Raw genomic sequence first — 56,109 nt, 5'->3', positions numbered from 1 at the left:
GGTTCCCTGCTTGAGGGCTGACTTCGCGGCGGGCGTGGCGGGTTTTTCCGGTGGCATTCATTCAGAGGGCGGAACGGCCCACGGGAACGTAAAATCGTCCATTACGTCACCTTTAGCGGGGAGAACCTCCATGCCAGGCGCGATATACGCCGAGGGCCTGGTCAAGACCTTCGGCGACGTCACGGCTCTGGACGGCGTTGATCTCGACGTCCCGGAAGGAACCGTTCTGGGCCTTCTCGGCCCCAACGGCGCGGGCAAGACCACCGCCGTGCGCGTGCTCACCACCCTCATCAAGCCCGACCGCGGCAAGGCCGTGGTCGCCGGTATCGACGTACTGAAGAAACCCAACGAGGTCCGCCACTCCATCGGCCTGTCCGGACAATTCGCCGCGGTCGACGAATATCTGACGGGCCGTGAGAATCTGCGGATGGTCGGCCAGCTCTACCAGATGAGCGCGCGCGACGCCAAGGCCCGGGCGGGGGAGCTGCTGGAGCGCTTCAACCTCGCCGACGCCGCCGACCGGCCGGCGAAGACGTACTCCGGCGGCATGCGCCGCCGCCTCGACCTCGCCGCCGCCCTGGTCGTCAGCCCGCCCGTGATGTTCATGGACGAGCCCACCACGGGCCTCGACCCGCGCAACCGGCAGCAGCTGTGGGAGGTCATCCAGGAACTCGTCGCCGGCGGCACGACGCTGCTGCTCACCACCCAGTACCTGGAGGAGGCCGACCACCTCGCGCACGACATCTGCGTGATCGACCACGGCAGGGTCATCGCCCGCGGCACCTCCGACCAGCTCAAGGCGCGCACGGGCGGCGAGCGCGTCGAGCTCGTCGTGCACGAGCGCGAGCACATCGCCCCCGCGCTCGACGTCATGCGCGCCTTCGGCAAGGGCGAGGCCACCGTCGAACAGCACACCCGCAAGGTCATCGTCCCGGTCTCCGGCGGCGCCAAGCTGCTCGCCGAGGTCATCCGGGAACTCGACACGCGCGGCATCGAGATCGACGACATCGGGCTGCGCCGCCCGACCCTCGACGACGTCTTCATCTCGCTCACCGGACACGTCGCCGAGGCCGCCGAGGGCAACGGCGAACAGGAAGGGGTCACGTCATGAGCGCGGCAGCCGACACCCTCTCCCGGCGGCCGGTCCCCGTGGCGCGCGGCGGAGCCGTACAGTCCGTCCGCGACTCCCTGGTCGTCGCCCGGCGCAACCTGATCCGCATGGCCCGCATACCCGAAGTCGTGATCTTCGGGCTGGTGCAGCCGATCATGTTCGTGGTGCTGTTCAGCTATGTCTTCGGCGGCTCGATCGCCGTCGGCGGCAGCACGGACCCGGACACCTACCGGCAGTTCCTGATGGCCGGCATCTTCGCCCAGACCGTCACCTTCGCCACCGCCGGCGCCGGCGCGGGCATCGCCGACGACATGCACAAGGGCCTCATCGACCGCTTCCGCTCCCTGCCCATGGCGCGCGGGGCCGTGCTCACGGGCCGCACGCTCGCGGACCTCGTGCAGACCGCGCTCACGCTCGTCGTGCTCGCGATCGTCGCGGTGATCGTCGGCTGGCGCATCCACAACAGCGTCGCCGAGGCCCTGGCGGGCTTCGCCCTGCTGCTCCTGCTCGGCTACGCCTTCTCCTGGATCGGCGCACTGATCGGCCTGACCGTGCGCACCCCGGAGGCGGCGACGTCGGGCGGGCTGATCTGGCTCTTCCCGCTCACCTTCATCTCCAACGCCTTCGTGCCCGCGGACAACATGCCCACGGTGCTGCGCACGATCGCGGAGTGGAACCCCTTCAGCGCAACGGTGCAGGCGGCGCGCGAGCTGTTCGGCAACCTGCCGCCCGGCTATCCGGTGCCGTCGGCCTGGCCGATGCAGCACCCGGTGTGGGCGTCGCTGATCTGGTCCGTAGTGATCATCGCGATCTTCCGGGGGCTGGCGGTGCGGAAGTACCGCTCGGCCACGGCATGACCCGGTCCTCGTGACGCGTCGGTCACGGCATGACGCGGGAGAGCCCCGGACCCATCGGGTCCGGGGCTCTCCGGCGAAGCGTCCGGCGCGGGGCTCAGCCCTGGTAGGGCTTGGCCTCCAGGATGCGGACCATGGCCTTCTTGCCGTTGGGCAGCTCGTACTCGGCGTCCTCGCCGATCTTCTTGCCGTTGACGCCGCTGCCCAGCGGGGACTGGGGCGAGTACGTCTCGATGTCCGAGCTGGCGTACTCGCGCGAGGCGAGCAGGAAGTCCAGCGTGTCGTCCGGGTCGCCGTCGAAGGCGATGGTGACGACCATGCCGGGGGCCACCACGCCGTCGGCCGCCGGGGCCTCGCCGACCTTGGCGGACTCCAGCAGCTGCGTGAGCTGACGGACGCGGAGCTCCTGCTTGCCCTGCTCCTCCTTGGCCGCGTGGTAACCGCCGTTCTCTCGCAGGTCACCTTCCTCGCGGGCCGCCGCGATCTTTGCGGCGATCTCGGTGCGAGCGGGACCAGACAGGTACTCCAGCTCGGTCTTGAGCTGGTTGTACGCCTCCTGAGTCAGCCAGGTGACGTTGTCGCTGGTCTGGGTCACAGGTGCTCCTCGTCGGTACTGGGGAATGCTTGGGGGTACATCGCGATAACAAATGAACGCCCTACTCAGAAGGGTGCACCTTCAAAGCGGGGCGAAACCACGAGCCTAACAATTACGTCCGTTAAGGGGGAAGAAGTAAAGGGGAGGAACCGCGCAAGAATCACGTCATTGCAGGTCAGCGCAGTGTGGTTCGAGACGTAGGGTGGCGTGCGGCGGACGCGGCCCCTCCGTCGGCGGCCGGGCCCGGTCCCCGTCCGTCAGCGGCCGGACGCGGTGCGGCAGCCTTCGAGCTCCGTGGCCGTGGCGCGTCCGATGGTGCGGAAGGTCACCCGCTCGGTGAAGTGACCCTCGCGACGGTCGAGGGTGATGTCCTTGCGGGCCACCTCGCCGCCGTCCTCGCCGAGCGAGCGCACGGTGCACACGCCGGTGGCGTCCTTGTCCTTACGGATCTCCAGCACCACCTGCACGGTGTCGTCCGAGACCGTTTGGGACCGTACGAGCTGGCCGCTCACGTCCGATTTCGTGACGTAGTGCACACCCGCCCAGCCGACGAACCCGAGCAGCGCGGCGCCCAGCACCGCGCCGACGATCTTGAGCTTGCGGTCGGCGCGTTCGTCCGCCGAGCGGCCGTAACGGCCCTCGGGCACGGCGGCATCGCGCTCCGCAGCCATGATCGTTCCTCCCGGTTCTCGTTCGGCGGACGCGGAATGAAACGGCGCCCGTTTCGGTCACTATAGGAGGCGTCTCCCGCGACAAGTGACTGAGGATCGAGCCTTGACTGAGCAGCTGCGACTGATGGCCGTTCACGCCCACCCCGACGACGAGTCGAGCAAGGGCGCGGCCACGATGGCCAAGTACGTGTCCGAGGGGGTGGACGTGCTGGTCGCCACCTGCACGGGTGGTGAGCGTGGCTCCATCCTCAACCCCAAGCTCCAGGGCGACCCCTACATCGAGGAGCACATCCACGAGGTCCGCGCCAAGGAGATGGCCGAGGCCCGCGACATCCTCGGCGTCCAGCAGGAGTGGCTCGGCTTCGTCGACTCGGGCCTGCCCGAGGGCGACCCGCTGCCGCCGCTGCCCGAGGGCTGCTTCGCCCTGCAGGACGTCGACGAGGCCGCCGGTGCGCTGGTGAAGCTGATCCGCGAGTTCCGCCCGCACGTGATCACCACGTACGACGAGAACGGCGGCTACCCGCACCCCGACCACATCATGACCCACAAGATCTCGATGGTGGCCTTCGAGGCCGCGGGCGACCACGAGCGCTACCCCGAGGCCGGTGAGCCCTGGCAGCCGCTGAAGCTCTACTACAACCAGGGCTTCAACCGCCCGCGCACCCAGGCCCTGCACGAGGCCCTGCTGGAGCGCGGCATGGAGTCCCCGTACGGCGAGTGGCTGGAGCGGTGGCACACGATGGGCCGCGAGCGGACCCTGACCACGTACGTGCCCTGCGGTGACTTCTTCGAGATCCGCGACAAGGCGCTGATCGCCCACGCCACCCAGATCGACCCCGACGGCGGCTGGTTCCGGGTGCCGCTGGACCTCCAGCGCGAGGTCTGGCCGACCGAGGAGTACGAGCTGGCGAAGTCCCTCGTCGACACTTCCCTCCCCGAGGACGACCTCTTCGCGGGCATCCGCAACAATTGACCCCATGATGAGCGCGACCACCTCCCTCGCCGCCACCCACGTGGTGACGCTCGCCAAGGACCTCGACCAGAACAAGGTCACTCCTGGCGTGCTCGGTTTCATCGTCTTCGCCGTCATCGGAGGAGCCGTCTGGCTGCTGATGAAGAGCATGAACAAGCACATGAAGCGGGTGAACTTCGAGGAGGCCCCCGAGCCGGGCGCCTCCGGCGAGGGCCCGGTCGGCAAGATCGGCAACAGCACGGTCTAGGCCGCGGCACGGTCTAGGCCACGGCGCCGTCCAGGCAACAGCACCGTCCGCGCGGTGGGCGCCGCCCGGGGACCCCCGGGCGGGTCAGGGGCCCGTCTTCCCCTTCCCTTGGGGAAGGATGGGCCCCATGCCGAACCGTCTGGCGCACGAGACGTCCCCCTACCTCCTCCAGCACGCGGACAATCCCGTCGACTGGTGGCCCTGGGCCCCAGGGGCCTTCGCCGAGGCCCGCCGGCGTGACGTGCCCGTGCTCCTGAGCGTGGGGTATTCGAGCTGTCACTGGTGCCACGTCATGGCCCACGAGTCGTTCGAGGACGAGCCGACCGCCGCCTACCTCAACGAGCACTTCGTCTCCGTCAAGGTCGACCGCGAGGAGCGGCCCGACGTCGACGCGGTGTACATGGAGGCCGTCCAGGCCGCCACGGGCCAGGGCGGCTGGCCGATGACGGTCTTCCTCACGCCCGACGCCGAGCCCTTCTACTTCGGCACGTACTTCCCGCCCGAGCCCCGGCACGGCATGCCCGGCTTCCGGCAGGTCCTGGAGGGCGTCCGGGCCGCGTGGCGCGACCGGCGGGACGAGGTGGGCCAGGTCGCCCGCCGGATCGTGCGGGACCTCTCGGAGCGGACCCTGGCCGTGGACACCACGCGCCCGCCCGCGGCCGAGGAGCTGCACTCCGCGCTGCTGGGCCTGACCCGCGACTTCGACGGCGTGCGCGGCGGCTTCGGCGGCGCGCCCAAGTTCCCGCCCTCCATGACGCTGGAGTTCCTGCTGCGCCACCACGTGCGCACGGGCTCGGAGGCGGCCCTGGAGATGGCGGCGGCCACCTGCGAGGCCATGGCCCGCGGCGGGATCTACGACCAGCTCGGCGGCGGGTTCGCCCGCTACTCGGTGGACGCCGGGTGGGTGGTGCCGCACTTCGAGAAGATGCTCTACGACAACGCCCTGCTGTGCCGGGTCTACGCCCACCTGTGGCGGGCCACCGGCTCGGAGCTCGCCCGCCGGGTGGCTCTGGAGACGGCGGACTTCATGGTCCGCGAGCTGCGCACCGCGCAGGGCGGCTTCGCCTCGGCGCTGGACGCGGACAGTGACGACGGCACAGGGCGGCATGTCGAGGGCGCGTACTACGTGTGGACGCCGCAGCAGCTGCGGGAGGTCCTGGGCGAGGCGGACGCGACGGTCGCGGCGGTGCACTTCGGGGTGACCGAGGAGGGCACGTTCGAGGAGGGCGCCTCCGTCCTGCAGCTGCCCGACACCGACCGGCTCTGGGACGCCGGGAAGATCGAGTCGGTGCGCGCCCGGCTGCTGGCGGCGCGCGAGCAGCGGGCGCGCCCCGGCCGTGACGACAAGGTCGTCGCCGCCTGGAACGGGCTGGCCATCGCGGCGCTCGCCGAGACCGGCGCCTACTTCGACCGCCCCGACCTCGTCCAGGCCGCCACGGACGCCGCCGACCTGCTCGTACGGACCCACATGGACTGGCACGCGCGGCTCTACCGCACCTCGCTCGACGGCGTCGCCGGCGACCACGCGGGCGTCCTGGAGGACTACGCGGACGTCGCCGAGGGCTTCCTCGCGCTGTCCGCGGTCAGCGGCGAGGGCGTGTGGGTGGACTTCGCGGGCCTGCTCCTGGACACCGTGCTGGTCCACTTCACGGACGTCGACGGAGCGCTCTTCGACACCGCCGACGACGCCGAGATCCTCATCCGCCGTCCCCAGGACCCCACCGACACCGCCACGCCCTCGGGCTGGACCGCGGCGGCCGGCGCCCTGCTGACGTACGCCGCCTACACGGGCAGTGCCGCGCACCGGGAGGCGGCCGGGAAGGCGCTGGGCGTCGTGCGGACGCTCGGGCCGAAGGCGCCCCGCTTCATCAGCTGGGGGCTGGCGGTGGCGGAGGCCCTGCTCGACGGGCCGCGCGAGGTCGCGGTCGTCGGCCCGGCCGACCACCCGGTCACCGGTCAGCTGCACCAGACCGCCTTGCTGTCCACGGCTCCCGGGCTGGTCGTCGCGGTCGGCGAACCGGACTCCGAGGAGGTGCCGCTGCTGCGCGGCCGCGGTCTGGTCGACGGCCGGCCGGCCGCCTACGTGTGCCGGAACTTCACCTGCACGGCGCCGGTCGACGACCCGCGGACCCTGGCCGCCCGGCTCGCGGACTGAGGCGGGGGCGGGCGGCGGGGCGCTCCGTGCCCTCCCTGCGGGTGCTCAGAGGCTGAGGCCGCGGGTCAGGACGCTCAGGGTGCGGTCGAGGAGGGCCGGCAGTTCCTCTCCCTGGCCCTGGTCGACCCAGACCATCAGCGCCTCCAGCATGGCCGCGAGGACGGCGGCGACCGCCACCCGCAGTTCCAGGTCGTCCGGCGAGCGGCCGGTGCGCTCGGCGAGGACGGTGCACAGCGAGCGGGTGGACTGGGCCATGCCTTCCGCCGAGCGGCCGCGCAGCGCGGGCACGTCGTGGACGAGGCGGGCGCGCTGGCGGAGTTCGGCGTCGTCGGTGCGCAGGATCTGGTGCATGGCGTCCCGGAGGCCGTGCCGGATGGCCTCCGGCACCGGCTCGTCGGCGGGGCGGGCGCGGATCGCCGCCTCCATCGCGGGGTCGTACTCGTCGGTGAGCACGATGTCCTCTTTGGTGGGGAAGTAGCGGAAGACGGTGCTGGGCGAGACGTCCGCGGCCTCGGCGATCCGGTCGACGGACGTGGCGTCGTAGCCGTGCTCCGCGAAGAGGCGGTAGGCGGCGCTGCGGATCGCCCGACGGGTCTGGATCTTCTTCCGCTCGCGCAGGCCGAGGCGGGGCCCGGGCTGCGCGGCGGGGGAGGTCTGTGCGGGGGCCATGCACAGCATTCTCGGTCATCGGCCCGCGCCTATGGCCGCCCGGGGATCTTGATGGGCCACTGATTGTCAGTGGGGTGTGTGACGCTGTGTGCGGGGCAGGGACCGGTCAGTGAACGATCGGAGGTAGTCATGATTGCCGCACTCAACGTCCTCGCCGTCCTGGTGGCGGGGCTGTGCGTCGGTGGGTACGTCCTGGCGGGGGAGCTCGCCGTGCTCACGGTGGTGCTGGCGGGCGTGGGCTCGCTGGCGTGGCGGGTGGCCGCGGCCTCGCGGCCGCGGCCGGGGAGAGCGCGGCGTGCGCCGGGCGCTCTCCTCTTCCCGGGCGTACGTCGCTTCTCAGGCGTGCGAATAGGCCACGAGCGAGATGCCCACGTAGTGGGTGATGAACGCGGCCAGCGTGAGGGAGTGGAACACCTCGTGGAAACCGAACCACCGAGGTGAGGGGTTGGGGCGCTTGATCCCGTAGATCACGCCGCCCGCGGAGTAGAGGAGGCCGCCGACGATCACCAGGACGAGGACGGCGATGCCGCCCTTCTGCAGGAAGTCCGGGAGGAAGAAGACGGCGGCCCAGCCCATGGCGATGTAACAGGGGGTGTAGAGCCAGCGCGGTGCGCCGACCCAGAAGACGCGGAAGACGATCCCGGCGAGGGCCGCCGCCCAGACCGCCCACAGCAGCACCTGCCCCCTGCTGCCGGGCACGAGCAGCATGGTCAGCGGGGTGTAGGTGCCCGCGATGATCAGGAAGATGTTCGCGTGGTCGAGTCGGCGCAGTACGGCGTTGGCGCGCGGGCTCCAATTGCCGCGGTGGTACAGCGCACTGACGCCGAAGAGCAGGCAGGCGCTGAGCACGTAGATCGCGCAGGCGACTCTGCCGCGGGTGCTGTCGGCCAGGGCCGTGAGGAAGATTCCGGAGATGAGCACCGCCGGGAACATGCCGGCGTGCAGCCAGCCGCGCAGCCGCGGCTTGATGAACCCCGGGTCCTCGGTGACGGGGGCGTCGGGGAGTGCGGCGGTCGCGGCCGGGGAGGCGGAGGGCGCGATTCGCGCTGCGTCGGGCGCGGAAGTCATGGCGGCCATGCTACCTACGCCACCGTAGGTTACGGGCCGGTATCGCGTGGCGATGGTCACGGGGGTGCCCCCTGGACAGATCGGATGATGAGTCGGATGATCAAATGAGTGCGGGCGGCACCGGATGAGCGGTCACGAAGCGTCTGGGTCGCAGCCCCCAAGGGGCATACATGTGCAGAGGCGGACCAAGCCGGGCATACCTATGGGCATTCCCCCGGGCATCCCCGGAGGACTGGTCCGTTCCACCCTCAACAGCTGACGCCGGGACCGAGGGTCCCGGCGGGACGGAGCGATCGTGGCGCGCAGCAGTGCGGCTCCCACCACCCCCACCAACCACCAGGAGCTGATCTCCTGGGTCGACGAGATTGCCGCCCTCACCCAGCCGGACCAGGTGGTCTGGTGCGACGGCTCCGAGGCCGAGTACGAGCGCCTGTGCGAGGAGCTCGTCGCCAAGGGGACCTTCCGCAAGCTCGACCCGGTCAAGCGCCCCAACTCCTACTACGCCGCCTCCGACCCCACCGACGTGGCACGCGTCGAGGACCGCACGTTCATCTGCTCCGCCAAGGAGGAGGACGCCGGCCCGACCAACCACTGGAAGGACCCCGCGGAGATGCGCGAGGTCTTCGCCGGCAAGGACGGCGACGGTGGCATCTTCCGTGGCTCCATGCGCGGCCGCACCATGTACGTCGTGCCCTTCTGCATGGGCCCGCTCGGTTCCTCGCTGTCCGCGATCGGCGTCGAGATCACCGACTCCGCCTACGTCGCCGTCTCCATGCGCACCATGACCCGCATGGGGCAGCCCGTCCTCGACGAGCTCGGCACCGACGGCTTCTTCGTCAAGGCCGTCCACACCCTCGGCGCCCCGCTCGCCGAGGGCGAGGCCGACGTCCCGTGGCCGTGCAACTCCACCAAGTACATCTCGCACTTCCCCGAGGACCGCGAGATCTGGTCCTACGGCTCCGGCTACGGCGGCAACGCCCTGCTGGGCAAGAAGTGCTACGCCCTGCGCATCGCCTCCGTGATGGCCCGCGACGAGGGCTGGCTCGCCGAGCACATGCTCATCCTCAAGCTCACCCCGCCGCAGGGCGAGGCGAAGTACGTGGCCGCCGCCTTCCCCTCCGCCTGCGGCAAGACCAACCTCGCCATGCTGGAGCCCACGATCTCCGGCTGGACCGTGGAGACCATCGGCGACGACATCGCCTGGATGCGCTTCGGCGAGGACGGCCGCCTCTACGCGATCAACCCCGAGGCCGGCTTCTTCGGCGTCGCCCCCGGCACCGGCGAGCACACCAACGCCAACGCCATGAAGACCCTGTGGGGCAACGCGGTCTTCACCAACGTCGCGCTGACGGACGACAACGACGTGTGGTGGGAGGGGATGACGGAGCAGTCCCCCGAGCACCTCACGGACTGGAAGGGCAACGACTGGACCCCCGCGTCCGGCACCCCGGCCGCCCACCCCAACGCCCGCTTCACCGTGCCCGCCTCGCAGTGCCCGATCGTCGCCCCCGAGTGGGAGGACCCCAAGGGCGTGCCGATCTCGGCCATCCTCTTCGGCGGCCGCCGCGCCTCGGCCGTTCCGCTGGTCACCGAGTCCTTCACCTGGCAGCACGGCGTCTTCCTCGGCGCGAACGTCGCCTCCGAGAAGACCGCCGCCGCCGAGGGCAAGGTCGGCGAGCTGCGCCGCGACCCGTTCGCCATGCTGCCGTTCTGCGGCTACAACATGGGCGACTACATGGCGCACTGGATCAAGGTGGGCGCCGACAAGGACCAGGCGAAGCTCCCGAAGATCTACTACGTGAACTGGTTCCGCAAGAACGACGCGGGCAAGTTCGTGTGGCCCGGCTTCGGCGAGAACAGCCGCGTCCTGAAGTGGATCGTGGAGCGCCTGGAGGGCAAGGCCGAGGGCGTCGAGACGCCGATCGGCATCCTGCCGACCCGCGCCGCCCTCGACACCGAGGGGCTCGACCTGCCCGAGGAGGACCTGGACTTCCTTCTCAAGGTCGACACCGAGGTGTGGCGCGAGGAGGCGGCGCTGGTGCCCGAGCACCTCAACACCTTCGGTGACCACACGCCGAAGGAGCTGTGGGACGAGTACCGCGCGCTGGTCCAGCGTCTGGGCTGACGTCCCGGAGCGTCCCGCTGCCGCACGCCGGCGCCCCCGCCCGCCCGGGCCGGGGCGCCGGCGCGCGTCCGCCGGGGGTCAGAAGATCCGTACGATTTCCACCCGCGCGCTGCCGCCCCTCGATCTGCCCCGGCGGGTGGAAGCCGTGCCACTCGTACGGGACGGGGGCGTGGAGCGTGCAGTCCGAGCGCTCCGCCGCGGGGGTCCGCCCCGTCAGGCCGTACCGGCGATGCCGAGCGCTGCCGCGTGGGCGTGCAGGCGTTCCTCGGCCAGGGCCGCGCCGGCCGTGTCGCCCCGCTGCGTCGCCACGACCAGGGCCTGGCCCGCCAGGGTGTGGGCGCGCTGGTGCAGGGCCGCGACGTGGCCGGGGCCGGCGGTCCGTGCGGTCGGGACCGCCCGCAGCGGCGTGCCGCCGTGCAGCCGCTCCACCCACCCGGCGAGCCGCGCCGCCGCCTCGTCCAGCGCGGCCGACGGCGTCAGTGCGCGCAGCTCGTCGGTGACGGTCAGCAACGCCGTGAAGTGCCCGGCGAGCCGGATCTCCAGCTCCTCCTGGCGCGAGCGGTGAGGGCCGTGTGCGTGGACCGACTTCGTGCGGATCGGTTCGTACATGGATGGCCTCCTGAGTTACCTCTGAAGGCCATCCTAACTTAGACAACGTCTAAAGTTATTGGCCGTAGCCGTCCAGGAAGTTCCCGATCCGGGTCACGGCCTCCGCGAGGTCCTTGGCATTCGGCAGTGTGACCAGACGGAAGTGGTCCGGCTCCGGCCAGTTGAAGCCCGTGCCGTGCACGACCATGATTTTTTCGGCTCGGAGCAGGTCCAGCACCATCTGCCGGTCGTCCTTGATCTTGTAGACCTTCGGGTCCAGCCGCGGGAACGCGTACAGCGCGCCCTTGGGCTTCACGCACGTCACGCCCGGGATCTGCGTCAGCAGCTCGTGCGCCACGTCGCGCTGCTCCAGCAGCCGGCCGCCGGGCAGCACCAGGTCGTTGATCGTCTGCCGGCCGCCGAGGGCCGTGGCCACCGCGTACTGGGCGGGCATGTTGGCGCACAGCCGCATGTTGGCCAGGATCGTCAGGCCCTCGATGTAGCTGTCGGCGTGCGCCTTCGGGCCGCAGACCGCCATCCAGCCGCTGCGGTAGCCGGCGACGCGGTACGCCTTGGACAGGCCGTTGAAGGTCAGCGTCAGCAGGTCGGGGGCGATGGCGGCGGTCGGGGTGTGCGTCACGCCGTCGTAGAGGATCTTGTCGTAGATCTCGTCGGAGCAGACGATCAGGTTGTGGCGGCGGGCGATCTCCGTGAGGCCGCGCAACATCTCGTCGTCGTAGACCGCACCCGTGGGGTTGTTCGGGTTGATGATGACGATGGCCTTGGTGCGGTCGGTGACCTTGCGCTCGATGTCGGCCAGGTCCGGCATCCAGTCCGACTGCTCGTCGCAGCGGTAGTGCACGGCCGTGCCGCCCGCGAGCGAGACGGACGCCGTCCACAGCGGGTAGTCCGGCGCCGGGACGAGGACCTCGTCGCCGTCGTCGAGCAGCGCCTGCATCGACATCTGGATCAGCTCGGAGACGCCGTTGCCGAGGTAGACGTCCTCGACGGAGAGCTCGATGCCCCGGGTCTCGTAGTGCTGCACCACCGCGCGCCGGGCCGACAGCAGCCCCTTGGCGTCGCCGTAGCCGTGCGCGTCGCCGACGTTGCGCAGCATGTCCTCAAGGATCTCCGGCGGGCACTCGAACCCGAAGATCGCGGGGTTGCCGGTGTTCAGCTTGAGGATGCGGTGACCTGCTGCCTCAAGTCGCATGGCCTCCTCAAGCACCGGGCCACGGATTTCGTAGCAGACGTTGGCGAGTTTCGTTGACTGGATCACCTGCATGACGGCCACCATACGGGGACGCCCACGGGCGTGCGCGCCCTTTCCCGCGCCGCCGGACGCCCCCGCGACGCGCCGCTCAGCCCGCCGGAGTGCGCCGGATCGTGCGTCCCGCCAGCACGTCCGTCCGGCGACCGTCTTCCATCACAAAGCGCCCGGCAATCAGGACATAAGGAATGCCGGTCGGAAGCCGCCGCGGGGCTTCGAAAGTGGCACCCGCGGCGACGGTCGCGGGATCGAAGAGCACCAGGTCGGCGACGTGTCCCTCGCGCACGAGACCCCGGTCCGGCAGCCGGAGCCGGGCCGCGGGCCGTGACGTGAGATGCGCCACGCACTCCTCCAGCGGCAGTACCCCCAGCTCGCGCACATACCGGCCGAGGTAGTGCGGGAACGTGCCGAAAGCACGGGGATGCGGCTTCGCCCCGTGCAGGATGCCGTCGCTGCCGCCCGTGTGCACGCGGTGCCGCATGATCGCCCGGACGTTCTCCTCGTTCCCCACGTGGTGCAGGATCGTCGGCCCCAGCCGGTCCTCGACCAGCAGCCGCCGGACGGTCGCCCACGGCTCCTCGCCGCGCTCGCGGGCGCACCGGGCGACGGTCCGGCCCACGTACGGAGCGAGGGCGGGGTCGGCCACCCCGGAGATCTCGATCGTGTCCCAGTCGACGGGCACGCCGTGACAGCCGTCCGCGCCCGTCACCTCCAGGGCGTGCCGTATCCGCCCGGCGGTGGCGTCGTCGCGCAGCCGCGCCAGCACCGCCTCCGGTCCGCCCTCGCCCGCCCAGCCGGGCAGCAGTGCGACGAGCGTGGTGCAGCCGGGGGTGTAGGGGTAGGTGTCGAGCGTGATGTCCACGCCGTCGGCGAGCGCGGCGTCCAGGAGCGCCAGCAGCTCCGGGGCCCGCCCCTCGTTCACGCCGAAGTTCATGACGGCGTGGGCCAGATGCAGCGCACAGCCCGCCGCGCGGCAGAGCGCGATCACCTCCTCGTACGCGCGGAGGGCGCCTGCCCCGTACGAGCGGTGGTGCGGGCAGTAGTAGCCGCCGTACCGGGCCACCACCCGGCACAGCTCCGTCAGCTCGGCGTCGTCGGCGTACGCCCCGGGCGTGTACGTCAGCCCGGACGACATCCCCACCGCCCCCTCCGCCAGCCCGTCGGCGACCAGGCGCCGCATGCGGTCGAGCTCGGCGGCGGTCGCCGGGCGGTCCTCCCAGCCGACGGCGAGCATCCGCACGGTGCCCTGAGGAACGAGGTAGGCGGCGTTGACGGCGATGCCCTGCCGGTCGAGCCGGTCCAGGTACCCGCCGACCGTGCGCCAGTCGACGCCGACGTCGCCGGCGTCGCCGTTCCAGCCGCCGATCGCCGTGTTCAGCTCGGCCAGCGTGCGCGCGTCGACGGGCGCGTACGACAGGCCGTCCTGGCCGAGGACCTCCAGGGTCACGCCCTGCGCGACCTTCGCCTCGTGCGCGGGGTCGCGCAGGAGGGCGAGGTCGCTGTGGGCGTGCATGTCGATGAAGCCGGGGGAGAGGGCGAGGCCGTCCGCGTCGAGGACGCGTCTGCCGCCGAGGCGGTGCGGTCCGGGGGCGCGCCGGATCCCGGCGATCCGGCCGTCGGCGAGGGCGACGTCGGCGCGGTAGGCCGGGGCGCCGGTGCCGTCGATGACTGCTGCTCCACGGATGACGAGGTCCATGCGGTCACCTCCCCCACCCCACCCCTTCCCGAAACCGGGGATCCGCCCCGGACCCCGACAGGGAAGGGCCGGGGAAAGGGTGCGTTCGCGTTCGTCTGCGGGCCGGTGGGGGCCGGTCGCGCAGTTCCCCGCGCCCCTTGCGGGGCGCGGGCTCAGAAGAACGTGCGGACGTACTCCGTCACCGTGCCGTCCGCCGCTGCCACCGGGATCAGCGGCCACTTCTCGAAGACCGTGCACGGATGGGACAGGCCGAGGCCCACCCAGTCGCCCACCTCCAGGGTCTGCGCCTCCTCCGCCACCGCGACGAACGCGTGCTGGTCGGCCAGGCGCGTCACCGTCAGGCCGGTGGCCGGACGGAGGGAGCCGTCGCGCGCGGAGCGGACGACCTGGGGTTCGGGGAGGCCGAGGTCGTAGGAGACGTCGCGCTTGCCGGCGTTGAGGTAGGCCATGCCCGGCTCGGGGCGGGAGACGACCTGGGTCCACAGCCGCAGGGCGGGCTGCAGCGCGCCCTCGTCGGTGAGCCGGTTGAAGGGGGTCTTGTTCCGGTACTGCCCGTCGTCGTGGGTGACGTACGCGCCGCTGCGCAGCAGCTTGAGCACCGGCGCGGACAGCGCCGGAAGCTGCGCGAAGACCTCCGCGACGGCGTCGAACCAGGCGCTGCCGCCCGCACTGACGACGATCTCCTCGACGCCCTCGAAGCGGCCCGCCTTGTCGAAGGCGACCGCCAGCCCGGTGAGCCGGTGCAGCCACGCCCGGACGAGCTCGCCGTCGGCGTCCGGGATCTCCGCCTCGTAGCCGGCGAGGCCGACCAGGCGGAGGGTGCCGGTGGCGGCGACGGCGTCGGCGACGCGCTCGCACTCCGCCTCGTCGCGCACGCCCGTCCGGGCGCCGTCCGCGCCGAGCTCGACGACGACGTCGAGCGGACGGCCGGCTCCGGCCTCGCGCAGGGCGGCGTCCATCAGCTCGACGCCGCGCACCGAGTCGACGTAGGTGACGAGCCGGAAGTCGGCGTCGGCGGCCAGCTCGGCGGCGATCCAGCGCAGGGCGGCCGGGTCGACGACCTCGTTGGCGAGGAAGATCCGCCGGACGCCGAAGGCGCGGTAGACGCGGGTCTGCGCGGGCGTGGCGGCGGTGATGCCCCAGGCGCCGTGCTGCAGCTGGCGCTCGAAGAGGCGGGGAGCCATGGTCGTCTTGCCGTGCGGGGCGAAGGCCAGGTCGTGCCCGGCGCTGTAGCGCTCCATGAGGGCGAGGTTGTGGTCGAGCGCCTCGGCGCCCAGGGTGAGCACCGGAGTGGTGAAGCCGCCGGTGAACAGGGAGCGGCGCTCGGCCGCCAGCTCCCCGACGGTCCGCCCGTCCGCTTCCGGGGGCAGCCCCTTGAAGCGGTGGTCCAGCCTCTCCTGGGCGAGGCGGGCGACGGCGTCGGTGGCGATGGCGGCTGCCATGGGGCCTCCCGGGTTCGTGGGCGGTACGTAAAGGGTGCCGTGTCCCCATTTCGGGCGCATGGCACTGCCCGCTGTCTAACATCCCGCAAAGTGCCCGGTCAACGGCCTGACGGGGGCGGGCGGGCCGCCGGTGGGGCCCGCCCGCCGCGCTGCCGTCACGGGGTCGTCACCGGCAGTACTGCGCCTCCTTGCCGATCGACCGGTACATGCAGTCGGCGTTCTCCAGGAGTTGGAGCACCGCGTCGCGGTTGCGCGCCGTCTCGCGGTCGATCACTTCGTCGGGCGGGTAGAAGCCGCCGCCGGCTCCGCTGGAGTCGGGGTACATCTCGAAGGTGTAGGCGAAGATCTTCTGGTTGCCCCACAGCCAGTCGTCGATCGAGCCGTCGGTGATGTACAGATCGCTCGACTGTTCGGGCGTGTAGCCGTTGCTCGCGGCCATGGACTTGCCGACGGCCGCGAACGCGTCGTGGTCGTCCTTCGTCATGCCGGGTGCGGTGTCGTCGTACGTCCAGCCGAACGGCCACAGCACCAGTTCGCTGTAGGTGTGGAAGTCGATGGCGGCCTTGATCTGCTGCTTGCCGTTCACGACGCGGCTGCGGACGAAGTCGGCGACGACCTTGACCTCGGGGGCGGACTCGGGGGCGGTGCCGCGGTAGGTCTCGGAGCCGGTGCTGCCCGAGGAGCCGCCGCAGCAGCCCCACTTGTAGTCCCAGTTGCGGTTGAGGTCGGTGCCGCGGGCGGACGAGCCGTTGTTGGGCTGGCGGTTCTTGCGCCAGCTGCGGTATGAGCCGGTGGCGATGTCGTACTCGCCGCCGTCGGGGTTGAGGTCGGGCACGATCCACACGACGCGGCTGTCGAGCATCTTGGTGACGCGGGCGTCGCTGCCGTACTTCGAGCCGAACTCCTTGAGCAGGTAGAGGGCCATTTCCACGGTCAGGTGCTCGCGGGCGTGCTGGTGGTGGGTGAAGAGCACCTCGGGCCTGGCCGCTGCCGCCGCGGTCCCGTCGCCGGCCGGCTGGGTGCCCGTGCCGGTTCCCGTGACCTTGACGGCGATGATGTCGCGGCCCTCGTAGGACTTGCCGATGACCTGTTTGCTCATGAGCGAGGGGTACCGGGCGATGTCCGCGTTGATCTCGGCCATGGCCTCGGCGTAGTTGTGGTAGTTCGCGTCCGCGGGCGGGAAGTCGAACGGTTCCGCCCTCCGGCCGTCGCTGCGGTCCGGCGGGCCGGGCAGGACCCGTACGGAGTAGCCCAGGCGCCGGACGCGCTCGGCCTGGGCGGCGTCCGCCGTGATGACGACGGAGCCGCGGCGGACGGCGTCGACGGACGCGCCGGTCGCGGCGACGGCGGTGCGCTGGGCGGCGGTTCTCGGCCCCGTGACCTCGTAGGAGCGCGTCGGCTCCTCGGTACGGGAGGCCGCCGGCGCGGCCATGGCGAGCGTGAGCAGGACGGCGGTGGCGGCGGCCGCCACCTTGCCGTGCAGCCTGCGGGACCTGGGGGTTCGGGGGGTGGGGGGTCGCATGCGGCCGCCTCCTGGGAGTCCGTTCGTGCGACGAATGCGGTGGGTGAGCCTTCTCAGTGTTCGAGTGCTGACATGAGCAGGTCAAGCAGCCGGATGCGGGCGAATCAGGCCAACTTCCCCGTCACTTTAGACCGGCCGATTGCCCGGCTCCCTCACCAACACCAACAATGCACACGTCAAAACCGAGCACCTGTGATCGGAGAGGACCACCCCCCATGAGACGACCTCTCGTCAGCGCACTCGCCACACTGCTGCTCACCGGAGCCACCCTGGCCGGCGCCGGGACCGCCCAGGCCGGCGCGGCCTCCCAGCAGCAGGAGAAGGCGGGGGCCAAGCCCAAGGCCGTCGACTTCGCCGGCACGGTGGCGCTCAGCAACTGCTCCGGCTCCCTGATCCGCCTGCCCGGCTCCGCCGACAACGACCCGGCCCTCGTGCTGACCAACGGTCACTGTCTGGAATCCGGCATGCCCGGCGCCGGCGAGGTCATCACCGACCAGCCCTCCAGCCGCACCTTCGGCCTGCTCAACTCCACCGCGGGCAAGGTCGCCACGCTGCGCGCCGTCAAGGTCTCGTACGCCACCATGACCGACACCGACATCACCCTCTACGAGCTGAACACCACCTACGCGAAGATCAAGCAGCAGTACGGCATCAGCGCGCTCGCCCTGTCGGCCGACCACCCCGTCGCCGGCACCCCGATCAAGGTCGTCTCCGGCTACTGGAAGCGGATCTACTCCTGCAACATCGACGGCTTCGTCCCCCGGCTCCGTGAGGCCGACTGGACCTGGAAGGACTCGGCCCGTTACACCCCGTCGTGCAACACCATAGGCGGAACGTCCGGCTCGCCCGTTGTCGACGTGAACACCGGCAAGGTCGTCGCCGTCAACAACACGGGCAACGAGAGCGGCGAGCGCTGCACGATGAACAACCCGTGCGAGGTCGACGCCAACGGCAACGTGACCGTCCGCCGCGGCATCAACTACGCCCAGCAGACGTACGGCATCGCCAAGTGCTTCGCCGCCGGCAACAAGCTCGACCTCGGCCTGCCGGGCTGCGAGCTGCCCAAGCCGGGCGAGGAGGAGGAAGAGGGCGCGCTGCGCTGACCGCGCGCTGACCGTTCCCCGCGCCGGCTGGGCGGGCCGGGTGCGGCCCGTCCAGCCCGCCCAGCGGCGCCGCTACGGCAGTCCGTGCACGTGCGGGCCGACCGTGTTCGACCAGGCGTTGCCGTTCGCCGCGTCCCAGTTCGTCGACCAGGTCATCGCACCCCTGAGGCCCGGGTACGCCTTCGCGGGCCTGAACGTTCCGCAGCCGGTGCCCCTGGTGAGGCAGTCGAGCGCGGCGTTGACCACCGAGGGCGCCACATGGCCGCTGCCCGCGCCGCGCGGTGAGGCCGGCAGGCCCAGGCCGACCTGCGAGGGCGCGAGGCCGCCCTCCAGCTGGATGCAGGCCAGCGCGGTGAGGAAGTCCACCGAACCCTGCGCGTACACCTTTCCGTCGCAGCCGTTCATCGAACCGCTGTTGTAGAACTGCGTGTTGACGACCGTGAGGATGTCCTTGATGTTGAGGGCCGTCCGGAAGTAACCGGCCGACGTCGACTGCATGTCGATGGTCTGCGGCGCCATGGTGATGACCAGCTTGCTGCCCGCCTTCGCCGACAGCGCGCGCAGCGCCTGCGTCATGTAGGTGGGGTCGATCCCGTTCTCCAGGTCGATGTCGACGCCGTTGAAGCCGTACTTCTGCATCAACGCGTGGATGCTGTCGGCGAAGTTGGCGGCGGACGCGGCGTCGTTGACGCGCACCGTGCCCCGTTCGCCGCCGACGGACAGGACGACGGACGTGCCGGCCGCCTGCTTGGCGGCGATGTCGGCCTTGAACTGCGCCTCGCCGTACTTGAGCGCCGGGTCGAGGGCGAAGGTGACGGCCCCGGGCACGGCCGTGGCCTCCGCGAAGGCGACGGCGATGATGTCGTACTGGCGCGGCACGTCGGCGATCTTCTGGACCGTGGCGCCGTTGTCGAAGTTCTGCCAGTAGCCGGTGACGGCGTGCCGGGGGACGTCCGGGCCGCCGCCGCTGCCCGCGGCCGTGGTGGCGGTGACCGCCGCGGACCGCGGGGATGCGCCGGCCGCGTTGGTGGCCGTCACCTCGAAGCGGTACGAGGTGGCCGGGGCCAGGCCGGTGACGGTGGCCGAGGCGCCGGTGACGCTCCGGTCCGCGGTGCCGTCCCGGTAGACGGTGTAGCCGGTCGCCCCGGGGACCGGGTTCCACGACAGGGCGACCGACGACGCGGTGACGGCCCCGGCGGTGAGGCCGCCGGGCGCGGCCGGTACGGGCTCGCCCGGATCGCCCCCGCCGGGCCCGGTGAGGGCGACGTCGTCCGCCACGTAGGCGGGCTGCCCGTACCAGCCGTGCAGGCGGACCGTCACCGAGGTGGTGTTCGTTCCGGTTGTGAAAGCGGTGGTGAGGCGCTGCCAGTCGCCCGCGCCCGGCGTCCACGTCGAGACGTCCGTGGTGCCGGTGCCGCTCGCGCCGAGGTGGACGTACGCACCCTGGACCCAGGCGCTGAGCGTGTAGGAGGAGCCGGGCCGCACGGCGACGGTCTGCGAGCACGTGGCGTTGTCCGCCCCGGCGGGGGTGGCCTTGAGCGCGGCCGTTCCGGAACGAACGGGGGAGGCGACGGTGGTGCCGCTGTCGCCCGAACACGTCCAGCCGGCGAGTCCGGACTCGAAGCCGGGGTTCTTGAGGAGATTGACGTCGGCGGTCGTCGCGGCCGTCGCGACCGTTGCGCTGCCGGTGCCGCCGGCTGTGCAGGCGAGGGCGGCGAGTGTGCTGCCGAAGCGACGGAACCAATGGTTCCGGCTGAATCTGTGGGGGACACGTTCCACGACTGCCTCCGGTGGGAAGGGAGTTGGCGCGGTGATGGGGGGTGGTGACGGGGGTGTCGACACGGGAACGGTGGCCGCCGTATGCGCGTAAAGGTGGTCCATACCAATGCGTTCGTCAAGGGTCGGCGGGCCGTCCCACCGGGCCGTGGGGCAAACATCGAGGAACGGTTCTCAGCCGCTCCATTCGTGGATAAAGTGCGGAGGCACCAGCACCGGGCAGTATCGATCTGCGACCGCCGGAGCCCCCGCGGCCGGAGTGAACGGGGAAGCCGACGTGCCGATTGCGATAGCGGTCACCAGCGCCGACCTGGTGCTCCCTCCGCCCGGCGGCCCCGCCCCGGCCGCCGCCGTGCTGCAGCCCCCCGAGGCGCAGCCGCTGGAGACGGCGGTCACCCAGGCGGCCGTCCTGCTGGAGCAGTGCGGACACCTGGTCGTGCTCTACCCCGACACCCTCCCGGCCGCGTACGTCCGCCGTCTGCACACCGTGCGGTCCGTCCTGGAGAGCGACCGCGTAGCCCTCCTGCCCATGGGGCTGCCCCCGCTGGCCGTGGGCGTACTGGCCCGGCAGTTACGGCAATTGTCGGTGTCCGACCTCACCCCCGGCGTGCTCGCCTCCGCCGCGCGCCTGCTCGCGCACTACATCTACGCCGGGGCGCACCTGTCCTCCGTCTCCCGTCTCGACCACGTCGACGTCGGGCTCGGCGCGCACGTCGCGTCCCTGCTGCCCGGTGCCCACTTCGGGGTCCTCGTCAATCCGTCCCGCAGCATCGTCCGCACCGGCGCCGGCGACGTCCCCGAGGGCCCCGGCTTCGCCACCCGCATGACCGTCGCCCGCGGCAGGCCCCGCCGGAACGGCGACGACTGGGTCACCGACACCGTCGCCCCGCAGTGGCGGGTCGAGGGCGTCCAGGAGGTGCTTCCGCTGCCGGAGGAGTCCCGGCGCTGGTGGGGCACCCACCGGGCGGTCGAGTTCGCGGCCGCCATCCCCGATCCGTCCGTGCTCTACCAGCTCGTCGCGTCCGTACGGCGCGAGGAGTGCCACTGGTGCGGGCTCGAACTCATCGGCGACCGCTGCGGTTTCTGCTGCGCGCCGGTGGCCCGCGCCGGCGGGACGCACGCCCTCGACCCACCGGGCCCCGCCCGGAGCGCTCCGCTGCGGGTCGCCTCCCCGGCGCCGTCCAGCCGCTGAACCGCAGACCGGTCACATCCCGAACAGGCCACGAACGAGGTTCGCCGTCCCATGAATTCACGTCAGCGCCGCGGGATCATCCTGCTGCTCCTGTCGGTCCTGTGTGCCGTCGGCGCGTTCGCCGGAGTGTTCTCCGTCATCCACGACGCCGAGTCCAAGGTCGGCCCCGAGACCACCGCCTACAGGCTCCGGTCCGACGTCCCCGCCTACCAGGACCTGGAGCGGAAGGCGGACGCGTTCGAGAAGATCTCCGTGCCCGAGCGCTGGCTCCCGCCGACCGCCGTCACCGACCTCTCCGCCCTGCGCGGCAAGATTGCCGTGACGCCGCTGCGCAAGGGCTCGCTCCTGCAGACCGACATGATCGTCGCCCGGCCGGCGCTGGAGCCCGGCAAGCAGGAGATCGCCATCATGATCGACGCGGCGACGGGCGTCGCCGGCAAGATCAACCCCGGTGCGCGGGTGAACATCTACGCCACCTTCGACAGCAAGGAGCAGGGCGCCAAGCCCGTCTCCAAGGTCATCGTCAGCGGCGCGCAGGTCATGAACGTCGGCAAGCTCACGCCCTTCGACCGCGACCGGGACGGCGGCAGCCGCACCACCGCCTCCAGCACCCGGCAGGCGGGCGAGGCCGTGCCGATCACCTTCGCGCTCGACACCCGGGACGCCCAGCGCGTCGCGTACGCGGAGTCGTTCGCCACGCACGTCCGGCTCGCGCTCGTCGCTCCCGGCGGCGACGCGGGCGTCAGCAGCGGCGACCGCACGTACACCCTCGACGGCGACAAGTAGACGGCGACACGTAATGGAGGAAGGCCCACGGTGACGATCAGAATCCTCCCGGCCGTCGGCGACCCGGACGCCGCCCGCGCCGTGAGCGGGCTGCTCGCCCAGCTCCCGGGCGTCGAACCGCTGCGCACGGTCGGCGACTCGACCCGGCTGCTCGACACCCTCGCCGTGCTGGCCGCGGCCTCGGTCGAGGAGCTGCCGGAGGTCGTCCTCGTCCACGAGCACGTGGGGCCCGTACCCGCCCTCGAACTCATCCGGGAGATCGCCCTGCGCTTCCCGGCCACCGGTTCCGTCCTCATCAGCGCCGACGCCGGGCCCGCCCTGTACGCCGCCGCCATGGACTGCGGGGCCCGCGGGCTGGCCGCGCTGCCGCTGTCGTACGAGGAGCTGGCCGCGCGGGTGCAGTCGGCCGCGCACTGGGCGACGGGCGTGCGGCGCCACCTCGGCGCCGGGGCGGCCCCGGAGGGCCGGCCCGCTCCGGCGGGCGGCGGCACGCTCGTCGCGGTGGCCGGCGCCAAGGGCGGCGTCGGAACGACCGTCACCGCCGTCCAGCTCGCCCTCGCCGCCTGCGCCGCCGGGCGCAGCGTCGCGCTGGCCGACCTCGACCTGCAGTCGGGGGACGTCGCCTCCTACCTCGACGTGCAGTTCCGGCGGTCGGTCGCCGACCTCGTGGGCATCGGCGACATCTCGCCCCGGGTGCTGCAGGACGCCGTCTTCCCGCACCCCACCGGCGTCGGCCTGCTGCTGGCCCCGGCGGAGGGCGAGCGCGGCGAGGAGGTCGGCGACCTCGCCTCCCGGCAGATCACCGCCGCCCTGCGCAGCCGCTACGAGGTCGTCGTCGTCGACTGCGGCACCCAGATCACGGCCGCGGGCGCGGCGGTCATCGAGACCGCGGACGTGGCCCTGCTCGTCACCACGCCGGACGTGGTGTGCGTACGGGCGGCCAAGCGCATGGTCCGGCTCTGGGAACGGCTGCAGATCCGCAAACCCGAGGAGACGACGACGGTGGTCAACCGCCACACCCGCCACGCCGAGATCCAGCCGCCCCTCGTCGCCCGCACCACCGGCACCCGCACCGCCCGGACGACCGTTCCGGCTGCCTACAAGGAGCTGCAGGGCGCCGTGGACGCCGGCCGCATGCAGGACCTGGACGCCCGCTCGGGCGTCCGCCAGGCCCTGTGGGCGCTGGCCGGGGAGCTCGGCCTGGCCACCGCCCCCGCCACGGGCCTGCGGCGCCGCCGTGCCATAGGGGGCGGCGGGGGCGGTACGGGCGCCGGTGGGGCCGGTACGGGGCCGGACCAGCTGGCGCCCGTACCGGCACCGGGCCGCTTCCGGCGACGGGCGGCCGGCGACCGAGGCCAGATCGCCCTGGAGTTCGCGGGCGTACTGCCCCTGATCCTGGTGGCGCTGGCGGTGGTCTGGCAGTGCGTCCTGGTCGGCTACACCTACTCCCTCGCCGGCCACGCGGCCGACAAGGGCGCCCGGGCGGGCGCGGTGGGCCGCGACTGCCCGGCGGCGGCCCAGTCGGACCTGCCCCCGTCCTGGCAGTCCGAACCGACCTGCGCCGCGGAAGCCGGCGTCTACCGCGCAAGCGTCAGACTCCAGGTCCCGGTGCTCTTCCCCGGCACGCTCAACTGGCCCTGGCCGGTGGAGAGCACGGCGGGCATGGCGAGGGAGGACTGAGGGATGGCGTTAGGGGGCGGGAGGCGCGGAGGGGTGAGGCGCGGGTATCCGGGCCGCGGACAGCCGGGCGGCGCGGGCCGCGCGGGCAGTATGGGTGCGGTAGGCGCTGTCGGGAGTGCCGGCATCGCCCCCGCGGCAAACATCGCGCGCACCGGGCGCAGTCCTGTCCGGCCCCCGGCCCCCGGCCCCGGGCCCGGACAGGGCCCGGCTCAAGCCCTCCGCCGCCGCCGAGGCGACCACGGCTTGCCACTGTCCACCCGCCTCCGCCGCCGCCGGGGCGACCACGGCTCGGTGTCCGTCGAATTCCTCGGGTTCCTCCCGCTGTTGCTCCTGGTCGCCCTCGGTGGTGTCCAGCTCGGCCTCGCCGCCTTCGCCGCTCAGCAGGCCGGCACCGGGGCCCGGGCCGCCGCCCGTACCGCCACCCTCGACGAGCCCGAGGCGGCCCCCGCCGCCGCCGGCAAGGCGGCGATGACCCCGTGGGTGGCGGCCGACGCAGCCGTCGCCGCCCCCGCCTGTGCCCCCGCCGGCGGGCAGGTCACCGCCACCGTCACCGTCGACGTGCCGGCCTTGATCCCCGGCACGGGGTTCTCCGTCACCCGCCGGGCCACCATGTCCTGCCCGGCCGCAGGCCCCGGCGGTGCCCCATGAGCCTCCGCGCCCGCATCGTTCCCCCCGACGCCCCGCCCGACGGCGGCCGGGAGTCGGACCACCTCGTCCCCGTCTTCCGCGCGAAGCTGCTCGAAGAGATCGACCTCGCCGAGATGTCCGCCCTCGCCGCCGCCGAGCGCCGCTCCCGCCTGGAGCGCGTGCTCGGCCACATCATCAGCCGCGAGGGCCCCGTCCTCTCCACCGCCGAGCGCGACCGCCTCATCAGGCGCGTCGTGGACGAGGCACTGGGGCTCGGCGTCCTGGAGCCGCTCCTGGAGGACCCCTCCGTCACCGAGATCATGGTCAACGGCCCCGACCAGATCTTCGTCGAGCGGGCCGGCCGCGTGGAGCTCGTACCCGTCCGCTTCGCCTCCAACGAGCAGCTGATGCAGACCATCGAGCGCATCGTCTCGACGGTCAACCGCCGCGTGGACGAGTCGAATCCCATGGTCGACGCCCGGCTGCCGTCCGGCGAGCGCGTCAACGTCATCATCCCGCCGCTCGCCCTCAACGGCGCCACCCTCACCATCCGCCGCTTCCCGCGCGCCTACACCCTCCACGAGCTGATCGCCCTGGGCACGCTGGACGAGCACATGCTGGTGCTGCTGGCCGCGCTCGTCCGCGCGAAGTTCAACGTCGTCGTCTCCGGCCCGACCGGCGCCGGCAAGACGACCCTGCTGAACGCCCTCTCCGGGCTGATCCCGGACGGCGAGCGCATCATCACCGTCGAGGACGCGGCGGAGCTGCAGCTGCAGCAGTCGCACGTCATCCGGCTGGAATCCCGCCCGCCCAACGTGGAGGGCAAGGGCCGCATCACCATCCGCGACCTCGTCCGCAACTCCCTGCGCATGCGCCCCGACCGCATCATCGTCGGCGAGGTGCGCGGCGGCGAGACCCTCGACATGCTGCAGGCGATGTCCACCGGCCACGACGGCTCGCTGGCCACCGTGCACGCGAACAGCGCCGAGGACGCGCTGATGCGACTGCGCACGCTGGCGTCGATGTCGGAGGTCAAGATCCCGTACGAGGCCCTGCGCGACCAGATCGACAGCGCCGTCGACTGCCTGGTCCAGCTCACACGCAACGCGGACGGCTCGCGCCGCATCGCCGAGATCGCCCTGCTGGACGCCCACGGCGGCGGAGCCGGCCGGCACGACGGCTACCGGAACGAGGGCTACCGGCTCGTCACCGTCTGCCGCTTCGACGCCGAGCCGATGGGCGCGGACCGGGTCGTCCGGGGAACGTTCGCGCACTTCCCCCTCCCGGAGCGGGCCGCGGAGCGGCTGCGGCTGGCGAACGAGGCGGTTCCGCCGGCCTTCGGGGTGGCGGCGTTCCCCAACGAACTCCACATCAGGGAGGCGGGGCAGAGGTAGGCGGCAGCCGGACGGGACGAGAAGCGGACACAGGGAAACGGGCACGGAACAGCAGGCACAGAGCAGCAGCCACGGAGCAGCGGGCACAGAAATGAAAACGAGGCACACAGGCATGAGCCAAGGGGAACGGGCATGAGCCAAGGGGCACTCGCCGCGGGCGGCGCGACCCTGCTGAGCGGCACGCTGGCCGTCGCGGGCGTCCGCGCGTACGTCACCGGCCGGGACCGCCACCAGGCCCTCGTCGACCGCCTCTCCGACGCCCCCGCCCCACCACCGCCCGGCGGCCGGCCACGCCGCTTCCGGCGGATCGACCACCGGCTGCGCACCACGCGCCCCGGCAGGCGGCTGGAGCGGAGGATCGCGTCGACGGGGCTGGACGTGACGGTGGGCGAGTTCGCCGCGTACACGCTGGGCGCGGCGGCGGGGCTGTGGCTGCTGGCCGCGTCGGTCCTCGCGCCGTTCTTCGGGCCGCTGGCCGGGCTCGTCGCCCTGTGGTCCGCCTCCGCCTTCCTCACCTGGCAGCGACGCAAGCGGATCGAGAAGTTCATCAACCAGCTGCCGGAACTCTCCCGCATCCTGGCCAACGCCACGCAGGCCGGCCTCGCCCTGCGCACGGCCCTGGGCATGGCCGCCGAGGAGATGGAGGCCCCGGCGGGCGAGGAGCTCGCCAAGGTCGCCGACAAGCTCGCGGTCGGCCACTCCGTCGACGAGGCCCTCGGCGAGCTCGCCGAACGGCTCCCCTCGCGCGAACTGGTGGTCCTGGTGACGACCCTCGTGCTCTCCAACCGCGCCGGCGGCACGGTCGTCAGCTCGCTGCGGAACCTCACGGCGACGCTGGAGGAGCGCAAGGAGACGCGGCGCGAGGTGCGGACCCAGCTGTCCCAGGTGACGGTCACGGCATACGTCGTGCCGCTGATGGGCATCGGCACCCTGCTGCTGATGGACCGCATCGCACCGGGCTCCATCGAACGGATGACGGGCAGCTGGCCGGGACAGACGGCGGTCGTGGCCGCCTTCGTCCTGTACGGCCTGGGCTTCTTCCTCATCCGCCGGATGTCGAAGATCGACGTGTGAGGGGGTGGCCGCGGACATGGGGACGGGAACGGGCGTGGGGCTGCTGCTGGCGCTGCTGGCGGCCGCATCCGTGGTGGGAGTCTGCTACGGCGTCGCACTCTTCCGCAGCGAGGCCAAACTGCCGCCGGACCTGGTGCTCGCCCTGGAGGTCGGCTCCACGCGCACCACGGCCGTCGGCTCCGCCGTCGACCGGCTCGGGATGCGGTACGCACCACTGGTGCTGCGGATGATGGGCGAGAAGCGCGTGTCGCGGGTACGGCGGCGCATCGACCGGGCGGGCAACCCGGGCGGCCTGACCGTCGACCGCTACGCGGCCCGCCGTGCCGTCTACGGGATGCTGGGCTTCGGCGGCGCGCTCGTCATGCTGATCAAGGGGCAGCCGCTGCTCGCCGTGCTGCTGGTCGCCTTCGGGCTGTTCTGGATCGAGGTCGGCATCTGGGCGGCGGTGCGCGAGCGCCGGGACGCCATCGAACGGACGCTGCCGGACTTCCTGGACGTCCTCGCGGTCGTCGTGAGCGCCGGGCTCGGCTTCCGGCAGGCCCTCGACCGGGTCTCCGAGCGGTACGAGGGCCCGTGGGCGGACGAGCTGCGCATCACGCTGCGCCAGATGGACATGGGCGTCAGCCGCCGGCAGGCGTTCGACGAACTGCGCAGGCGCAACGACTCCGAGCAAGTCGCCCAGCTGGTCACCGCGTTGCAGCAGGGCGAGGAGCTGGGCGCGCCCATCGTCGACACCCTGATCGGCATCGCGACGGACATGCGCCGCACGGACGCCCAGCTCGCACGCCGCAGGGCGGCGCGGACGGTACCGAAGGCGACGATGGTCATCACGACTTTCATGGTTCCGGGGACGGTCGTCCTGCTGATTGCGGGATTCTTCCTGGGATCGGGTACGGACTTCGGCTCCATCACGGGGGATTGAGGAACATTGACGACGCATGCAACGTCCGCGACGTCCCGGGCGCCCGAGGCGTCCGGGACGTGGCCGGCGAGAGGAGACCCCCGTCATGCCGCACGCATCCCACGCCTCACAGCACATATCGCCGCACCACCCGGCTCCCTGCTCCACCTCCGCGGTGATCCTGGCCGTGGCGCTCCGGCCGGTCGAATTGCGGAAACCGCGAAAACAGAGTGAAGGGCTCGGTGAAGGGCCTTCGCGCCTGCAATCGGATGTGGGACAGTCGACGTCCGAGGGCGCGTCCGGGCGGGGGTGACTCATGGTGTCCCAACTTCCTTATGGGGGAAGGGAATGGAGTCGTACTCGCGCAGTGGCACACCCGTCGGAAGGGGAAGATGATGGCGAAGCGTTTGCGGGGAGACCGCGAATGGCACGACGCACGCGACCGGGGGCAGACCTCGATCGAATACCTGGGCATCATCGCCGTCGTCGTGGCGATCATCCTGGTGCTGATGACGACGGACTTCGGCACGATGATCGCGACCGCCATCACGAACAAGATCCAGCAGATCACCGGATGAGCCGATGAGCCGCGCAGCTGTGGAGGGCGAGGACGCGGTCGGCGACGAAGGCGCGCCCCGCGGGGACGCCGCCGGCAGGGACGCGGGCCAGGCGTTCCCGCTGTACATCACGGCGGTGGCGGCCCTCCTCTTCCTGGCGCTGGCCTTCTTCGCCGTGGGCCGGGCCGGGGCGACCAAGAACGGCGCGCAGACCGCGGCCGACGCCGCCGCACTGGCGGCGGCCCAGGACTACCGGGACCAGCTCCACACCGGCCTGCTGGCGGCCCTGGGCGCCGGCGGCGACTGGGCGGGCTGGCTGGCGGGCCTGGGCGCGGAGCCCGGCAGGGCCTGTCAGGCCGCCGCCTCGTACGCGGAGCTGAACGAGGCCGGGCCGGGGATCACCTGCGACCAGGGCGAGGCACCGGGGCTGTTCACGGTGGCGGTCACGTCGGCGCGGACGGTGGGGGACTCGGTGGTTCCGGGCACCGGGAGCAAGCACGCCAAGGCGACGGCGAAGGCCGGGGTGCTGCCACGCTGTACGGCGCAGCCGCCGAAGCCGGAGCCCCCTGCACCGGAGCCGCCGAAGCCCGACCCGTCGGGGACGCGGTCCCCGTCGCCCTCGGGCGAGCCCACGAAGCCGCCGAAGCCGCCGGGCCTGACCCTCACCTGCGGCAACAAGGTGCTGGTCATCGACCCCCAACACCCCGGCACGGTCAGGGCCACGGATCTGTACGCCGTGCGCCTGGCCGACTGACCCCTGCCAGCCCACCGAGCAAAGGAACGTACCCATGAGTTCGAGGATGGCCAGAGCCGCCGGAGCGGCGCTCGCGGTCGTCATATCCCTCGCGGTGGCCGGTTGCGGGGGCGAAGGCGACGGCGACGGCGGGGAGAAGAAGACGGAGCTGGACGGGGCGAAGAGTTCGGCGGCCCCCCGTTCCGGCGGGACGCCGACGGGCGCGCCGGAGCCCCGGCCCACGACGACCATCGGCGAGCTCAAGGGACCGGACGGCATCGTCGTCACCCTCCACTCGGCGATGCGCGACAAGGGCGGCTTCCTCACGGTCGACGGCACGCTCACCAACCGCGGCAGCAAACCCTTCACCTCGCTGACGTGGCGCTCGAAGGAAACGGAGCTCAAGTCGCAGTCCTCCGTCTCCGGGGCGTCCCTGATCGACCAGGCGGGCAAGAAGCGCTACCTCGTCCTGCGCGACACCGACGGCGAGTGCCTGTGCACGACGGGCCTGGTCAACATCCGCCCCAACGAGAGCCGGGCCCTCTTCGCCCAGTTCCCGGCGCCGCCGGCCGAGGTGAAGGACGTGGACTTCCAGCTGCCGACGATGCCGTCCGTCCGCATCAAGATCTCGGGGTGAGGGCGCGATGCGGATGACGATCGCGGCGGTCCTGTTCGCCACGGCGCTGGCCCCCTCGCTCGCGTACGCGGACAGCGGCCCCGGCAGCCCCGCCGACACGACCCCGCCGGTACGGATCGACGCGGGCGCACGCGGCCTGAAGCTCCGCTCGGGCGCCAAGCTCGCACCCGGCCGCGTCCTCGACATCAAATCCGTCGTCGAGACGGACGGCGGCGAGGAACGCCGCGAGGACACGAACGTCAACGTCACGTTCGCCCTGCAGGCCGAGGTCCTCTTCGACAAGGACAGCTCCGGCCTCAGCGCCCCGGCGACGGCCCGCATCGCCGCCATCGCGGCCGAGGTCAAGAGGCAGCGCGCCACGGCCCTGCGCATCTTCGGCTTCACCGACAACCTCGGCTCGGCCGACCACGGCGTGGCCCTCTCCAAAGAACGCGCCAACGCGGTCCAACGCCAATTGGCCAAGGACCTCGGTTCCTCCGCCATCCACTACGAGATCCGCGGCTACGGCGAGCAATACCCGATCTCCGACAACGCCACCGAGGACGGCCGCCGCAAGAACCGCCGCGTAGAGGTGAGCTTCCCGCGGCGGTGACGCGGACGTGTCCCGCCCCGCCCCGGCGCGGGCCGGTGCTGCCATCCCGGGGCAGCATGGAAAGCAAGGCCCCGCAAATCTTGCGGGCCGTCGTCAGTCGATCAGCGCGTCGAAGAACGTCACCGCCAGCGCGGACGCGCCGGCCCCGGCCAGGACCGCCTGCGCGGGGGGCGCGCCGCCGAGCCAGGTGAGTATGCCGGCGCCGATGCCGGTGAGCGTGCCCAGCAGCAGGATGAGAGCTGCCCGCAGCGTGAGGAGCGGACCGTTGTTCGTGCCGTTGCCGTTGCCGTTGCCCGTGCCCGTGCCGTTCATTCGGCTCCCTTCTCCGCCACCACTCTGCTGGCGCCGGGAGGTGTTGCGGAACGGAAACACCTCTGTTTCCGCAGGTGGCAACACTTGTCCTGCCGAACGCGCAGCGCACGCGCGCGTGAACCGCCACCGTGGACGTGTACGGCAGTCGGCCGGACACCGACCCCAAGGAGGACGGGATTGAACGGGGACTTCGGCAACGACGGCATGTCCTTCGACGACGCCGGCGACAGCGGCGACACCGACGACGTCAAGGGCCTCGCACCGCTCCCCCCGGGCCTGCGGCACGAGAACCGCGAGTTCGTGCGCGCCATGCGCCGTCTCTTCGGCCAGACCGGGAAGTCCCTGCGGGAGTTCGCCGCCTACCACCACTTCAGCCCCGCCTCCGTCTCGCGCTACCTCAGCGGCAAGCGACTCCCGGACAAGGTCTTCGTCGACGCCCTGCTGAAGTCCGCCTGCCAGGCCCACCAGGTCCCGCTCACCCCCGAGGTGCAGGAGCACGCCTACCGTCTGCACCGCGAGGCGCTGTTCAGCGAGCAGCCCGCCCGCTACCGGCTCCAGATGGAGAGCGACAAGCTGGAGGAGGCGATCCTCGCCCGCGAACAGGCCGAACTTGCCATCCGCGACCTCAAGTCCAGTGTTTCCGACCAGAAACACGAGCTGGAACGGCTCGAACAGCAGAAGCGCGAAATCACCCGCACCGCCGCCCGCGAACGCGCCCACAGCTCGGCCGCGATCGAGCACTACCGCGGCCGCGAGCGCGACCTCGAAGCCCAGTGCCACGAGCTCCGCGAGGAGATCGACCGCCTGGAGGCGGAGCTCACCCAGGCCGAGTACGAGCGCGACGAGGCCCAGTCCCGCTGCCGGGAGCTTGAGGACAAGCTCGCCGTCGTCGAGGAGGACGCCGACCGCGAGGAGCTCCAGGCCCGCGTCGACGAGGTCCGCAGCGAGATCTCCGCCGCCGACGCGCAGGCCGCGGCGCGGGTGGCCGACCTCAAGCGCGCCGAGCAGGAGGCCGAGGAGATCCGCCTCCAGGCCGTCGCCGACGCCCACGCCAAGCGGGAGGAAGCGGACGCCCTCTTCGAGGAGACCCGAAACAAGGCCGCGCAGGCCGCCGCCGACTTCGAGACCAACCTCGCCAAGCGGCGCGAGCAGTCGGAACGCGACCTCGCCTCCCGGCAGGCCAAGGCGGAGAAGCGGATCGCGGAGATAGAGCTCCAGGCGAAGCAGTTGCGGAAGGCGACGGATGTGCTGGCGATGAAACGGGCGGCCGAGGTGGTCGAGGCGGCGCGTACGGCACCCGCGGAGCCGGTGAGGACCGCACAGCCCACGGTGCCGGCGGTACGCGCCGACAGCACCGCCGTTCGGTCGGCCGCGGAGTCGTCCTTCGACGTGCTCCTGACGATCAACCCCTTCTGGTTCGCCGTACCGGAGCCCCGGTGGACGGTCGGCACCGACGGAGGCTCGGGCTTCATGCTGACCCCCGGCACGTGGTACCTGGCCGTGGCCCGGAAGGGCACGGCCCTGATCGCCGAGGACCGGGCCACGGGCGCGCGGGGGATGCTGACGAACACGGACGGCATCCAGCGGGCGTCCTATTGATCCTTTACCAATCGGTCGACCAACGGTTTCCGCAGGTCAACTAGCGTCTGGCGGCATGAACGCGATCGACCTGAAGACCACCGCCGCCACCCTTCCCCGCGAGTGGAGCTCACTCGTGCTGGGGCACGTCGGCTCCACCTGCGTGAAGGTGCTGCGCATGAACGAGCTGCCCGTGGAGGAAGAGACCCACGATACGGCCGAGGCCCTGCTGGTCCTCGACGGGCAGCTCGCCCTGGAGGTCGACGGCGAGGAGGTGCCGGTGGGCCCGGGCGAGCTGTACGTGATCCCGGCGGGCACGCCGCACGCCGTTCGCCCGGGGAGTTGCGGAACGCTCGTGATCGTCGAAGTCAGTCCTTGAGCAGGTGGTCGGCTTTGCCGGCCTTGATGTCGCGGATGAGGGTGCGTAATGCTTCGCGGGTGTCGGTGACGTAGTGGTCCTCGGCCCCGGCGACGGCTATGTAGGCGTTGCCGGCGGCGTCGGTTCCTATGCGGAAGCATGCGCTCCCCTCGCCGCAGTAGGGTGCTTCCCAGGCGATGTCGGGCATCGGGTGTCTCCTCAAAGCTGGCGCGCGATTTCCTGGATGAAGTGGAGCGACTCCCCGGGGGCGAGAGTAAGCCGATCCATCCATTCCAGCTGAGCACGGTACTTGGCCAACTGCGCCTCGCCTGCGAGGAATTCCGGCCCGTGTGTGCTGTCGATCTGCACGGTATCGAGCTGGGGCACGGCAGCCTCGGCATATACGAGCGTTTGTCCAGCACCCGGGAACACGCCGTTTGCGACCGGCAGCACGCGCAGGTTCACATGACTCAGTTCCGACATGGTCACGAGATGTTCGAGCTGGGCACGTGCCACGGCGCGCCCACCGAACTGCATCCGCAGTGCTGCCTCGTGGATGATGCCGGCGTACTCCGGTGGTTTCTCCTGAGTCAGAATCCGCTGCCGCTCCAGCCGATGGACAAGCCGGAGCTCCCTCTCGTGCTGCGGAAGCGGCGGAACCACAGCGTCGAAGATCGAGCGGGCGTGATCGACTGTCTGAAGCAGGCCCGGGATGTGCACCGTGTGCGCCGTCCTCAGGCGTGTCGCGTGCGCCTCCAGCTCGGCGATGTCCAGCAGGCCGCCAGGCAGTACCCCTCGGAAGCGCTCCCACCAGCCTCGTCCTGGCGGTTTGGCCATCTCGACAAGTGCCTCAACGTAGGCGGTATCTGAGCATGCGCACTGATAGGCCCAGCTTCTCAGCCTGTCGGGGCTGAGTGTCCTCACGCCCTTCTCGATGTTGGAAATCTTGCTTCGATCCACGCCCAGCAGCGAGGCGACGGCTTCGGCAGTGACGCCTGCAGCCTGGCGCATCTTGTGCAGTTCGTAACCGAGGCGCTTCTGGCGCTCTGTGGGTGAAGTTCTAGGCGGCACGGCTCACCTTCCTATACCGCGCGAGCGGCAGGCTGCTTCCTGAATCGGTGAACCTCCCTCGAAAGTGGCAACCTTGGCGTCTGTGTGGCCAATTGGCCACGCAGGGAGGCTAGCTTCCTAGTGTCCGCTCATGCCCGGCGCCAGCCGGAAGCGCATCGCGTGAGTATGCCGCAACCTCCTGCCCTGGGAGAGGTGTGCTCGCGTCAGGGAGACAAGCCACCGGCACGTACCGGCGAGGCGGGCGTACTCATCCACCATCCCACTCGGGAGCTGTCGCATGTCATCCGTCAGCCTCTGCCCCCTGTCCACCCCGGCCTCACGGGAACCGGCCGATCACCTCCCTCACCCCGTCCCCCTCCGCGCCCCGGAGAGCCTCGCCTACAGCTACGCCATCCCCGGCGAACCGCATGCCGCGGCCGTGGCGAGGCAGCACGTACACACCGCGCTCCGGGCGCACGGTCTCAGGGCACTGGAAGTACCGGCCCTCCATGCCGTGGGCGAACTGATCGCGTGTGCAGCACTGTTCGAGCCCGGAAAGATCCTGTACCTGACCCTCGGCTGGAAGGACGGCGGCATCCGCATCGTCCTGTGGGACCCGCACACGAACCACGCCGATCCGGACTACAGCGCCCAGTGCACGGCGCGGCGCAACAAGATGCTCTACGTGCTGGCCTGTGTCGTGCACGAGTGCGGCGGCAGCTGGGGGATCGACAAGCCTGCGCCGATGCGCGAGGGCACCAGGGTATGGGTGAACATCCCGCGGGAAGGGGGGACCTGGTCGTAGGACGGCAGGAAGGATTTCCGTGCCCGGTTCCTCGTCATGCTGAGTGATTCGCCGACAAGAAGCCGGGCACTGGCCCGTTGGGCACCGCGGATGTCTTGCATGCCTCCCAGGCGGCGGTGATGTCGCGGGTGACATCGCGTAGGAGGTCGATGAGCATGTCTGCGAGTGGTGTGAGGCTGGCGTCCGTTTTGGTCACGGCGTAGAGGTGACGGTAGGGCCTGGGGTGGGCCAGTTCGCGATGGGTGGTGCCGGGCGCATGGGTCAGGGCCAGGCGCGAGACCAGGGCCACTGCGCTGCCTGTGCCGACGAGCGCCTGGGCGACGTCGTAGGACTCGGTCTCGAACCGCACGGTGGGAGTGAAGCCGGCCTCGCGGGCAGCGTCGTGGAATTGTTCGCGGGCGGCATGGCCGGCCAGGATGGAAACCCACGATTCGTGGCGCAGTTGTTCCAGGTGAAGTTCGGTGTCCGCGGGCTGCTCGGTGGCCAGTGGATGGTCGTCGGGGAGAACCACGACCATCGGGTCCAACAGGAGCGAGTGGGCCCGTATGTGTGGGGGCGGCGCGAGCGGCGTGCCCCAGGACGCGACGATGGCCACGTCCAGGCGCCCCGCGCTGATCTCGTCCGCTCCGCGTCCGGACACCACGTCCACGACCGAGACGTCGGCGTCCGGATGGCGGTGGCGCAGCGCCGTCAGGGCGGGTGGCAGCAGGTGCAGGGCGGCTGCCTGGAACGTTCCGATCCGCAGCCGTAAGGAGAGGTGGCCGAGCAGTGCGGCCAGTTCCGCCTCGGCCCTGTCCGAGACCTCCTCCACGGTTCGGCCGTGGGAGGCCAGCAGTGCGCCGGCCGCGGTGAGCGTTGCTCCGCGGGGACCGCGGATGACCAGGGGCACCTGCCAGTCGCGCTCGGCCTTGACCACCTGCTGTGTGACCGCTGCGGGCGTGAGTTGGAGGGCGCGAGCCGCCGCTGTCAGGGAGCCGTGCCGCTCGATCAACGCGAGAAGCCGGAGCTGTCCCGGGTCCACCACCATTCATTAATCCTAACGCTGCACCCTTCTCTTTTAACTTCTCTTACGAGTGCGGGAGAGGAAGGCTGGTGGTGCACCCATCGGCCGCAATCCCCGGAAGGGGTTCTTTCCCATGCCCACGCATGTGCCCGTTTTCATCGCGACCACCTTGCTGCTGGCGATGCTGCCCGGCGCGAGTGCAGCCCTGATGATCCGGCAGGTTCTGGAAGGCGGCCAACGTACGCTCCAAGGCACGCTCGCGGGCAATGCCACCGGCTTTCTGCTGTGGTCCACGGCCGCCGCAGCCGGTCTGTCCGCCGTCCTGCTGGCCAGCCCCACCGCGTACACGGCGCTCCGGATCGCAGGCGGCATCGTGCTGATGTACCTCGGGGTGAAGACGCTTCGGACCGCGATCAACACCACCGTCGCCACCACCCCGACCGACAAGGGCGAGCGCCGCACCGGCTTCGCGAGCGGATATCTCATCGGCCTGAGCACCAACCTCGGCAACCCGAAGGCGGGTGTGTTCGCGATCTCGGTGCTGCCCCAGTTCGTGACCGCGAAGGGCCCGGTGTTCCTGTCGACCGTCGCCCTGGGAGTCGTGTGGGCGCTCGTCAGTGCCTCTTGGTACATGTTGCTCACCTGGGCCGTCGGCCGAGGGCGCGCCTTGATATCACGGCCCAAGGTCCTGCGAGGGCTCACTGTGACGACCGGTGTCGTCCTGCTGGGGCTGGGCGCCACGGTGGCAGCAGGTGTCTGAGGGCCGCGCCGGTACCTCTTCCGGCGCCCGACCGTGCGGGCCGCGAGCGGCACGGGGTACAACCGGTCGCGCCCGTCGCTGATCCCGGGGAGGATGGGCCTGCCCGGGGGAGAGGCAGGGGAGCGGTGAGGGAGGCGGGACATGAGGGGCGGACTCGTCGTGGGGACGGCGGCGTTCAGCGTGTTCATGGGGGCGGCGGGGGCGGTGGCGGACGGTGCGGTGCCGTACCGGACGGCACCGGGGGCGACGGCCGTGCAGGGCTCGGTGAGCAGTGCGGACGGGCCGCCGCTGAAGGCCGGGGGTGTGTATACGGACAGCCTCAAGCCGGGCGAGAGGAAGTACTACACCGTCGAGCTGGACGCGCAGTCCAGTGCGTACGTCTCGGCCGTCGCCGCCCCGGCCCCCGGCAGTTCGATGGGACTGAAGGACGGGATCGACGTGTCGCTCCAGGCGGCGGACGGGACGTCGTGCGGTACGGGGCGGCACCGGTCGTTCCTGTCGGCCGGGGGCGCCTATCCGGTGGCCGACTACGCCGAGCGGATCGTGAAGGCCGGCGGGGCGTGCGGGGCTGCCGGGACGTACCGGTTCGTGGTCGAGCGGGGGGACGCGGGCGGGGGCGACGGGGCGCCGGTGCCGGTGGAGCTGAAGTACGTGTCGGAGCCGCCGCAGAGGGGCGAGCTCGACGGTCCGACGGCGCCCGGGAGCTGGAGCTCGCAGGCGCCGTCGGAGCTGCCGCGGGGGGAGGCGGAGCGGGTGGTGGGCGGGAGTGGGTTCAACGATGCCGCCGAGCTGCGGGCCGGGGTGTGGAAGGACGAGCTCCGGCCGGGGGAGACCCACTTCTACCGCGTCTCGGTCGACGCCGGTGAACAGCTCTTCGCGGACGCCGAGTTCGGGGGCGCGCCCGCGCCCGGGCCGCTCGTGGTGAGCGGGGTGCGGGTGGGGCTCAGCAATGCGGCCCGGGGGTACGTGATGAACAAGACCGGCCCCTACCAGGGCAAGTCGGCGACCGTTTCCCTCTCCACGCCCCCGGCCGCGTACGGCAGTGGTACCGGCGGCGAGGCGGTGCGCGGCATGCGCTTCGCCGGCTGGTACTACCTGCAGGTCAGCCTGAACCCGAAGGTGCGGCAGGCCGGCGGGGTGCCCGTGACGCTCAGGGTCGAGGTCGCGGGCGCGCGCAAGGCGGACCAGGGGCCCGGGGCCGGGAAGGCGCAGAACGGCGTCGGCGGCGAACTCGTGGCGGCGGCCGGGAACAGCGGCCGGCGGAACGGGCGGATGCGGATGCTGGGGTACGCGGGCATCGGCACCGGATCGGCGCTGCTGGTGGGGCTGGGGGCCTGGACGTTCATCGCCCGGCGTCGGGACGGCTGATGCCGCCGCCCGGCCACCGGCTGCCCGGCGTTCCGCCGCTCGGTCACCGGCTGCCTGGCGTTCCGCCGTCCGCCCTCCGGCTGTCCGGTGTGATCTCGACGCGGGTGCCGGGGCGCAGCCCCCACTCGGCGGCGCGGCCCGCCTCCGCCTCCAGTACGTGCCGCGCCCGCACCCGCGGCAGCCCCAGACGGCCGGGGGGCATGGTGCGTACGGCCAGGACGACGAGGTCGCGGCTCAGGTAGGCGACGTCGAGGGGGAAGCGCATCCCGAAGGTGTGGACGCTGCCGGCCGGGGTGAGGAGCAGTGCGCCCTGCACACCGTCGCGGCCGAGGAGGCCGCGCGTACGGGCCCGGTACGAGGCCGCGATCTCGACCGGGACCACCGGCCCGCCGCTGATGCGGAGTTGGGCCTTTCCATCCGTCCACCTGGGCATACGGCACTTTATCCACAGGCCCGAGCGGAGCGGGGCGATCGTCCGTAATCTCGGGGCATGTACTCGCTGTTGATCGTCGCTGCCGCTCTGTACGGCGCCGTGGCCGGGGTGTTGGTCCCGCGCGCCCGTTACCGGCTCGCGGTGGAGCCGGAGGAGGAGTGGCGGGACGCCGGGCCGTGCGGGCATGCGGTCGGACGATGGGTCGGGCCGGCGCGCTGCGCCGTGTGCGGAGGGAGGTACGGGCCGGGGGCGCTGTGGCCGGCCGTGGTGACGGCGGTGGTGTGCGGCGGGCTCGCGATGGCGGTGGGGGTGCGGCCCGAGCTGGCGGTGTGGCTGGCGGTGACGCCGGTGTGCGTGGTGCTGGCAGTGGTGGACTGGTCGGTGCGGCGGTTGCCGGACGTGCTGACGGCGCCGCTGGCGGTGGGGGCGGCCGGGCTGCTGGGCGTGGCCGCGCTGATACCCGGGGCGGCGGGGTCGTGGCCGCGGGCGCTGCTGGGCGGGCTGGCCCTGGGCGGCGGCTATCTCGTCCTGCACCTGCTGCATCCGGCCGGGATGGGGTTCGGCGACGTGAAGCTCGCGGTGGGGCTGGGGTGCCTGCTCGGGTGGTACGGGTGGTGGGTGCTGACCCTGGGCGCCTTCGCCGGGCTGCTGCTCGGGTCGCTCTACGGGACGGGCCTGCTGCTCTCCCGGCGGGCGGCGGTGATGCCCCTGGGGCCGTTCATGATCATCGGGGCATGGCTGGGCGTGCTGGGAGGAGGGTATTGGACCGGGTGATCCAAAAGCTGTTACGGTCGTTCCATGGCCCGACCGAGGAAGTTCGACGAGGAGCAGGCGGTGGACGCCGCGCTGGAGGCGTTCTGGACCACCGGGTACGAGGCGACCTCGACACAGGAGTTGTGCGAAGCCACCGGCCTGGGCCGCAGCAGCATCTACAACACCTTCCACAGCAAGCGCGATCTCTTCCGGCGGGCCCTCGCCCTGTACATCGACCGCAGGACGGGCGAGCTGACCGAGCTGCTCGACGCCGATCTGACGATCCACGCCAAGATCGGCACCATGCTGGCGCGCGTCGTCGCCGAGGAGAGTGCGCACGACCGGGGCTGTTTCTTCGTCAACAGCGCCATCGAGCTTGCCGATCGCGACGCGGAGGTGGCGCAGGAGCTGGAGCGGGACTACCGGCGGCGGCTCGACGCCCTCACCGCGGCCATCGAGTCCGGCCGGCGGGACGGCGACATCGACGGCGCCAAGGACGCCCGCGCGCTGGCCCACTTCCTGATCGCCACGGTCAGCGGCATCCGGGTCTCGGCCCGGGCCGGCGCCGACCGCGCCGCCCTGGAGAGTATCGCCCGTACCGCACTCACCGCGTTCTGACCCGCCGCGTGCAACGCACTGCGGGGCTTCTTCTCGCCCGCCCGTGCCGAGCCATGCCCGCGTTTTGAACCAATCGATACAAAAAGAAGGAGACCCATGCCCCGCGCCGTCTATGTGCTGGCCCTTGGCGTGTTCGCCATGGTGACCAGCGAGTTCGTCGTGGCCGGGCTGATGCCGCAGATGGCCGACGGCCTGGACGTCGGCATCCCGGACATCGGCTATCTGATCACCGCTTTCGCGGTGGCCATGGCCTTCGGCGGCCCGTTCCTCACCGTGGCCGTGCTCAGGCTGCGCCCTAAGCCGGCCCTGGCGGTGCTGTTCGCGATCTTCCTCGCGGGCAACGTCCTCGCCGCCACCGCTTCCGGCTACGCGGTCATGGTCGTGGCCCGCGTCGTCACGGGCGTCGCCTCGCAGGCGTTCTTCGGGGTCGCCCTGTCGATCTGTGCCCAGCTCACACGCCCGGAAGTGCGCGGCAGGTCCGTCGCCGTCGTCCTGAACGGGCTGATGCTCGGCACCCTGCTGGGCCTGCCGCTCTCCACGCTGATCGGAGAACACCTCGGCTGGCGCGCCGCCTTCTGGGCCATCGCCGCCCTGACCGTGGTCGCCGCGCTGTGCACCGCCGCCGGGGTGCCGCCGCTGGAACACGCCGACGGCGGCGGTGGCCTCCGGCAGGAGCTGGGCGTCTTCCGGAATCCGCGGCTGTGGCGGGTGCTCTCCACCAGCACCTGCGTCATCGGTGCGACCTTCTGCGCGTTCAGCTACCTCAACCCGATCCTCACCGAGGTCACCGGCTTCGCACCCGGCACCGTCCCCCTGCTGCTCGTCGCCTACGGCGCCGCCACCGTGATCGGCAACCACGTCGTCGGGCGGCTCGCCGACCGGTACGCCGTGCCCGTACTCCTGTGCGGCCTGGTGCTGAACTTCCTCTTCCTCGCCGGATTCGCCCTGTTGGCCCATCGCGCCACGCCGGCCGTGGTGTTCATGTTGGGCATCGGCCTGGTCGGCGTGACCATGAATCCGGCCATGGTCACGCGCGTCCAGCGGACCGGTAACGCCCGGCCGCTGGTCAACACCATTCACTCGTCCTTCATCACCCTCGGCATCATCATCGGCTCCTCGCTCGGCGGTGTGGCCGTCGGCCGTTTCGGCCTCCGCTCGCCGCTCTGGCTGGGGGCCGCCATGGCGGTGGTGGGTGTCGCCACCTTGCTGCCCGACCTTCCGATGCGAGGCCGCTCACGCCGGATAAGGGGTGAAACGCAGGAAAAGCAGGCGATACGGACGTGATCGCTTCGGAGCGTTACTGATCGACGCACATGTGACGTCCATGACGTCGGGAATCACGTCAAGCCGATGATGACTTTGCAAGACGTTTTCGGAGGGCCCGGTGGGGATCATTCCGTTCATGATCGGAATGGCCGGTTCTCCGCTGTGGGCCCAGCAGTGAAGGGTTCCGCGGACCTCGAAGCCGCCCTGCGCACCACGCCGTTCAAGATCAATTCGGCGGCCGCAAGTCAGCGCGCCACGCATTGTCACCCTCACCGATGCACGAAGCACGGCCCCGGACCGGTTATGGTGGAAACCCCCCCTCGGGCCGGTCCGTATCCCCCCCACGGACCGGCCCGTTTTCTTTCCCCCGTGTCACGCTCCGTGTCGAAGCGTGCGGGGATCGCGAGTTGATCGTGAAGACACGCCGGGCCCGGCCCGTGCCGCCCTTGAGTTGATCTAGGAATCTCCCCGCCGGGCCCAGATGTTGACGCCCTCCGTGCTCACGGCCAGGGCATCGATTTCGGCCAGCTCCGCCTTCTCCAGCGGCGCCGCACCCAGCGCGGCGACGTTGGCCTCCAGCTGCGCCACGCTGGACGCGCCGATCAGCGCCGACGTCATGCGCTCGTCCCGCAGCACCCAGCTCAGCGCCAGCTGCGCCAGCGACTGGCCCCGGCGCTGTGCGATCTCGTTCAGCCCGCGCAGCCGGCCGACGACCTCGTCGGTCAGCAGCGCCGGGTCCAGCGACGTCCCCCGGGAGGCCCGGGAGCCCTCCGGGATGCCGTGGAGGTACTTGTCGGTGAGCATGCCCTGCGCGAGCGGCGCGAAGGCGATGCAGCCCATGCCCTCGTCCTCCAGGGTGTCCAGCAGCCCGTCCTCCTCGGTCCAGCGGTTGATCATCGAGTAGGACGGCTGGTGGATCAGCGCGGGCACGCCCATCTCCCGCAGCAGGCGCGCGGCCTCCCGCGTCTGCTCGGAGCTGTACGACGACACGCCCGCGTACAGGGCCTTGCCCTGCTGGACGGCGGACGCCAGGGCGCCCATCGTCTCCTCCAGCGGCGTGTGCGGGTCGAAACGGTGCGAATAGAAGATGTCGACATAGTCGACGCCCATTCGGGCAAGCGAGGCGTCGAGGGACGACAGCAGGTACTTCCGCGAGCCCCATTCGCCGTAGGGGCCGGGATGCATCAGGTATCCGGCCTTGGTCGAAAGGATGATTTCATCCCGGTAGGGACGGAAATCCTGGGCCATCAGCTTGCCGAGGTTCAGCTCGGCGGAACCGGGCGGCGGGCCGTAGTTGTTGGCCAGGTCGAAGTGGGTGACGCCCAGGTCGAAGGCCCTGCGCAGAATGGCCCGCTGCGAGTCGAGGGTGCGGTCGTCGCCGAAGTTGTGCCACAGTCCCAGGGAGATGGCGGGCAGCTTGAGCCCGCTGCGGCCCGTACGCCGGTACTCCATGGAGTCGTAGCGCGTCCCGGCCGCGCGGTAGAGCGAAGGATCTGTCATGTGCTTCTGCCTATCACGCTCCTGTGACAGGCCGAGTTGGGTCCTCGCGACACGCTGGCAGTAGTGTGGCGCCTTCGGGGCGACCGCCGTGGCATGGAGGGGCAGGAAGAGTGAAGTTGCGCGACCTGGTGTACAGGCTCTACGCACGCCGGGTGGAAGGCCGCCTCGACCACGCCCAGGTGCCCAAGCACATCGGCGTCATCCTCGACGGCAACCGCCGCTGGGCCCGCGCGGACGGCCTCACGCTGGAGCAGGGCCACCAGGCCGGCGCAGACAAGATCTCCGAGCTCCTCGGCTGGTGCGCCGAGACCGACGTCGAGGTCGTCACGCTCTGGATGCTGTCCACGGACAACCTGGACCGCCCGGCCGACCAGCTCGGCCCGCTGCTGAACATCATCGAGAACACGGTGCGCGACCTGGCCGCCGACGGCCGCTGGCGCGTCCACCACGTCGGCACGCTCGACCTGCTGCCCGGCCGGACCCAGACCGTCCTGAAGGAGGCCGAGCAGGCCACGCTCGACGTCGACGGCATACTCGTCAACGTCGCCGTGGGCTACGGCGGCCGTCAGGAGATCGTCGACGCCGTGCGCTCCCTGGTCCTGGAGGCCGCGGACCACGGCGATTCCTTCGAGGAGCTGGCGGAGAAGGTCGACATCGACCACATCACCAAGCACCTCTACACGCGCGGCCAGCCCGACCCGGACCTCATCATCCGCACCAGCGGCGAGCAGCGCCTGTCCGGCTTCATGCTCTGGCAGAGCGCGCACTCCGAGTACTACTTCTGCGAGGTCTTCTGGCCCGCCTTCCGCAAGGTGGACTTCCTGCGGGCGCTGCGTGACTACGCCGCGCGCCACCGGCGGTACGGGAACTGACGGGCTGCGCACGAGGGCCTTCCCGGCTGGGGATGCGGGGGTCGTCCCCCGCAAGGCAGGGGCTGCGGGCGCTGCGTGACTACGCCGCGCGCCACCGGCGGTACGGGAACTGACGGAACGCCCGTCCGGGCAAGGACGGGTTCGGCAGTACGAGCAACGGTGGAACAATCGTTCACCTGCTCGTCGCATATGCCGTTGCATGGGCAAGCGGTCCAGCGGGAATATCCCCTGCAGGCCGACGGTCGGATCCGGGACCGTCGCTCTGCCAGCGGGCGGCATGGGGCCGCCCGCCCGGGAGGCCCTTTGCACCAGGACGACGACCGGACGGACCGAGCGGACCCGGGGGCCCGCACGGCCGCCGCGGCGGGCCGGTCGACCGGTCACCCTGGAAGGGCCCGGACCCGGCCCGTTCCCCGCGCCACCGTTCCTCACAACGGCGGTGCGCCCTTACCTCTGCACGAGGGGGTTCGTCCACCCGTGGTGACCAGCAAGCAGCGCCGTGATGGCGACCGGCGCACCTATGTCCTCGACACCAGCGTCCTGCTGGCCGATCCAGGAGCCATGTCCCGCTTCGAGGAGCACGAGGTCGTGCTGCCCGTAGTGGTGGTCACGGAGTTGGAGGCCAAGCGGCACCACCCCGAGCTCGGCTACTTCGCCCGCAAGGCACTGCGCCTGCTGGACGAGTACCGGGTGCAGTTCGGCCGGCTCGACGCCCCGCTCCCCATCGGCGAGCTCGGCGGCACGATCAGGGTCGAGCTGAACCACTCGGACCCGGGCATACTGCCCGCCGGCTTCCGCCTCGGTGACAACGACTCGCGCATCCTCGCGGTCGCCCGCAACCTCCAGGCCGAGGGATACGATGTCACCGTCGTCTCGAAGGACCTGCCGCTGCGGATCAAGGCGTCGGCCGTCGGACTGCTGGCCGAGGAGTACCGCGCCGAGTGGGCCATCACCGACTCCGGCTGGACGGGCATGGCGGAGCTCACCGTCACCGCCGAGCAGGTGGACGAACTGTACGCGGACGAGCGCGTGTACGTTCCCGCCGCCGCCGAACTCCCCGTGCACACCGGCCTGGTGCTGCAGTCCGAGCGTGGCAAGGCCCTGGGCCGGATGACGGCGGACGGCTCGGTGCGTCTGGTGCGCGGCGACCGCGAGGCGTTCGGCATCCACGGGCGCAGCGCCGAGCAGCGCGTGGCGCTGGACCTGCTGCTGGACCCCGACATCGGCATCGTCTCGATGGGAGGCCGCGCCGGCACGGGCAAGTCGGCGCTGGCGCTGTGCGCCGGCCTGGAGGCCGTGCTGGAGCGCCGGCAGCACCGCAAGGTGATGGTCTTCCGGCCGCTGTACGCGGTGGGCGGCCAGGAGTTGGGCTACCTGCCCGGCAGCGAGGCCGAGAAGATGAGCCCGTGGGCCCAGGCGGTCTTCGACACGCTGTCCGCGGTGACCACCACCGAGGTCATCGAGGAGGTCGTGGGCCGCGGCATGCTGGAGGTCCTGCCGCTGACCCACATCCGCGGCCGGTCGCTGCACGACGCCTTCGTCATCGTCGACGAGGCGCAGTCGCTGGAGCGGAACGTCCTGCTCACGGTGTTGTCGCGGATCGGCGCCAACTCCCGGGTGGTGCTCACCCATGACGTGGCACAGCGGGACAATCTGCGCGTCGGGCGCTACGACGGCGTGGTCGCGGTGGTCGAGCGGCTCAAGGGCCACCCTCTCTTCGCGCACGTGACGCTCACGCGTTCCGAGCGTTCGCCGATTGCGGCGCTGGTGACCGAAATGCTGGAGGACGGCCGCATCTGAGGGATCCCGGCCGTTACGTAACGGGGCGGCGCGCCGCGAAGCCAAGGAGCTTAGCGGCGCGCCGCCTTGCCGTGCGGAGGTTTCCGTGAACGTGCAGGACTAAACGGACTGTGAGCTTTCACACGTGACCGGGAATTGCCTCGGAGCCCGGCGTTCAGGCAGAGTCTGCATCCTGTCAGGCCCCGCATACGGCACACGAGCCCCTCTGGGGGCGGTGCTTCACCAGCAAAACTGAACAGCGTCGCCGTATGCCGCCCGAGCACATGCGGACCTCCTTCGCGGGAGGGCCCACCGGGTTAGTGCCTCCAGTGACCGGCCGGTCCGCTCGCGGGCCGGTGCAATCGGAGGCCAGTGCCAGGGGCACGATCGCGTCCGCGAGGTCACCTATGCGGGCGATGCTGGAAGGAAACCGTGTGAGCCGGATTTCGGTCCGGGGATTCGCCGTGGCTTCTGCCACCGCGGTCACCACCGTAGGCGCCGTCGTGGGTGTCGCCGCGGGCAACGAGCAGGCTGCGACCGACCGGGTCGAGGCCACCGCTGCCGACGCGACGCTTCTCGCGGACATCCCCGCAGGACAGAACGTCCAGGCCCAGACCGCTTCCCTCACGCAGCAGGCCGACACGCAGGCCCAGGCCGCCGACGCCGCCGCGAAGAAGGACGCCGAGGAGGCCGCGCGCAAGCAGGCCGCCGAGTCCGCCACCGCGAAGAAGGAAGCCGCGGAGGCCGAGGCCAAGAAGAAGGAGGCCGAGGACAAGGCCAAGGAGCGCGAGAAGGAAGACGACGTCGCCAGCCGTTCGGCCACGCGCGACGCCTCCTCCTTCGCGGTCAAGGGCTCGTACTCGGTCGCCGAGGTCAAGGCCATGGCCCGGCAGATGATCCCCTCCGACCAGTTCCAGTGCTTCAGCAACATCGTGAACAACGAGAGCACCTGGGACTACACCGCCACGAACCCCTCCTCGGGTGCGTACGGCCTGGTCCAGGCACTGCCCGGCACCAAGATGTCCTCCGCGGGCGCCGACTGGCGGACCAACCCGGCCACGCAGATCAAGTGGGGCCTCAGCTACATGAACGAGCGCTACGGCAGCCCCTGTGGCGCATGGTCGTTCTGGCAGGCCAACCAGTGGTACTAGGCGGTACCGCCTGAGCTCCGTTGCTCCGTACAGCTGTCGAAGCCCCCGTCCGAACCGGCCGGGGGCTTCGTCGTGTCCTCATGCAGGTAACGTCGACGCGGATGGTCACGGGGGAGTGGGGGTAGAGGAAGAAGAATGTCCAGATTGCCACAATGGGTCGGCGGCCTCGGCAAGGGGCTCATACGGCTCGCCGACCGGCTCGACGCCCGCAAGGCGGGTGCGGAGCCGGAGAGCGGGTCCAGACCCGTGCCCGAGCCCACGCCCGCACGCCCGCACGTTCCCGTGCCCGACCCGGATCCGGCCGCCGTGCCCGCACCCGAGACGCTCCCCCCGCCGCCCGGTGGCGCAGCCGCGCGGCAGGACCCGGTCGCCGCCGTCCCCTGGGGGATGCGCGTCGCGGCCGAGGTCAGCTGGCGGCTGCTGGTGCTGGCCGGCACCCTGTGGGTGCTGATGCGGGTGATCAGCGCCGTGCGGCTGGTGGTGCTGGCCTTCGTCGCCGGCCTGCTGATCACCGCCCTGCTGCAGCCGACCGTCGGCTGGCTGAAGAAGCGCGGCGTGCCGCGCGGCCTCGCCACGGCCATGACCTTCGTCTCCGGCTTCGTCGTCATGGGCCTGGTCGGCTGGTTCGTGGTGTGGCAGGTCACGGAGAACCTCGACGACCTGTCCAAGCAGGTCCAGCACGGCATCTCGGAGCTGAAGCGCTGGCTGCTCAACAGCCCGTTCCACGTCACCGAGGACCAGATCAACAACATCGCCGACAAGCTCAGCGAGGCGATCGGCACCAACACCAAGGACATCACCACCGCCGGCATAGAGGGCGTCCAGGTGATCATCGAGGTGCTGACGGGCATCCTGCTCGCGATGTTCAGCACGCTCTTCCTGCTCTACGACGGCCCCCGCATCTGGCAGTGGCTGCTCAGGCTGGTGCCGCTCGCGGCCCGTCAGGGCGTGGCGGGCGCGGGCCCGCGCGCCTGGACGACGCTGACGGCGTACGTGCGGGGCACGGTGATAGTGGCCCTCATCGACGCGATCTTCATCGGCATCGGGCTGTTCTTCCTCGACGTGCCCATGGCCGTGCCGCTGGCCGTCTTCATCTTCCTGTTCGCCTTCATCCCGCTGGTCGGCGCGGTGGTCTCCGGCGCGCTGGCGGTCGTCGTGGCGCTGGTGACGCGGGATGTGTTCACGGCGGCGATGGTGCTGATCGTGGTCCTGGCCGTGCAGCAGATCGAGGGCCACGTCCTGCAGCCCTTCATCCTGGGCCGCGCCGTGCGCGTCCACCCGCTGGCCGTGGTCCTCGCGGTGGCCGCGGGCTCGATGGTCGCCGGCATCGGCGGCGCGGTGGTCGCGGTGCCGCTCGTCGCGGTGACCAACACGGTCGTCGGCTACCTCCACGCGTACGCGAAGGAGAACGCGGCCCGCACCCGCCCGGACGCACCCCCGGAGGAACCCGCGGCCACCCCGGCCGTGCCACCGCCTCCTGCGTGACGCGGAGCCGGACACGACGAAGCGGGCCCCGACCGAGAGGTCGGGGCCCGCTTCGTCGTGTCCGGCCGGGAATCAGCCGTTCAGCACGGCCTCGGCGTCCAGGGTGGCGCCGACGGCCTGCAGGACCGAGGCGATCTTGAACGCTTCCTGGATGGTCTCGCGCTCCACGCCGGCCTTGCGCAGCACCTGCTCGTGGGAGTCGAGGCACATGCCACAGCCGTTGATGGCGGAGACGGCCAGGGACCACAGCTCGAAGTCGACCTTCTCCACGCCCGGGTTGCCGATGACGTTCATCCGCAGGCCCGCGCGCAGGTTGCCGTACTCCGGGTCCGACAGCAGGTGCCGGGTGCGGTAGTAGACGTTGTTCATCGCCATGATCGCGGCGGCGGCCTTGGCGGCCGTGTACGCCTCGGGCGACAGGTTCGCCTTGGCCTCGGGCTCCAGCTCGCGCAGCACGATCGGCGAACGGGTCGCGATCGCGCAGGAGAGCACGGTGCCCCACAGCTGCTGCTGGGGAAGGTCGGAGTTGCCGATGACCGAGCCGAGGTTCAGCTTCAGGTCCTTGGCGTAGTCCGGTATGGCGGACTTCAGCTCATCGAGGGCCATGGGGGATCAGCTCACTCGCCCGCGAGGAGCTTGACGGCGTCGAGGGTGTCCTCGCCCTTGTTCCAGTTGCAGGGGCACAGCTCGTCCGTCTGCAGGGCGTCGAGGACCCGCAGGACCTCCTTGGGGTTACGGCCGACGGAGCCGGCGGTCACCATGACGAACTGGATCTCGTTGTTCGGGTCCACGATGAAGACGGCGCGCTGGGCGTAGCCGTCCTCGCCCTCGACGCCGCACGCCTGCATCAGCTCGTGCTTGGCGTCGGCCAGCATCGGGAAGGGCAGGTCACGCAGGTCGGCGTGGTCCTTGCGCCAGGCGTGGTGCACGAACTCGGAGTCGCCGGAGACACCGAGGATCTGGGCGTCACGGTCGGCGAACTCGTCGTTCAGCTTGCCGAAGGCCGCGATCTCGGTCGGGCACACGAAGGTGAAGTCCTTGGGCCAGAAGAAGACGACCTTCCACTTGCCCTCGTAGGTCTTGTTGTCGATCTGCGCGAAAGCCTTGTCCGCGTCGAGGTCCACACAGGCGGTCAGATCGAACTCGGGGAACTTGTCACCGACAGTGAGCACGCGCTCTCCTTGCAACGAGAAATCCCCGTTTGCGGGGTTTCCTGCGGGTTGGACGAGGACAACCCTGCCACAGGAGGCATTGATAGCGGAAATAGCTAGACTGGGTTGTGTTGATCGGAGGTAGTTATCAATGTCGTCCATACCCCTCGCGCGGCCCCGCCAGCCCAGCCTCGCCCAGCTGCGTGCGTTCGCCGCCGTGGCCGAGCACCTCCACTTCCGGGACGCCGCCGGCGCCATCGGGATGAGCCAGCCCGCCCTGTCGGGGGCCGTCTCGGCGCTGGAGGAACTGCTCGGAATTCAGCTTCTTGAGCGTACGACGAGAAAGGTACTGCTCAGTCCCGCGGGTGAGCGGCTCGCCGTCCGGGCCCGCACCGTCCTGGAGGCGGTCGGTGACTTCATGGAGGAGGCCGACGCGGTCCGTGCCCCCTTCACGGGTGTGCTGCGGCTCGGCGTCATCCCCACCGTCGCGCCGTACCTGCTGCCCACCGTCCTGCGCCTGGTCCACGACTCCTATCCGGACCTCGACCTCCAGGTCCACGAGGAGCAGACCTCCTCGCTGCTCGACGGCCTCGGCCAGGGCCGGCTCGACCTGTTGCTGCTCGCCGTGCCGCTGGGCGCGCCCGGCGTCACCGAACTGCCGCTGTTCGAAGAGGACTTCGTTCTCGTCACGCCCTGCGACCACTGGCTGGCCGGACGCAGCGACATCCCGCGCGACGCCCTGCGCGAGCTGGACCTGCTGCTGCTCGACGAGGGGCACTGCCTGCGCGACCAGGCCCTCGACATCTGCCGCGAGGTGGGACGCGTGGAAGGGGCGCCGATGACCACGAGCGCCGCCGGGCTGTCCACCCTGGTGCAGCTGGTCGGCGGCGGCCTCGGCGTCACCCTGCTGCCGCGCACCGCCCTCCGCGTGGAGACCGGCCGCAGTGACCGGCTCGCCACCGGCTACTTCGCCGAGCCGGCGCCGTCACGCAGGATCGCCCTGGCCATGCGGTCGGGAGCGGCACGTCAGGGCGAGTTCGAGCAGTTCGCGGACGCGCTGCGGAAGGAACTGCGACAGCTGCCGGTACGCATCACCCCCTGACGCCGCTGCCCGCTGCGTAAGGGGCGCCGTCCATGGACGACGCCCCTTACCCGGCCTGCAGGTAGCGGGAGTTACTCGGCCCGCAGTCCCTCCGGGCGCGATGCCGGCCGCGACGTTGCGGACGCGCTCGACGGCGTCCGGCGACGACGGGTCCAGGCGCAGGGCCACGTTGGCCGAGGCGTCCGCCACGCCACGCACGTCGATGGCGGAGGGAGTCGCCAGGACGTCCTCGCCGCCCATGCCGCGCCCGGTCGAGCGAGGGTCCTGGGGGCCGACGACGCGTGCCGACGCCGGAACGGTCCAGCGCACCTTCTCCTGAGCCGCGCCCTTCGCCAGGGACAGCTCCGTGCCGGGCCGCGCGTCCTCGTCGTACCTGCCGGGTGCTCCCGCGACGACGAAGACGTCACCGTCCTTGCACGAGCCCACCGGGGCGAGAGCGCGCAGGGTGTCGCAGTCGCCGATGGTGAGGGAGACGACCCCGCGCGGCTCCTCGCGCTCGCCCCGCACATGAACGGTGCCGATCGCCTGCCGGACACCCGGGACCGTGCGGAACTTCTCGACGAACGCGCTCGCGTCGCCCCGGATACCACGCTCTGTCCGAGGTGGACCACCCGCCCGCGGCCGTCCTCCCGCAGGTCGGCGTCCAGGTGGAACAGGGCGTGGTCGCAGATGAGCTGGTCGGCCAGATCGCCGCCGCGCTTGCGCTGGGTGAGCTCGCGCATCAGGCGCAGGTGCTCCGAGCGCTGGGCGTCCAGCAGGGCGTTGGCGTCGCGGCCGGTCAGCAGGGCCAGGGCGATCTTGGTGTAGAGCGTCGACTGCAGGTAGGGCTCGGGCTTCTCGGGCCGGGTCAGCCACGCCGCCGACGAATGCCGGCCGGGCTGAAGGGTCGGCCCGGCCGGCGTCCCGGGTCGGGAACCGGGAGGGTCAGGGACCCTCTGGCGTCTTCGGCGGGCGTCCCCGCCTGCGGATCGCGCCCACGTCGCCCGGCAGCCGGCCGGCCTCCGCCAGCGCCTTGCGCAGCAGGAACTCGATCTGCGCGTTCGTGCTGCGCAGGTCCTCGCCCGCCCAGCGGGCCAGGGCGTCGTGGACGAGGGGGTCGAGCCGCAGCAGCACCTGTTTGCGCTGCTGCGGCCGCCGGGGACGGTCCTCCGTCACTGGTAGAGGGTGCCGGTGTTCAGGACGGGCTGGGCGGCCCGGTCACCGCACAGCACCACCATCAGATTGCTCACCATGGCCGCCTTCCGCTCCTCGTCCAGCTCCACGAAGCCCTGCTCGTTGATCCGCTCCAGCGCCTGCTCCACCATGCCGACCGCGCCCTCGACGATCAACTGGCGCGCCGCCACCATCGCACCGGCCTGCTGGCGCTGCAGCATCGCCGAGGCGATCTCGGGCGCGTAGGCCAGGTGCGTGAAGCGCGACTCGATGATGCGCACGCCGGCCGCCGCGACCCGCTCGTGCAGCTCGGCGGCGAGCTTCTCGGTGATCTCCTCGGCGTTGCCGCGCAGCGACAGGGCGTCCTCGTCGTGTGCGTCGTAGGGGTACTCGATGGCGATGTGCCGCACGGCCGCCTCGGTCTGGGTGGCGACGAACTCCTGGAAGTCCTCCACCTGGAACATCGCCTGCGCGGTGTCCTCCACCCGCCACACCACGACCGCCGCCAGTTCGATGGGGTTGCCGTAGGCGTCGTTGACCTTCAGGACGGCGGTCTCGTGGTTGCGGACCCGGGTGGAGATCTTCTCGCGGCTGGTGAAGGGGTTCACCCAGCGCAGACCCTCGGTGCGGATGGTGCCGCGGTAGCGGCCGAAGAGCTGCACGACCTGCGCCTGACCCGGCGCGACGGTGTTCAGGCCGCACATCGCGATGATCGCGGCGAGGGCGACGACGATGCCGACGGGAATGAGGGCGACGGAGGCCGGCTTGCCGAGCACGGCCCCGGCGACGACCAGACCGGCCCCGCCGAGCAGGCCCACCAGGCCGAGCAGAAGGGCGAGCCCGCCGCCGATGTCGCTGGCGGGGAGCTCACGGACCGGCGGCCGCGCCGACGTGTCCGGCGTGATGGCTGGTGCGGTGCCCGCGGTGGTGTCGGACATGGGATTCCCCCTGTTTCTGCTGCGGTGCGCGGCGGTCGCCGCATCCCCGAACGCTGTCTATCAAAGTGATAGCACATTATTGCCCTGTACGGTTTCCCGCACTGCGCCGTACCCGGTTCCCGCCGACCGGGGTGCTGTATGTCACGTCCGTTATTGCCGTGATCGATGGGCGTTTGGCGGCAGATGCGGTGTTAGCTTCATGAGCTGGGTTGGGGGCGGACGGACTGGAGCTACGGGAGAGATGGGCCGAGCGGACGCGCGACGAGCGCAGAAGAAGGGCAGTCGCCCTGCAGAGGGTGGCGGGAAGCCCAAGAAGAAGGGCATACGCCGGTTCTTCACCTGGAAGTTGCTGCTGGCCTACTTCCTGGGTGCGATAGCCCTGGGCATGGGCGCGTTCTACGCGCTGTACCTGTACGTGGACGTGCCCGGCAAGGGCAACGAAGCGGCGAAGGCGCAGAGCAACGTCTACAAGAACCAGAAGGGCGAGATCATCGCCCGCCTCGGCGAGGTCAACCGCGAGGAAGTCCCGCTGACGAAGGTCCCCCAGGACGTTCAGCGCGCCGTCGTCGCCGCCGAGAACAAGAACTTCTGGACCGACCCGGGTGTCGACCTCAAGGGCACCGCACGCGGCATCCTCAACACCGTCATGGGCCGCGGCAAGCAGGGTGGTTCGACGATCACCCAGCAGTACGTCAAGAACTACTACCTGGACCAGCGCCAGACCGTCACCCGCAAGGTGAAGGAACTGATCATCTCGCTGAAGGTCCAGGACGAGAAGCCGAAGGAAGAGATCCTCGCCGGCTACCTGAACACCAGCTACTTCGGCCGCAACGCCTCCGGCATCCAGGCCGCCGCGCGCGCCTACTACGGCAAGGACGTCGAGAAGATCACCCTGGAGGAGGGCGCCTACCTGGCCGCGCTCCTGCAGGCCCCGAGCCAGTACGACTGGGCGTCGGCCTCCGACGCCGGCAAGCGCAACGTCGAGGCCCGCTGGAACTACGTCCTCGACAAGATGGTCGAGCAGAAGTGGCTCGACCCGGCCAAGCGCCAGTCGATGAAGTTCCAGCCGCCCGGCCAGCCGAAGCCCCCGGCGGGCCTCACCGGCCAGAACGGCTACCTGGTCCAGGCGGCCCGCCAGGAGATGATCCGCGACCTCAAGCGCCAAGGCCGCCCGGAGAGCGACTTCGCGGCCGGCGGCTGGACGATCACCCTCAGCATCGACCCGAAGAAGCAGGCGGCGCTGGAGAAGGCCGTCAAGAAGCAGCTGACCGACGACCTGGACCCCAAGGCCCGCGAGGTCGACGGCCACGTCCAGCCCGGCGCGGTCTCCGTGGACGTGAAGACCGGTCAGGTCGTCGCGATGTACGGCGGCCAGGACTTCATCAAGCACCAGACCAGCAACGCCACCCGCGCCGACTACCAGCCGGCCTCCACCTTCAAGCCGCTGATCCTCGCCTCGGCCCTGCAGAACGGGTCCAAGACCCAGGACCGCAAGCCGATCACGTCCTCCACCCTCTACGACGGCACCGACAAGCGGCCCGTGGTGGACAAGGGCGCCCCGGTCGGCTTCGCCCCGGAGAACGAGGACGGCTACTCGGAGAACCCGGTCACCGTCCAGAAGGCGATGAACAAGTCGGTCAACTCCGTCTTCGCGCAGATGGCCGTCGACGTCGGTCTCGCCAAGGTCAAGAAGACCGCCGTCGAGCTGGGCATGAAGAGCGACTTCGAGGAAGTGCCCTCCCTGTCGCTGGGCTCCATGGGCGCAAGCCCGCTGGAGATGGCCGGGGTCTACGCGACCCTCGACAACCACGGCAAGAAGATCAACCCCAGCATCATCAAGTCCGTGTCCTGGAAGGGTGAGGCGTACAAGCTCCCCAGCCCGGTCACCGACGAGCGCGTCGTCTCCCGCAACACCGCCGACGGCGTCACCGGCGTCATGACCGGCGTGGTCGACGACGGTACGGCGAACGTCGTCAGCAGCGCGCAGTACCAGGTGGCCGGCAAGACCGGTACCTCCGACGACAACAAGTCCGCCTGGTTCACCGGCTACACCCCGGGCCTCGTCACCTCCGTCGGCGTGTTCGGTGAGGGACCCGGCGGCAAGCAGGTCACCCTGCAGGGCACCGGCGGCGGCGGCCGCGTCAACGGTGGTGGCTACCCGGCCAAGATCTGGGCCTCGTACATGTCCTCCGTCTTCGACGACGACGAGGACAAGTCCAAGTTCGACCTGGACACCGAGGACGGCTTCGTGCCCCCGCAGGCCCCGGTCGGCACCCCGTCGGCGGGCCCGTCGACCGGCGCCTCCCGCGGTCCGTCGTCCACGCCCTCGTCGCGTTCGCAGTCGCCCTCGGCGTCCGCCTCGCGGTCGGGCAGCTCGGGCAAGCCCACCCCGCCCACGGGCAAGCCGAACCCGCCGACCCCGCCGACCCCGCCCGTCACGTCCAACCCGACCAACACGGCCACCACGGGCGACACCGGCAACCGCCCCAACGGCGGCAGACTGCCGTAGGGCCCCGGCCCGGCGAACACCGGCACGACGAAGAACCGGCCGCCCTCCCCGCGAAGGGGAGGGCGGCCGGTTCCGTTCTTCCGCGCCGCGCCGTGCGGCGGCCCTCAGCGCCCCTGGGGCGGTAAGGCCAGCTCGAACCAGACCACCTTGCCCGTGCTCAGCCGGGTGGCGCCCCACCGCCGGGCCAGCTTGTTCACCAGGTACAGACCCCGGCCGCCCTCGTCCGACGGGCGGGCCTGGCGCAGCCGCGGCAGCTGCGGCACGTCGTCGCCGACCTCGCAGCGCAGCACGTCGGTGCGCAGCAGCCGCAGCGTGATCGGCCGCTCGGCGTACCGGACCGCATTGGTGATGACCTCGCTGACCAGCAGCTCCACGCTGTCCGTCAGCTCCTCCAGGCCCCAGCGCGTCAGCGCCCGCCGGGCCAGCCGGCGCGCCTGGCGGGCCGTCTGCGGCCGCGGGTCCAGGAACCAGTACGCGACGTCGCTCGGCGCGATGCCCTCGAAGCGGGCCGCCAGCAGGGCGATGTCGTCGTCCCGGTCGCCGGGGCCGAGCATGCCCAGCACCTCGTCGCACAGCGGCTCCAGCGGGGGCGGATTGGGGCCGGTCAGCCGGGCGGTGTCGATCAGCCGCTCGCGCAGCTGCTCTATGCCCGTCCAGACGTCCCGTATCCGCGACTCCACCAGACCGTCGGTGTAGAGCAGGAGCGTCGCCCCGGCGGGCGCGTCCAGCTCCACGGCCTCGAAGTCCACGCCGCCCACGCCGATCGGCGCGCCCGGCGGCACCCGCAGCACCTCGGCCCGGCCGCCCCGGTGCAGCAGCACGGGCGGCGGGTGACCGGCGTTGGCTATCACGATGCGGTGGGCGACCGGGTCGTACACCGCGTACAGGCAGGTGGCCATGCGGTCGCTGCCCAGGCGCTGCGCCTGCTCGTCCAGGTGGTGCAGCACCTCCTGCGGCGGCAGGTCCAGCCCGGCCAGGGTCTGCGCGGTCGTCCGCAGCTGGCCCATGATCGCGGCGGAGGTCATGGAGTGCCCCATGACGTCGCCGACGACCAGCGCCACCCGGTTGCCCGGCAGCGGGATCGCGTCGTACCAGTCGCCGCCCACCCGGGCGGTCTCGGCGGCCGGCAGGTAGCGGCTGGCGAGCCGCACGCCCGTGGGCTGCGGCAGGGAGTCGGGGAGCATGGTGCGCTGCAGCTCGTCCGCGATGTAGACCTCGCGGCCGTAGAGGACGGCCTTGTCCACGCCGAGGGCGGTGTGCGTGGCCAGCTGTGCGGCGACGAGCAGGTCGTCGCTCTCGAAGGCGGGCCGGTCCAGGCGGCGGATGAACACCGCCGCGCCGATCACCCGGCGCCGGCCGCGCAGCGGCGCCAGGATCGTGCGGTGCTGCTCCGGTACGTGCCGGCCTTCGCCGAGCAGCTCCGGCAGGGCCGCCCGCGCGGCTGCGGAGTCCCCGAAGACGGGCCTGACCCCCCGCAGCACCTCCGCGAGCGGCCCGCCTATGCGCACCTCGCAGCGCTCCGCGGCCTCGACGGCCAGCTCGGGCCCCGGGTCGGGCCGCTCCTGCGGGCCGTCGGCCTCGTCCAGGCCGCGCACGTACTCGGGCAGCCGGTCCGTGCGCCGCAGCCGCAGCACCACGGGCCCCACGGGCCGCTCGTCGCCCACGGGCAGTGGGTCGCGCAGGTAGACGAGGATCGCGTCGGCGAACGTGGGCACGGTCGCCCGGCACAGCCCGAGCACGATCTCGTCCAGGTCGATGCCCCGCGCGATGCGCCGGGTCGCGGCCCCGACGAAGCGCAGCCGCTCCCCGCCGTGGCCGCCGTGCGGCGGCGGGGCGTCGCCCCCGGGCCGGACTCCGGCGTGCGGGCCGTGACCGGACCCGCCACCGGCGCCGTCCACCGGCTCCGGAACGTTCACCGGGGGCTCGGCGTTCACCGGATGCGCGGCGCAGCCCCCGTCCGCGGCCCGGGCGCCGACCGGGACGTGCGCCCCGGACTCCCCGGCGGCCGCGGGCACCCGGCCCGGCCGTGCCGGCTCCGGAGCGGCCTCGGCCGGGGCATGGGGTCCGTCGTCCCCGGGCAGGGCGGAGTGCGGCTCCTCGCGGGGCGTCTCGCCGGCCCGCCGGGCCG

Annotated in this window: 54 protein-coding genes and 1 pseudogene; 32 read left to right on the top strand and 23 right to left on the bottom strand. The window is 71.3% G+C overall.

Features of this window, described 5'->3' with window-relative positions:
• The first annotated feature begins 130 nt into the window (after positions 1-130).
• The gene (locus tag LE181_RS13850; RefSeq protein ID WP_225661561.1) at positions 131-1,111 is read left to right on the top strand and encodes an ATP-binding cassette domain-containing protein; all 981 of its coding nucleotides are present in this window, start codon (positions 131-133) and stop codon (positions 1,109-1,111) included.
• Entirely contained in the window at positions 1,108-1,968 is an 861-nt protein-coding gene (locus LE181_RS13845) for an ABC transporter permease (RefSeq protein ID WP_225661560.1), read from the top strand. The genes LE181_RS13850 and LE181_RS13845 overlap by 4 nt, the downstream gene beginning before the upstream one ends.
• Before the next feature lie 94 nt (positions 1,969-2,062).
• Here the strand turns inward: LE181_RS13845 and greA are convergent, their stop codons facing one another.
• Entirely contained in the window at positions 2,063-2,560 is a 498-nt protein-coding gene (gene greA, locus LE181_RS13840) for a transcription elongation factor GreA (RefSeq protein WP_225661559.1), read from the bottom strand.
• 257 nt (positions 2,561-2,817) lie between these two features.
• Positions 2,818-3,231, bottom strand: a complete 414-nt coding sequence (locus LE181_RS13835; RefSeq protein WP_225661558.1) for a DUF4307 domain-containing protein — start codon at positions 3,229-3,231, stop codon at positions 2,818-2,820.
• A gap of 103 nt (positions 3,232-3,334) precedes the next feature.
• On the opposite strand from LE181_RS13835, the gene mca reads away from it, so the two are divergent.
• From mca to LE181_RS13820, 3 genes are all read left to right on the top strand, one after another.
• Complete coding sequence (mca, locus tag LE181_RS13830) at positions 3,335-4,204, top strand: mycothiol conjugate amidase Mca (RefSeq protein ID WP_225661557.1); 870 nt, start codon at positions 3,335-3,337, stop codon at positions 4,202-4,204.
• A 4-nt stretch (positions 4,205-4,208) separates the two neighbouring features.
• Entirely contained in the window at positions 4,209-4,451 is a 243-nt protein-coding gene (locus LE181_RS13825; RefSeq protein WP_190112246.1) for an RAMP4 family protein, read from the top strand.
• A gap of 127 nt (positions 4,452-4,578) precedes the next feature.
• A complete protein-coding gene (locus LE181_RS13820; protein WP_225661556.1) occupies positions 4,579-6,606 on the top strand; it encodes a thioredoxin domain-containing protein in 2,028 nt (675 codons plus the stop codon).
• A 45-nt stretch (positions 6,607-6,651) separates the two neighbouring features.
• Here the strand turns inward: LE181_RS13820 and LE181_RS13815 are convergent, their stop codons facing one another.
• Complete coding sequence (locus LE181_RS13815; protein ID WP_225661555.1) at positions 6,652-7,284, bottom strand: TetR/AcrR family transcriptional regulator; 633 nt, start codon at positions 7,282-7,284, stop codon at positions 6,652-6,654.
• 327 nt (positions 7,285-7,611) lie between these two features.
• A complete protein-coding gene (gene trhA, locus LE181_RS13810) occupies positions 7,612-8,343 on the bottom strand; it encodes a PAQR family membrane homeostasis protein TrhA (protein ID WP_225661554.1) in 732 nt (243 codons plus the stop codon).
• A gap of 295 nt (positions 8,344-8,638) precedes the next feature.
• Between trhA and LE181_RS13805 the strand changes: the two genes are divergently transcribed.
• A complete protein-coding gene (locus tag LE181_RS13805) occupies positions 8,639-10,468 on the top strand; it encodes a phosphoenolpyruvate carboxykinase (GTP) (RefSeq protein ID WP_225661553.1) in 1,830 nt (609 codons plus the stop codon).
• 213 nt (positions 10,469-10,681) lie between these two features.
• On the opposite strand, the gene LE181_RS13800 is transcribed toward LE181_RS13805, so the two are convergent.
• The 5 genes from LE181_RS13800 to LE181_RS13780 form a co-directional block, all read right to left on the bottom strand.
• Positions 10,682-11,077 carry an SCO4983 family protein gene (locus LE181_RS13800; protein WP_225661552.1) on the bottom strand — a complete coding sequence of 132 codons (396 nt, stop codon included), beginning with the start codon at positions 11,075-11,077 and terminating at the stop codon, positions 10,682-10,684.
• A gap of 55 nt (positions 11,078-11,132) precedes the next feature.
• Positions 11,133-12,341 carry a pyridoxal phosphate-dependent aminotransferase gene (locus LE181_RS13795; RefSeq protein WP_225661551.1) on the bottom strand — a complete coding sequence of 403 codons (1,209 nt, stop codon included), beginning with the start codon at positions 12,339-12,341 and terminating at the stop codon, positions 11,133-11,135.
• Between the two features lie 76 nt (positions 12,342-12,417).
• Positions 12,418-14,022 (bottom strand): N-acyl-D-amino-acid deacylase family protein, encoded by a 1,605-nt coding sequence (locus LE181_RS13790; protein WP_225661550.1) that lies wholly within the window; start codon positions 14,020-14,022, stop codon positions 12,418-12,420.
• A gap of 152 nt (positions 14,023-14,174) precedes the next feature.
• The gene (locus LE181_RS13785) at positions 14,175-15,464 is read right to left on the bottom strand and encodes an amino acid deaminase (protein WP_225661549.1); all 1,290 of its coding nucleotides are present in this window, start codon (positions 15,462-15,464) and stop codon (positions 14,175-14,177) included.
• Positions 15,465-15,630: 166 nt separating this feature from the next.
• Positions 15,631-16,986, bottom strand: coding sequence for a M14 family metallopeptidase (locus tag LE181_RS13780; protein WP_225661548.1), 1,356 nt, complete (start codon positions 16,984-16,986; stop codon positions 15,631-15,633).
• Between the two features lie 215 nt (positions 16,987-17,201).
• Between LE181_RS13780 and LE181_RS13775 the strand changes: the two genes are divergently transcribed.
• Positions 17,202-18,089 (top strand): trypsin-like serine peptidase, encoded by an 888-nt coding sequence (locus tag LE181_RS13775; protein ID WP_225661547.1) that lies wholly within the window; start codon positions 17,202-17,204, stop codon positions 18,087-18,089.
• A gap of 72 nt (positions 18,090-18,161) precedes the next feature.
• Here the strand turns inward: LE181_RS13775 and LE181_RS13770 are convergent, their stop codons facing one another.
• Positions 18,162-19,868 carry a chitinase gene (locus LE181_RS13770; RefSeq protein ID WP_225661546.1) on the bottom strand — a complete coding sequence of 569 codons (1,707 nt, stop codon included), beginning with the start codon at positions 19,866-19,868 and terminating at the stop codon, positions 18,162-18,164.
• A gap of 274 nt (positions 19,869-20,142) precedes the next feature.
• Here LE181_RS13770 and LE181_RS13765 point away from each other — a divergent pair, with 274 nt between their 5' ends.
• The 11 genes from LE181_RS13765 (at position 20,143) to LE181_RS13715 (ending at position 30,038) form a co-directional block, all read left to right on the top strand.
• Positions 20,143-21,057, top strand: coding sequence for a hypothetical protein (locus tag LE181_RS13765; RefSeq protein WP_225661545.1), 915 nt, complete (start codon positions 20,143-20,145; stop codon positions 21,055-21,057).
• 51 nt (positions 21,058-21,108) lie between these two features.
• Positions 21,109-21,843 (top strand): Flp pilus assembly protein CpaB, encoded by a 735-nt coding sequence (cpaB, locus tag LE181_RS13760; RefSeq protein WP_225661544.1) that lies wholly within the window; start codon positions 21,109-21,111, stop codon positions 21,841-21,843.
• Between the two features lie 30 nt (positions 21,844-21,873).
• Positions 21,874-23,523, top strand: a complete 1,650-nt coding sequence (locus LE181_RS13755; RefSeq protein WP_225661543.1) for a nucleotide-binding protein — start codon at positions 21,874-21,876, stop codon at positions 23,521-23,523.
• Between the two features lie 243 nt (positions 23,524-23,766).
• Positions 23,767-24,171 carry a TadE/TadG family type IV pilus assembly protein gene (locus LE181_RS13750; protein ID WP_225661542.1) on the top strand — a complete coding sequence of 135 codons (405 nt, stop codon included), beginning with the start codon at positions 23,767-23,769 and terminating at the stop codon, positions 24,169-24,171.
• Complete coding sequence (locus LE181_RS13745; protein ID WP_225661541.1) at positions 24,168-25,544, top strand: TadA family conjugal transfer-associated ATPase; 1,377 nt, start codon at positions 24,168-24,170, stop codon at positions 25,542-25,544. Before LE181_RS13750 ends, LE181_RS13745 begins: the two co-directional genes overlap by 4 nt.
• A gap of 132 nt (positions 25,545-25,676) precedes the next feature.
• Positions 25,677-26,618: a type II secretion system F family protein gene (locus LE181_RS13740; RefSeq protein ID WP_225661540.1), complete on the top strand. Its 942-nt coding sequence runs from the start codon at positions 25,677-25,679 to the stop codon at positions 26,616-26,618.
• Positions 26,619-26,634: 16 nt separating this feature from the next.
• Positions 26,635-27,540, top strand: coding sequence for a DUF5936 domain-containing protein (locus LE181_RS13735; RefSeq protein ID WP_225661539.1), 906 nt, complete (start codon positions 26,635-26,637; stop codon positions 27,538-27,540).
• 374 nt (positions 27,541-27,914) lie between these two features.
• On the top strand, positions 27,915-28,097 hold the full coding sequence (locus tag LE181_RS13730; RefSeq protein WP_225661538.1) for a Flp family type IVb pilin: 183 nt from the start codon (positions 27,915-27,917) through the stop codon (positions 28,095-28,097).
• A gap of 4 nt (positions 28,098-28,101) precedes the next feature.
• Positions 28,102-28,830 carry a pilus assembly protein TadG-related protein gene (locus LE181_RS13725; protein WP_225661537.1) on the top strand — a complete coding sequence of 243 codons (729 nt, stop codon included), beginning with the start codon at positions 28,102-28,104 and terminating at the stop codon, positions 28,828-28,830.
• 34 nt (positions 28,831-28,864) lie between these two features.
• On the top strand, positions 28,865-29,446 hold the full coding sequence (locus LE181_RS13720) for a hypothetical protein (protein ID WP_225661536.1): 582 nt from the start codon (positions 28,865-28,867) through the stop codon (positions 29,444-29,446).
• Between the two features lie 7 nt (positions 29,447-29,453).
• Positions 29,454-30,038, top strand: a complete 585-nt coding sequence (locus tag LE181_RS13715; protein ID WP_225661535.1) for an OmpA family protein — start codon at positions 29,454-29,456, stop codon at positions 30,036-30,038.
• A gap of 93 nt (positions 30,039-30,131) precedes the next feature.
• Here the strand turns inward: LE181_RS13715 and LE181_RS13710 are convergent, their stop codons facing one another.
• Positions 30,132-30,350, bottom strand: a complete 219-nt coding sequence (locus LE181_RS13710; protein ID WP_225661534.1) for a hypothetical protein — start codon at positions 30,348-30,350, stop codon at positions 30,132-30,134.
• 177 nt (positions 30,351-30,527) lie between these two features.
• Between LE181_RS13710 and LE181_RS32645 the strand changes: the two genes are divergently transcribed.
• Together LE181_RS32645 and LE181_RS13700 are read left to right on the top strand one after the other, a co-directional pair.
• The gene (locus LE181_RS32645) at positions 30,528-31,949 is read left to right on the top strand and encodes a hypothetical protein (RefSeq protein ID WP_372458343.1); all 1,422 of its coding nucleotides are present in this window, start codon (positions 30,528-30,530) and stop codon (positions 31,947-31,949) included.
• A 55-nt stretch (positions 31,950-32,004) separates the two neighbouring features.
• Entirely contained in the window at positions 32,005-32,307 is a 303-nt protein-coding gene (locus LE181_RS13700) for a cupin domain-containing protein (protein WP_225661533.1), read from the top strand.
• Here LE181_RS13700 and LE181_RS13695 read toward each other — a convergent pair.
• Entirely contained in the window at positions 32,297-32,494 is a 198-nt protein-coding gene (locus LE181_RS13695) for a hypothetical protein (protein WP_225661532.1), read from the bottom strand. The two genes, LE181_RS13700 and LE181_RS13695, sit on opposite strands and share 11 nt — an antisense overlap.
• Before the next feature lie 11 nt (positions 32,495-32,505).
• Entirely contained in the window at positions 32,506-33,357 is an 852-nt protein-coding gene (locus tag LE181_RS13690; protein ID WP_225661531.1) for a helix-turn-helix domain-containing protein, read from the bottom strand.
• A 277-nt stretch (positions 33,358-33,634) separates the two neighbouring features.
• On the opposite strand from LE181_RS13690, the gene LE181_RS13685 reads away from it, so the two are divergent.
• Positions 33,635-34,141, top strand: coding sequence for an ATP-binding protein (locus LE181_RS13685; RefSeq protein WP_225661530.1), 507 nt, complete (start codon positions 33,635-33,637; stop codon positions 34,139-34,141).
• Positions 34,142-34,175: 34 nt separating this feature from the next.
• Here LE181_RS13685 and LE181_RS13680 read toward each other — a convergent pair whose 3' ends face one another.
• Positions 34,176-35,168: a LysR family transcriptional regulator gene (locus tag LE181_RS13680; protein WP_225661529.1), complete on the bottom strand. Its 993-nt coding sequence runs from the start codon at positions 35,166-35,168 to the stop codon at positions 34,176-34,178.
• 109 nt (positions 35,169-35,277) lie between these two features.
• Between LE181_RS13680 and LE181_RS13675 the strand changes: the two genes are divergently transcribed.
• Positions 35,278-35,904, top strand: coding sequence for a LysE family translocator (locus tag LE181_RS13675; RefSeq protein WP_225661528.1), 627 nt, complete (start codon positions 35,278-35,280; stop codon positions 35,902-35,904).
• Between the two features lie 141 nt (positions 35,905-36,045).
• The gene (locus LE181_RS13670) at positions 36,046-37,272 is read left to right on the top strand and encodes a hypothetical protein (RefSeq protein WP_225661527.1); all 1,227 of its coding nucleotides are present in this window, start codon (positions 36,046-36,048) and stop codon (positions 37,270-37,272) included.
• Positions 37,273-37,315: 43 nt separating this feature from the next.
• On the opposite strand, the gene LE181_RS13665 is transcribed toward LE181_RS13670, so the two are convergent.
• Positions 37,316-37,705: a DUF192 domain-containing protein gene (locus tag LE181_RS13665; protein WP_225661526.1), complete on the bottom strand. Its 390-nt coding sequence runs from the start codon at positions 37,703-37,705 to the stop codon at positions 37,316-37,318.
• A 57-nt stretch (positions 37,706-37,762) separates the two neighbouring features.
• On the opposite strand from LE181_RS13665, the gene LE181_RS13660 reads away from it, so the two are divergent.
• From LE181_RS13660 to LE181_RS13650, 3 genes are all read left to right on the top strand, one after another.
• A complete protein-coding gene (locus tag LE181_RS13660) occupies positions 37,763-38,479 on the top strand; it encodes a prepilin peptidase (RefSeq protein ID WP_225661525.1) in 717 nt (238 codons plus the stop codon).
• Between the two features lie 24 nt (positions 38,480-38,503).
• Entirely contained in the window at positions 38,504-39,076 is a 573-nt protein-coding gene (locus LE181_RS13655) for a TetR/AcrR family transcriptional regulator (RefSeq protein WP_225661524.1), read from the top strand.
• A 96-nt stretch (positions 39,077-39,172) separates the two neighbouring features.
• Positions 39,173-40,360 carry an MFS transporter gene (locus tag LE181_RS13650; RefSeq protein ID WP_225661523.1) on the top strand — a complete coding sequence of 396 codons (1,188 nt, stop codon included), beginning with the start codon at positions 39,173-39,175 and terminating at the stop codon, positions 40,358-40,360.
• A gap of 438 nt (positions 40,361-40,798) precedes the next feature.
• On the opposite strand, the gene mgrA is transcribed toward LE181_RS13650, so the two are convergent.
• On the bottom strand, positions 40,799-41,842 hold the full coding sequence (gene mgrA / locus LE181_RS13645; RefSeq protein WP_225661522.1) for an L-glyceraldehyde 3-phosphate reductase: 1,044 nt from the start codon (positions 41,840-41,842) through the stop codon (positions 40,799-40,801).
• A gap of 110 nt (positions 41,843-41,952) precedes the next feature.
• On the opposite strand from mgrA, the gene LE181_RS13640 reads away from it, so the two are divergent.
• From LE181_RS13640 to LE181_RS13625, 4 genes are all read left to right on the top strand, one after another.
• Entirely contained in the window at positions 41,953-42,714 is a 762-nt protein-coding gene (locus tag LE181_RS13640) for an isoprenyl transferase (protein ID WP_225661521.1), read from the top strand.
• A 477-nt stretch (positions 42,715-43,191) separates the two neighbouring features.
• The gene (gene phoH2 / locus LE181_RS13635) at positions 43,192-44,514 is read left to right on the top strand and encodes an RNA 5'-3' helicase PhoH2 (RefSeq protein ID WP_225661520.1); all 1,323 of its coding nucleotides are present in this window, start codon (positions 43,192-43,194) and stop codon (positions 44,512-44,514) included.
• A gap of 413 nt (positions 44,515-44,927) precedes the next feature.
• On the top strand, positions 44,928-45,644 hold the full coding sequence (locus LE181_RS13630; protein ID WP_505016585.1) for an aggregation-promoting factor C-terminal-like domain-containing protein: 717 nt from the start codon (positions 44,928-44,930) through the stop codon (positions 45,642-45,644).
• A 135-nt stretch (positions 45,645-45,779) separates the two neighbouring features.
• Positions 45,780-47,129, top strand: coding sequence for an AI-2E family transporter (locus LE181_RS13625; RefSeq protein ID WP_225661518.1), 1,350 nt, complete (start codon positions 45,780-45,782; stop codon positions 47,127-47,129).
• Between the two features lie 72 nt (positions 47,130-47,201).
• On the opposite strand, the gene LE181_RS13620 is transcribed toward LE181_RS13625, so the two are convergent.
• Positions 47,202-47,735, bottom strand: a complete 534-nt coding sequence (locus LE181_RS13620; protein WP_071965633.1) for an alkyl hydroperoxide reductase — start codon at positions 47,733-47,735, stop codon at positions 47,202-47,204.
• An 11-nt stretch (positions 47,736-47,746) separates the two neighbouring features.
• Positions 47,747-48,301, bottom strand: a complete 555-nt coding sequence (locus LE181_RS13615) for a peroxiredoxin (protein ID WP_225661517.1) — start codon at positions 48,299-48,301, stop codon at positions 47,747-47,749.
• Positions 48,302-48,431: 130 nt separating this feature from the next.
• Between LE181_RS13615 and LE181_RS13610 the strand changes: the two genes are divergently transcribed.
• Entirely contained in the window at positions 48,432-49,382 is a 951-nt protein-coding gene (locus tag LE181_RS13610) for a LysR substrate-binding domain-containing protein (RefSeq protein ID WP_225661516.1), read from the top strand.
• Here the strand turns inward: LE181_RS13610 and LE181_RS13605 are convergent.
• The 4 genes and pseudogenes from LE181_RS13605 to LE181_RS13590 all read right to left on the bottom strand — a co-directional run bounded on the left by LE181_RS13605 (position 49,266) and on the right by LE181_RS13590 (position 51,472).
• Complete coding sequence (locus LE181_RS13605) at positions 49,266-49,889, bottom strand: hypothetical protein (protein WP_225661515.1); 624 nt, start codon at positions 49,887-49,889, stop codon at positions 49,266-49,268. The two genes, LE181_RS13610 and LE181_RS13605, sit on opposite strands and share 117 nt — an antisense overlap.
• A gap of 122 nt (positions 49,890-50,011) precedes the next feature.
• A pseudogene (locus LE181_RS13600) lies at positions 50,012-50,242 on the bottom strand (PadR family transcriptional regulator); the annotation flags it as partial.
• A 64-nt stretch (positions 50,243-50,306) separates the two neighbouring features.
• Positions 50,307-50,537: a type II toxin-antitoxin system antitoxin gene (locus LE181_RS13595; protein WP_225661514.1), complete on the bottom strand. Its 231-nt coding sequence runs from the start codon at positions 50,535-50,537 to the stop codon at positions 50,307-50,309.
• Entirely contained in the window at positions 50,534-51,472 is a 939-nt protein-coding gene (locus tag LE181_RS13590) for an SPFH domain-containing protein (RefSeq protein ID WP_225661513.1), read from the bottom strand. The genes LE181_RS13595 and LE181_RS13590 overlap by 4 nt, the downstream gene beginning before the upstream one ends.
• A gap of 241 nt (positions 51,473-51,713) precedes the next feature.
• Here LE181_RS13590 and LE181_RS13585 point away from each other — a divergent pair, with 241 nt between their 5' ends.
• On the top strand, positions 51,714-53,981 hold the full coding sequence (locus LE181_RS13585) for a transglycosylase domain-containing protein (RefSeq protein WP_225661512.1): 2,268 nt from the start codon (positions 51,714-51,716) through the stop codon (positions 53,979-53,981).
• Positions 53,982-54,085: 104 nt separating this feature from the next.
• Here LE181_RS13585 and LE181_RS13580 read toward each other — a convergent pair whose 3' ends face one another.
• Positions 54,086-55,897 (bottom strand): SpoIIE family protein phosphatase, encoded by a 1,812-nt coding sequence (locus LE181_RS13580; RefSeq protein WP_372458353.1) that lies wholly within the window; start codon positions 55,895-55,897, stop codon positions 54,086-54,088.
• Positions 55,898-56,109: the final 212 nt, after the last annotated feature.

It is taken from the genome of Streptomyces sichuanensis (assembly GCF_020328095.1).
In the GTDB taxonomy this organism is placed as follows: domain Bacteria; phylum Actinomycetota; class Actinomycetes; order Streptomycetales; family Streptomycetaceae; genus Streptomyces; species Streptomyces cinnamoneus.
The sequence above is the reverse complement of the archived record's forward strand: the minus strand, read 5'-3'. Positions and strand labels throughout refer to the sequence as shown.

Bases quoted from the DNA above. Each gene is read 5' to 3' on its own strand.
- LE181_RS13850 (WP_225661561.1), top strand. From the start codon at position 131: ATGCCAGGCGCGATATACGCCGAGGGCCTGGTCAAGACCTTCGGCGAC.
- LE181_RS13845 (WP_225661560.1), top strand. From the start codon at position 1,108: ATGAGCGCGGCAGCCGACACCCTCTCCCGGCGGCCGGTCCCCGTGGCG.
- LE181_RS13835 (WP_225661558.1), bottom strand. From the start codon at position 3,231: ATGGCTGCGGAGCGCGATGCCGCCGTGCCCGAGGGCCGTTACGGCCGC.
- LE181_RS13825 (WP_190112246.1), top strand. From the start codon at position 4,209: ATGATGAGCGCGACCACCTCCCTCGCCGCCACCCACGTGGTGACGCTC.
- LE181_RS13820 (WP_225661556.1), top strand. From the start codon at position 4,579: ATGCCGAACCGTCTGGCGCACGAGACGTCCCCCTACCTCCTCCAGCAC.
- LE181_RS13815 (WP_225661555.1), bottom strand. From the start codon at position 7,284: ATGCTGTGCATGGCCCCCGCACAGACCTCCCCCGCCGCGCAGCCCGGG.
- trhA (WP_225661554.1), bottom strand. From the start codon at position 8,343: ATGACTTCCGCGCCCGACGCAGCGCGAATCGCGCCCTCCGCCTCCCCG.
- LE181_RS13800 (WP_225661552.1), bottom strand. From the start codon at position 11,077: ATGTACGAACCGATCCGCACGAAGTCGGTCCACGCACACGGCCCTCAC.
- LE181_RS13795 (WP_225661551.1), bottom strand. From the start codon at position 12,341: ATGCAGGTGATCCAGTCAACGAAACTCGCCAACGTCTGCTACGAAATC.
- LE181_RS13790 (WP_225661550.1), bottom strand. From the start codon at position 14,022: ATGGACCTCGTCATCCGTGGAGCAGCAGTCATCGACGGCACCGGCGCC.
- LE181_RS13785 (WP_225661549.1), bottom strand. From the start codon at position 15,464: ATGGCAGCCGCCATCGCCACCGACGCCGTCGCCCGCCTCGCCCAGGAG.
- LE181_RS13780 (WP_225661548.1), bottom strand. From the start codon at position 16,986: ATGCGACCCCCCACCCCCCGAACCCCCAGGTCCCGCAGGCTGCACGGC.
- LE181_RS13775 (WP_225661547.1), top strand. From the start codon at position 17,202: ATGAGACGACCTCTCGTCAGCGCACTCGCCACACTGCTGCTCACCGGA.
- cpaB (WP_225661544.1), top strand. From the start codon at position 21,109: ATGAATTCACGTCAGCGCCGCGGGATCATCCTGCTGCTCCTGTCGGTC.
- LE181_RS13745 (WP_225661541.1), top strand. From the start codon at position 24,168: ATGAGCCTCCGCGCCCGCATCGTTCCCCCCGACGCCCCGCCCGACGGC.
- LE181_RS13740 (WP_225661540.1), top strand. From the start codon at position 25,677: ATGAGCCAAGGGGCACTCGCCGCGGGCGGCGCGACCCTGCTGAGCGGC.
- LE181_RS13735 (WP_225661539.1), top strand. From the start codon at position 26,635: ATGGGGACGGGAACGGGCGTGGGGCTGCTGCTGGCGCTGCTGGCGGCC.
- LE181_RS13730 (WP_225661538.1), top strand. From the start codon at position 27,915: ATGGCGAAGCGTTTGCGGGGAGACCGCGAATGGCACGACGCACGCGAC.
- LE181_RS13725 (WP_225661537.1), top strand. From the start codon at position 28,102: ATGAGCCGCGCAGCTGTGGAGGGCGAGGACGCGGTCGGCGACGAAGGC.
- LE181_RS13720 (WP_225661536.1), top strand. From the start codon at position 28,865: ATGAGTTCGAGGATGGCCAGAGCCGCCGGAGCGGCGCTCGCGGTCGTC.
- LE181_RS13715 (WP_225661535.1), top strand. From the start codon at position 29,454: ATGCGGATGACGATCGCGGCGGTCCTGTTCGCCACGGCGCTGGCCCCC.
- LE181_RS13710 (WP_225661534.1), bottom strand. From the start codon at position 30,350: ATGAACGGCACGGGCACGGGCAACGGCAACGGCAACGGCACGAACAAC.
- LE181_RS13700 (WP_225661533.1), top strand. From the start codon at position 32,005: ATGAACGCGATCGACCTGAAGACCACCGCCGCCACCCTTCCCCGCGAG.
- LE181_RS13695 (WP_225661532.1), bottom strand. From the start codon at position 32,494: ATGCCCGACATCGCCTGGGAAGCACCCTACTGCGGCGAGGGGAGCGCA.
- LE181_RS13685 (WP_225661530.1), top strand. From the start codon at position 33,635: ATGTCATCCGTCAGCCTCTGCCCCCTGTCCACCCCGGCCTCACGGGAA.
- LE181_RS13680 (WP_225661529.1), bottom strand. From the start codon at position 35,168: ATGGTGGTGGACCCGGGACAGCTCCGGCTTCTCGCGTTGATCGAGCGG.
- LE181_RS13675 (WP_225661528.1), top strand. From the start codon at position 35,278: ATGCCCACGCATGTGCCCGTTTTCATCGCGACCACCTTGCTGCTGGCG.
- LE181_RS13670 (WP_225661527.1), top strand. From the start codon at position 36,046: ATGAGGGGCGGACTCGTCGTGGGGACGGCGGCGTTCAGCGTGTTCATG.
- LE181_RS13665 (WP_225661526.1), bottom strand. From the start codon at position 37,705: ATGCCCAGGTGGACGGATGGAAAGGCCCAACTCCGCATCAGCGGCGGG.
- LE181_RS13660 (WP_225661525.1), top strand. From the start codon at position 37,763: ATGTACTCGCTGTTGATCGTCGCTGCCGCTCTGTACGGCGCCGTGGCC.
- LE181_RS13655 (WP_225661524.1), top strand. From the start codon at position 38,504: ATGGCCCGACCGAGGAAGTTCGACGAGGAGCAGGCGGTGGACGCCGCG.
- LE181_RS13650 (WP_225661523.1), top strand. From the start codon at position 39,173: ATGCCCCGCGCCGTCTATGTGCTGGCCCTTGGCGTGTTCGCCATGGTG.
- mgrA (WP_225661522.1), bottom strand. From the start codon at position 41,842: ATGACAGATCCTTCGCTCTACCGCGCGGCCGGGACGCGCTACGACTCC.
- LE181_RS13625 (WP_225661518.1), top strand. From the start codon at position 45,780: ATGTCCAGATTGCCACAATGGGTCGGCGGCCTCGGCAAGGGGCTCATA.
- LE181_RS13620 (WP_071965633.1), bottom strand. From the start codon at position 47,735: ATGGCCCTCGATGAGCTGAAGTCCGCCATACCGGACTACGCCAAGGAC.
- LE181_RS13610 (WP_225661516.1), top strand. From the start codon at position 48,432: ATGTCGTCCATACCCCTCGCGCGGCCCCGCCAGCCCAGCCTCGCCCAG.
- LE181_RS13590 (WP_225661513.1), bottom strand. From the start codon at position 51,472: ATGTCCGACACCACCGCGGGCACCGCACCAGCCATCACGCCGGACACG.
- LE181_RS13585 (WP_225661512.1), top strand. From the start codon at position 51,714: ATGGGCCGAGCGGACGCGCGACGAGCGCAGAAGAAGGGCAGTCGCCCT.